Annotated in this window: 51 protein-coding genes, 3 tRNA genes and 3 pseudogenes (2 of these 57 cut by a window edge); 33 read left to right on the forward strand and 24 right to left on the reverse strand. The window is 59.2% G+C overall.

Annotated features, from left to right (window positions below):
* The 4 genes in view from PCPL58_RS09495 to PCPL58_RS09510 are tightly spaced (each overlapping or abutting the next) and all read right to left on the reverse strand, a layout consistent with a single transcriptional unit that may run on beyond the window.
* On the reverse strand, positions 1 to 1,930 hold the 5' portion of the coding sequence (locus tag PCPL58_RS09495; protein ID WP_065349289.1) for a conjugative transfer ATPase. It extends 1,028 nt beyond the left edge of the window; only the first 1,930 of its 2,958 coding nucleotides appear in the window; the start codon lies at positions 1,928 to 1,930; the stop codon falls past the left edge of the window.
* Positions 1,930 to 2,391 carry a TIGR03751 family conjugal transfer lipoprotein gene (locus tag PCPL58_RS09500; RefSeq protein WP_083188356.1) on the reverse strand — a complete coding sequence of 154 codons (462 nt, stop codon included), beginning with the start codon at positions 2,389 to 2,391 and terminating at the stop codon, positions 1,930 to 1,932. The genes PCPL58_RS09495 and PCPL58_RS09500 overlap by 1 nt, the downstream gene beginning before the upstream one ends.
* Positions 2,369 to 3,865 (reverse strand): TIGR03752 family integrating conjugative element protein, encoded by a 1,497-nt coding sequence (locus tag PCPL58_RS09505; protein WP_065349290.1) that lies wholly within the window; start codon positions 3,863 to 3,865, stop codon positions 2,369 to 2,371. Before PCPL58_RS09505 ends, PCPL58_RS09500 begins: the two co-directional genes overlap by 23 nt.
* A complete protein-coding gene (locus tag PCPL58_RS09510; RefSeq protein ID WP_083188357.1) occupies positions 3,855 to 4,724 on the reverse strand; it encodes an oxidoreductase in 870 nt (289 codons plus the stop codon). Before PCPL58_RS09510 ends, PCPL58_RS09505 begins: the two co-directional genes overlap by 11 nt.
* A gap of 322 nt (positions 4,725 to 5,046) precedes the next feature.
* Between PCPL58_RS09510 and nadA the strand changes: the two genes are divergently transcribed.
* Positions 5,047 to 6,105 carry a quinolinate synthase NadA gene (gene nadA, locus PCPL58_RS09515; RefSeq protein WP_003368256.1) on the forward strand — a complete coding sequence of 353 codons (1,059 nt, stop codon included), beginning with the start codon at positions 5,047 to 5,049 and terminating at the stop codon, positions 6,103 to 6,105.
* A gap of 78 nt (positions 6,106 to 6,183) precedes the next feature.
* On the opposite strand, the gene PCPL58_RS09520 is transcribed toward nadA, so the two are convergent.
* Positions 6,184 to 7,617: a M48 family metalloprotease gene (locus PCPL58_RS09520; RefSeq protein ID WP_065349291.1), complete on the reverse strand. Its 1,434-nt coding sequence runs from the start codon at positions 7,615 to 7,617 to the stop codon at positions 6,184 to 6,186.
* Positions 7,618 to 7,757: 140 nt separating this feature from the next.
* Here PCPL58_RS09520 and PCPL58_RS09525 point away from each other — a divergent pair, with 140 nt between their 5' ends.
* Entirely contained in the window at positions 7,758 to 8,009 is a 252-nt protein-coding gene (locus tag PCPL58_RS09525) for a sulfurtransferase TusA family protein (RefSeq protein ID WP_065349292.1), read from the forward strand.
* A gap of 35 nt (positions 8,010 to 8,044) precedes the next feature.
* The gene (locus tag PCPL58_RS09530) at positions 8,045 to 9,115 is read left to right on the forward strand and encodes an AI-2E family transporter (protein ID WP_011267087.1); all 1,071 of its coding nucleotides are present in this window, start codon (positions 8,045 to 8,047) and stop codon (positions 9,113 to 9,115) included.
* A gap of 66 nt (positions 9,116 to 9,181) precedes the next feature.
* Here the strand turns inward: PCPL58_RS09530 and PCPL58_RS09535 are convergent, their stop codons facing one another.
* Positions 9,182 to 9,655 (reverse strand): peroxiredoxin, encoded by a 474-nt coding sequence (locus tag PCPL58_RS09535; RefSeq protein WP_003317382.1) that lies wholly within the window; start codon positions 9,653 to 9,655, stop codon positions 9,182 to 9,184.
* A 9-nt stretch (positions 9,656 to 9,664) separates the two neighbouring features.
* Positions 9,665 to 10,228, reverse strand: coding sequence for a glycine cleavage system transcriptional repressor (locus PCPL58_RS09540; protein ID WP_003368263.1), 564 nt, complete (start codon positions 10,226 to 10,228; stop codon positions 9,665 to 9,667).
* Positions 10,229 to 10,553: 325 nt separating this feature from the next.
* On the opposite strand from PCPL58_RS09540, the gene dapA reads away from it, so the two are divergent.
* From dapA to PCPL58_RS32875, 6 genes and pseudogenes are all read left to right on the forward strand, one after another.
* Positions 10,554 to 11,432, forward strand: coding sequence for a 4-hydroxy-tetrahydrodipicolinate synthase (gene dapA, locus PCPL58_RS09545; RefSeq protein WP_065349293.1), 879 nt, complete (start codon positions 10,554 to 10,556; stop codon positions 11,430 to 11,432).
* An 18-nt stretch (positions 11,433 to 11,450) separates the two neighbouring features.
* A complete protein-coding gene (gene bamC, locus PCPL58_RS09550) occupies positions 11,451 to 12,569 on the forward strand; it encodes an outer membrane protein assembly factor BamC (RefSeq protein ID WP_060708794.1) in 1,119 nt (372 codons plus the stop codon).
* On the forward strand, positions 12,570 to 13,328 hold the full coding sequence (locus PCPL58_RS09555; protein ID WP_065349294.1) for an MBL fold metallo-hydrolase: 759 nt from the start codon (positions 12,570 to 12,572) through the stop codon (positions 13,326 to 13,328). It abuts the gene before it with no gap.
* 28 nt (positions 13,329 to 13,356) lie between these two features.
* Positions 13,357 to 14,067, forward strand: a complete 711-nt coding sequence (gene purC / locus PCPL58_RS09560) for a phosphoribosylaminoimidazolesuccinocarboxamide synthase (RefSeq protein ID WP_065349295.1) — start codon at positions 13,357 to 13,359, stop codon at positions 14,065 to 14,067.
* A 91-nt stretch (positions 14,068 to 14,158) separates the two neighbouring features.
* Positions 14,159 to 14,248: transfer RNA gene (locus tag PCPL58_RS09565), tRNA-Ser, on the forward strand.
* Positions 14,249 to 14,576: 328 nt separating this feature from the next.
* Positions 14,577 to 14,747: pseudogene (locus PCPL58_RS32875) on the forward strand (LysR family transcriptional regulator); the annotation flags it as partial.
* Here PCPL58_RS32875 and PCPL58_RS09575 read toward each other — a convergent pair.
* Positions 14,719 to 15,702 (reverse strand): LLM class oxidoreductase, encoded by a 984-nt coding sequence (locus tag PCPL58_RS09575; protein ID WP_065349297.1) that lies wholly within the window; start codon positions 15,700 to 15,702, stop codon positions 14,719 to 14,721. The pseudogene PCPL58_RS32875 and the gene PCPL58_RS09575 sit on opposite strands and share 29 nt — an antisense overlap.
* A gap of 297 nt (positions 15,703 to 15,999) precedes the next feature.
* On the opposite strand from PCPL58_RS09575, the gene gvpU reads away from it, so the two are divergent.
* From gvpU to PCPL58_RS09605, 6 genes are all read left to right on the forward strand, one after another.
* Positions 16,000 to 16,482 carry a gas vesicle accessory protein GvpU gene (gvpU, locus tag PCPL58_RS09580; protein ID WP_003409447.1) on the forward strand — a complete coding sequence of 161 codons (483 nt, stop codon included), beginning with the start codon at positions 16,000 to 16,002 and terminating at the stop codon, positions 16,480 to 16,482.
* Between the two features lie 313 nt (positions 16,483 to 16,795).
* Positions 16,796 to 18,487 carry an NAD-dependent malic enzyme gene (locus tag PCPL58_RS09585; RefSeq protein WP_065349298.1) on the forward strand — a complete coding sequence of 564 codons (1,692 nt, stop codon included), beginning with the start codon at positions 16,796 to 16,798 and terminating at the stop codon, positions 18,485 to 18,487.
* Positions 18,488 to 18,719: 232 nt separating this feature from the next.
* The gene (locus PCPL58_RS09590; RefSeq protein ID WP_065349299.1) at positions 18,720 to 20,360 is read left to right on the forward strand and encodes a phosphoethanolamine transferase; all 1,641 of its coding nucleotides are present in this window, start codon (positions 18,720 to 18,722) and stop codon (positions 20,358 to 20,360) included.
* Between the two features lie 189 nt (positions 20,361 to 20,549).
* Positions 20,550 to 21,683, forward strand: coding sequence for a ribonuclease D (gene rnd / locus PCPL58_RS09595; protein ID WP_010432132.1), 1,134 nt, complete (start codon positions 20,550 to 20,552; stop codon positions 21,681 to 21,683).
* The gene (locus tag PCPL58_RS09600; RefSeq protein WP_065349300.1) at positions 21,680 to 21,973 is read left to right on the forward strand and encodes a YcgL domain-containing protein; all 294 of its coding nucleotides are present in this window, start codon (positions 21,680 to 21,682) and stop codon (positions 21,971 to 21,973) included. The genes rnd and PCPL58_RS09600 overlap by 4 nt, the downstream gene beginning before the upstream one ends.
* A 70-nt stretch (positions 21,974 to 22,043) precedes the next feature.
* Positions 22,044 to 22,976 carry a D-2-hydroxyacid dehydrogenase gene (locus PCPL58_RS09605; RefSeq protein ID WP_065349301.1) on the forward strand — a complete coding sequence of 311 codons (933 nt, stop codon included), beginning with the start codon at positions 22,044 to 22,046 and terminating at the stop codon, positions 22,974 to 22,976.
* A gap of 66 nt (positions 22,977 to 23,042) precedes the next feature.
* Here the strand turns inward: PCPL58_RS09605 and PCPL58_RS09610 are convergent, their stop codons facing one another.
* Positions 23,043 to 23,636 (reverse strand): nitroreductase family protein, encoded by a 594-nt coding sequence (locus tag PCPL58_RS09610; RefSeq protein WP_003317403.1) that lies wholly within the window; start codon positions 23,634 to 23,636, stop codon positions 23,043 to 23,045.
* 210 nt (positions 23,637 to 23,846) lie between these two features.
* Between PCPL58_RS09610 and PCPL58_RS09615 the strand changes: the two genes are divergently transcribed.
* On the forward strand, positions 23,847 to 24,296 hold the full coding sequence (locus PCPL58_RS09615; RefSeq protein WP_065349302.1) for a YcgN family cysteine cluster protein: 450 nt from the start codon (positions 23,847 to 23,849) through the stop codon (positions 24,294 to 24,296).
* Between the two features lie 4 nt (positions 24,297 to 24,300).
* On the opposite strand, the gene PCPL58_RS09620 is transcribed toward PCPL58_RS09615, so the two are convergent.
* The 7 genes and pseudogenes from PCPL58_RS09620 to PCPL58_RS09650 form a co-directional block, all read right to left on the reverse strand.
* Positions 24,301 to 24,681: a YgaP family membrane protein gene (locus tag PCPL58_RS09620; RefSeq protein ID WP_003368282.1), complete on the reverse strand. Its 381-nt coding sequence runs from the start codon at positions 24,679 to 24,681 to the stop codon at positions 24,301 to 24,303.
* A 105-nt stretch (positions 24,682 to 24,786) separates the two neighbouring features.
* Entirely contained in the window at positions 24,787 to 25,287 is a 501-nt protein-coding gene (locus tag PCPL58_RS09625; RefSeq protein ID WP_003368283.1) for an RNA methyltransferase, read from the reverse strand.
* A gap of 66 nt (positions 25,288 to 25,353) precedes the next feature.
* On the reverse strand, positions 25,354 to 26,250 hold the full coding sequence (locus PCPL58_RS09630) for a copper resistance protein B (RefSeq protein WP_173926056.1): 897 nt from the start codon (positions 26,248 to 26,250) through the stop codon (positions 25,354 to 25,356).
* Between the two features lie 8 nt (positions 26,251 to 26,258).
* Positions 26,259 to 28,024: pseudogene (locus tag PCPL58_RS09635) on the reverse strand (copper resistance system multicopper oxidase).
* Positions 28,025 to 28,110: 86 nt separating this feature from the next.
* On the reverse strand, positions 28,111 to 28,485 hold the full coding sequence (locus tag PCPL58_RS09640; protein ID WP_003317410.1) for a YajD family HNH nuclease: 375 nt from the start codon (positions 28,483 to 28,485) through the stop codon (positions 28,111 to 28,113).
* Between the two features lie 66 nt (positions 28,486 to 28,551).
* The gene (locus PCPL58_RS09645) at positions 28,552 to 29,028 is read right to left on the reverse strand and encodes a cyclic nucleotide-binding domain-containing protein (RefSeq protein ID WP_003345583.1); all 477 of its coding nucleotides are present in this window, start codon (positions 29,026 to 29,028) and stop codon (positions 28,552 to 28,554) included.
* Positions 29,029 to 29,104: 76 nt separating this feature from the next.
* Positions 29,105 to 31,165, reverse strand: a complete 2,061-nt coding sequence (locus PCPL58_RS09650) for a S9 family peptidase (protein ID WP_065349303.1) — start codon at positions 31,163 to 31,165, stop codon at positions 29,105 to 29,107.
* A 132-nt stretch (positions 31,166 to 31,297) separates the two neighbouring features.
* On the opposite strand from PCPL58_RS09650, the gene PCPL58_RS09655 reads away from it, so the two are divergent.
* The 3 genes from PCPL58_RS09655 (at position 31,298) to PCPL58_RS09665 (ending at position 33,222) form a co-directional block, all read left to right on the forward strand.
* The gene (locus tag PCPL58_RS09655) at positions 31,298 to 31,774 is read left to right on the forward strand and encodes a hypothetical protein (RefSeq protein ID WP_044310482.1); all 477 of its coding nucleotides are present in this window, start codon (positions 31,298 to 31,300) and stop codon (positions 31,772 to 31,774) included.
* Positions 31,775 to 31,850: 76 nt separating this feature from the next.
* Positions 31,851 to 32,651, forward strand: coding sequence for a class II glutamine amidotransferase (locus PCPL58_RS09660; RefSeq protein WP_003368302.1), 801 nt, complete (start codon positions 31,851 to 31,853; stop codon positions 32,649 to 32,651).
* Positions 32,652 to 32,697: 46 nt separating this feature from the next.
* A complete protein-coding gene (locus PCPL58_RS09665; protein ID WP_003368303.1) occupies positions 32,698 to 33,222 on the forward strand; it encodes a DUF2937 family protein in 525 nt (174 codons plus the stop codon).
* 54 nt (positions 33,223 to 33,276) lie between these two features.
* On the opposite strand, the gene PCPL58_RS09670 is transcribed toward PCPL58_RS09665, so the two are convergent.
* Positions 33,277 to 34,455: a vWA domain-containing protein gene (locus PCPL58_RS09670; protein ID WP_065349304.1), complete on the reverse strand. Its 1,179-nt coding sequence runs from the start codon at positions 34,453 to 34,455 to the stop codon at positions 33,277 to 33,279.
* 39 nt (positions 34,456 to 34,494) lie between these two features.
* The gene (locus PCPL58_RS09675; protein ID WP_003368308.1) at positions 34,495 to 35,340 is read right to left on the reverse strand and encodes an AAA family ATPase; all 846 of its coding nucleotides are present in this window, start codon (positions 35,338 to 35,340) and stop codon (positions 34,495 to 34,497) included.
* Between the two features lie 254 nt (positions 35,341 to 35,594).
* On the opposite strand from PCPL58_RS09675, the gene PCPL58_RS32880 reads away from it, so the two are divergent.
* Entirely contained in the window at positions 35,595 to 35,699 is a 105-nt protein-coding gene (locus PCPL58_RS32880) for a DUF2442 domain-containing protein (RefSeq protein WP_462687374.1), read from the forward strand.
* Between the two features lie 61 nt (positions 35,700 to 35,760).
* Here PCPL58_RS32880 and PCPL58_RS09680 read toward each other — a convergent pair whose 3' ends face one another.
* A complete protein-coding gene (locus tag PCPL58_RS09680; protein WP_054080788.1) occupies positions 35,761 to 36,828 on the reverse strand; it encodes a DUF748 domain-containing protein in 1,068 nt (355 codons plus the stop codon).
* 126 nt (positions 36,829 to 36,954) lie between these two features.
* Here PCPL58_RS09680 and cysK point away from each other — a divergent pair, with 126 nt between their 5' ends.
* Together cysK and PCPL58_RS09690 are read left to right on the forward strand one after the other, a co-directional pair.
* Entirely contained in the window at positions 36,955 to 37,929 is a 975-nt protein-coding gene (cysK, locus tag PCPL58_RS09685) for a cysteine synthase A (RefSeq protein WP_054080789.1), read from the forward strand.
* Positions 37,930 to 38,104: 175 nt separating this feature from the next.
* Complete coding sequence (locus PCPL58_RS09690) at positions 38,105 to 39,043, forward strand: aspartyl/asparaginyl beta-hydroxylase domain-containing protein (RefSeq protein WP_044310477.1); 939 nt, start codon at positions 38,105 to 38,107, stop codon at positions 39,041 to 39,043.
* A gap of 70 nt (positions 39,044 to 39,113) precedes the next feature.
* On the opposite strand, the gene PCPL58_RS09695 is transcribed toward PCPL58_RS09690, so the two are convergent.
* Positions 39,114 to 42,590: a hybrid sensor histidine kinase/response regulator gene (locus PCPL58_RS09695; protein ID WP_065349305.1), complete on the reverse strand. Its 3,477-nt coding sequence runs from the start codon at positions 42,588 to 42,590 to the stop codon at positions 39,114 to 39,116.
* A gap of 242 nt (positions 42,591 to 42,832) precedes the next feature.
* Between PCPL58_RS09695 and PCPL58_RS09700 the strand changes: the two genes are divergently transcribed.
* A complete protein-coding gene (locus PCPL58_RS09700) occupies positions 42,833 to 44,707 on the forward strand; it encodes an MFS transporter (RefSeq protein ID WP_054080792.1) in 1,875 nt (624 codons plus the stop codon).
* A gap of 214 nt (positions 44,708 to 44,921) precedes the next feature.
* Here the strand turns inward: PCPL58_RS09700 and PCPL58_RS09705 are convergent.
* Both PCPL58_RS09705 and rdgC read right to left on the reverse strand, forming a co-directional pair.
* Positions 44,922 to 45,873, reverse strand: a pseudogene (locus tag PCPL58_RS09705) (bile acid:sodium symporter family protein).
* A 96-nt stretch (positions 45,874 to 45,969) separates the two neighbouring features.
* Entirely contained in the window at positions 45,970 to 46,890 is a 921-nt protein-coding gene (rdgC, locus tag PCPL58_RS09710) for a recombination-associated protein RdgC (protein ID WP_003317427.1), read from the reverse strand.
* Between the two features lie 171 nt (positions 46,891 to 47,061).
* Between rdgC and PCPL58_RS09715 the strand changes: the two genes are divergently transcribed.
* The 5 genes from PCPL58_RS09715 to PCPL58_RS09735 all read left to right on the forward strand — a co-directional run bounded on the left by PCPL58_RS09715 (position 47,062) and on the right by PCPL58_RS09735 (position 49,745).
* Positions 47,062 to 47,137: transfer RNA gene (locus PCPL58_RS09715), tRNA-Val, on the forward strand.
* Positions 47,138 to 47,158: 21 nt separating this feature from the next.
* Positions 47,159 to 47,235 (forward strand) — tRNA-Asp (locus PCPL58_RS09720).
* A gap of 424 nt (positions 47,236 to 47,659) precedes the next feature.
* On the forward strand, positions 47,660 to 47,980 hold the full coding sequence (locus tag PCPL58_RS09725) for a hypothetical protein (RefSeq protein WP_414860612.1): 321 nt from the start codon (positions 47,660 to 47,662) through the stop codon (positions 47,978 to 47,980).
* A gap of 125 nt (positions 47,981 to 48,105) precedes the next feature.
* Positions 48,106 to 49,296, forward strand: coding sequence for a CaiB/BaiF CoA transferase family protein (locus tag PCPL58_RS09730; RefSeq protein WP_065349306.1), 1,191 nt, complete (start codon positions 48,106 to 48,108; stop codon positions 49,294 to 49,296).
* 56 nt (positions 49,297 to 49,352) lie between these two features.
* On the forward strand, positions 49,353 to 49,745 hold the full coding sequence (locus tag PCPL58_RS09735; protein ID WP_003368327.1) for a VOC family protein: 393 nt from the start codon (positions 49,353 to 49,355) through the stop codon (positions 49,743 to 49,745).
* 32 nt (positions 49,746 to 49,777) lie between these two features.
* On the opposite strand, the gene PCPL58_RS09740 is transcribed toward PCPL58_RS09735, so the two are convergent.
* Entirely contained in the window at positions 49,778 to 50,296 is a 519-nt protein-coding gene (locus PCPL58_RS09740; protein WP_065349307.1) for a cupin domain-containing protein, read from the reverse strand.
* A 247-nt stretch (positions 50,297 to 50,543) separates the two neighbouring features.
* Between PCPL58_RS09740 and PCPL58_RS09745 the strand changes: the two genes are divergently transcribed.
* From PCPL58_RS09745 to PCPL58_RS09765, 5 genes are all read left to right on the forward strand, one after another.
* Positions 50,544 to 51,953: a DUF4329 domain-containing protein gene (locus PCPL58_RS09745; protein WP_065349308.1), complete on the forward strand. Its 1,410-nt coding sequence runs from the start codon at positions 50,544 to 50,546 to the stop codon at positions 51,951 to 51,953.
* A gap of 206 nt (positions 51,954 to 52,159) precedes the next feature.
* Positions 52,160 to 52,933, forward strand: coding sequence for an FKBP-type peptidyl-prolyl cis-trans isomerase (locus tag PCPL58_RS09750; protein ID WP_065349309.1), 774 nt, complete (start codon positions 52,160 to 52,162; stop codon positions 52,931 to 52,933).
* Positions 52,934 to 53,299: 366 nt separating this feature from the next.
* The gene (locus PCPL58_RS09755; protein WP_003430931.1) at positions 53,300 to 53,752 is read left to right on the forward strand and encodes a YkvA family protein; all 453 of its coding nucleotides are present in this window, start codon (positions 53,300 to 53,302) and stop codon (positions 53,750 to 53,752) included.
* Between the two features lie 100 nt (positions 53,753 to 53,852).
* Positions 53,853 to 54,194, forward strand: coding sequence for a helix-turn-helix domain-containing protein (locus tag PCPL58_RS09760; protein ID WP_003368334.1), 342 nt, complete (start codon positions 53,853 to 53,855; stop codon positions 54,192 to 54,194).
* On the forward strand, positions 54,191 to 54,562 hold the full coding sequence (locus tag PCPL58_RS09765; protein ID WP_003430937.1) for a hypothetical protein: 372 nt from the start codon (positions 54,191 to 54,193) through the stop codon (positions 54,560 to 54,562). Before PCPL58_RS09760 ends, PCPL58_RS09765 begins: the two co-directional genes overlap by 4 nt.
* 17 nt (positions 54,563 to 54,579) lie before the next feature.
* On the opposite strand, the gene PCPL58_RS09770 is transcribed toward PCPL58_RS09765, so the two are convergent.
* On the reverse strand, positions 54,580 to 56,256 hold the 3' portion of the coding sequence (locus PCPL58_RS09770) for a GGDEF domain-containing protein (RefSeq protein ID WP_065351031.1). It continues 96 nt past the right edge of the window; the window shows 1,677 of its 1,773 coding nt (coding positions 97-1,773); the start codon falls outside the window, past its right edge; its stop codon occupies positions 54,580 to 54,582.

Raw genomic sequence — 56,256 nt, forward strand, 5'->3', positions numbered from 1 at the left:
CTTCAATGTCATCGGCATCCAGGATCGTGACTTTGTCAGGTGTTGAAACCAGGCGAATGGCATCAGTGAAGGGGGCCAGACTCACGCCCGACCCTGGCGCCAACTTGAGCCGGTTGACCGTCAGCCCAAGCTTTTGGGCAAAATCTCCCAGTAGGCCGAAACTATTACCGGCTTCAATGATGAACAGGCGCGGCCTGTAAATGGCGATTAACTGCATCAGCAAATTGTTGGCCGTGGCTGACTTACCTGAACCTGTCGGGCCAAACAGGAGCAGATGGGCATTCATCTGCCGATCAAGCTTGTTGAACGGGTCGAACGTCAGCGGTGCCCCGCCCCTGTTGAACAGGGTTATGCCGGGGTTGCCCGTGCCGCTGGCACGACCCCATATCGGCGAAAGGTTCGCGACATGCTGGGCGAGCATCATCTGCGTGTACCAGTCCAAAGCATGTTTCTTGTTCACATCAAAACTGGCGGGCAGCCACCGCAGGTAACTGCTGAGAGGGGCGACTTCATCACGAGGATAGACAGGTTCCATACCGGCGCTAAGCATGGCATTGGCAAGCTCCATGCTTCGACTTTCCAGTTGTTGCTCATCCTTGCCGGTCAAGTAAAAAACCACGTTGCCCCGGTACAGCTTGTGTTTTCGACCGATCAGTTTCCGGGCTTCGTCGACCGCTTCACGGGTCAGGGCGGAGGCTTGATTGTCACCGACTGATTTACGTGCCAGTTTTTCCAGGTGGGCCTCCAGAACATCCTGTGGAGTGATCACCAGCGTGATGTTGAGTACTGTGTCCTCGGGCAACTTGTCGAACAAGGCATGCAGCGCGTCCCCGCCTTTACGGTTTTCACCCGTCAGGTGCCCGGTCTTTGGCGCATCGCGTAAGCGATCGAGGACGATGACGCGGTGAGGGCGCGAGTCGAAGTACCAGAGACCCTTCTTGGCATCCGATTGCGGTTCGCTGTAGAACAGGCACTGAGAGAAATCATCGCCGCTGGCCAGCGGCAGCGTGCCCTCTTCTGGTGGTTCGACCGTGCGGTTATTGACGATTTCGAAGAAACGATCGATGTCCTGGCGCTTTGATCCCAAGTGTTCGGGATGCGGGTTGAACCAGTGCAACAGCCAGTGACGAATGTCATGGCGATCCATGCGCCGGGTTTTGATGCCCGCGTTGGCCAGTCCTCCCGTCAGGCGCTCGCAAATGTTTTTCAAGTACATCGACGGCGTCTGGCCACGAACCAGTCCATCGCCGGTGCAACGCCGGTAGACGACCATGCGAACCCTGCGTTGCTGGCCGCGCCAGGGCAGTTGAGACACTTTGGTGTCTTCAAATAAACCTCCCGGCTTGGAGATTGCCTCTAGGTGATGTTTGAATTGCTGCAGGTACATTTCTGTAAACGCCGTACCCTGAGCGCGAGGCTGGACGTAATCATGCAACGTCTCCAGATAATCTTCCCAACTGGTTTCATCCTTGGCGTAGAACTGCACCACCCAAGGCGATTCATCCAGTTCGTCAAAACTGTCCTGCAGCGCATTTTCGAGAGCATCGCGCGCTTTGCGTAACCACTCAGGATCCCGACCTTCGGTGCCGATGGGGGTGAGTTCATAGAATGCTGCCAGTGACTTGCCGTCCTCGAGCAGCATCGCTTGCTCCTGAGGGAGGTACTCCGTCCAGGGCAGCATGTCGACGAATGACGGGTTGACGGCATACAGGGCTGCGATATCGTCGACCGTCGCAGGTTTGCGCTTGGGATCTAGCCACGCGCCAGGCTCTGGTATGCCCTCAGCCGCCAGGCGAGCCAGATAACGCTCTCTGGCCTGTGCGAAGATGGCCTCATCTCGTAGCTGATCGGCGATCGTCTCGACTGGAGTATCAACCACGGTGTCAGTGCCTCGATCCCGACGCTTTGTCAAACGCTTCAAAAGTCCCATCAATAATCCTCCACCCGCTCGCCGGGCATCGCGTATTGCACGCGTTGATACAGCGGAAATACGGTCGTATACCCCGGTACTGGCGCGGGATCGGAGCCCGCCAGGTGAGGGAATACGTACATGACCAGGTCCGGATTGGGCAGGCGCTTGAACTGGCTGTAGATCTCGTTCTGAGCCGTGCGCGTGTACGCGGCGCTGTCCTGCAGCGGCTGAGTGGCCCGCACATCGAGCGGGCGGCGCAGCTCTGCGCGAGCATCGAGCAGTTGCCGACCACTGGCGCTGCCACCCGAGCCCGTGGTGCCCTGGTTCCAGACATCCATCATGGTGCTGTCGCCATGCGGCAGCATTTCCTCCTTGCTGGTCTGGCATCCTGCGAGTGTGAGCAAGGCGACAATGAGTGACAGGCCGAGCCGTCCGCTACGGGGTGGCCTTGAAAGATCAATCCAGGTTGGCAGTGGCATGGCTCGCTCCTGATGCGTACTTGACCTTGCGGCCTTTGAGTTCGTAATCGATTTCCAGCTCCTGATCGATGTGCAGTGAGACTTGCGCACCAGGCAAGACATAAATGGCCGCGAACGCTTGTCCGTAGAGTTTGTTAACCCAGCTCGAAACATCCGTGACGCCTTGGGTCAGGATCTTTCCCATCGCCTCGTTACCAGACAAACCGGTGCTACCCAGCGTCCCAGAAGCGTTCGAGATGTAAGAGGAGGTGCTGCCCTCGGTCTTGATCAACGAGGCTGCTCCAGCACCTGCTGCGGTAATCAGGGCTTGTGAACCGATGTACTGCTGCGCATTGCTGCGTCGCTCGCCGGCGATGCACGGAATGCCGTAGGGATCACTGATCCAGCCCAGACCACCCTGGATGGGTTGTTGGTCGCCAGAGTTGTTTTGGTTGTTCTGGTTATTATTCTGCTGATTACCGCCCTGGACTGGGGCGGGTAACGTGCGGACAGTCCCATCGTTGAACACGAAGGTCAGGCTTTTGATCTGCCCCCGCACGCATGAGAGGGTCCAGTCGCCGGACGCTGTACCGCTGGCCACGGCACCGGCCACGTCTGGGAGATCGATGCCATTGGCCGTGAGGTTGTCCGGACCGATCAACACCTTGAACGGGTAGGGGTCATTAACCGTCCCATCCACGGGAACCCGGCCAATCAATGCTGACATGGCCACTGACCCCATCAACGTCGAGTTCTGAGGCAGGGTGTAGGCACGACGTACCTTCTTACGCTCCTGTTGCTGACCACCCATGTCATCGCGGACAGACTGAGCGCCTGTCGTCAGGGCTTTCTGGCCTCGGTCTACGGACTCGCCGAAGGCCGTAGGAAAACTGTAGCCGCTCGGAGAGACGCTCGTGCCAGCGGCGATCGGTTTACCGTTGCTGTCCAGGGCCGTCGCGTCCTGCGGATCGATCCAAACGATGTCTGAACCGCTTGAGTCGGACTTGAACTGTTGGCCATCTCCTTGCTGAACGCCCAGGCCAATCGGTAGATCCGGGTTCGTAGCGCCGTTTTGTCCCATCCGGGTCAGTTCGTCCATCTGTTTCTTGAAACCCTCCACCACGCTTTGCTGTTGCTGCTGACTGTCGAGTTTGAACTGCTCCTGGGCATTCTTCAGACGCTGCTCTACCGTCTGATCGATGTTCGCCAATCGTTGTTTGAGCGCCTCGTTGTCCTGCTTGACGGCTGAGTTCTGCGCCATCACATCGGTGATCTGCTGCTTGAGCTCGCGCCCTTCAGCCACGACCGTGCGTAGCGTGTCGCTCGGCGTGTCGCCTTCCACACCCAGAGCCTTGGCCTGTTCCGCTGTAAGTTTTGGGGCCGGTGCGTTGTCAGCCTGCTGTTCGGGTCCACCTCTCATCATCTTGATGCCGATGAACACCGTGAGCAGGAGAAGCGGAACCACCAGGTACTTGAGCAGCGGGTTACTCTTCATGCTTGGCTCCCCGGGTTGCACGCGGATCTGCTGGGGCGGCGGAGAACACGGTTGCTTGTGTCAGCCCGTGTCCCCGTGTGACCAGGTACAAGGTCGTAGTGTCACTGGCATCACCACAAGGTCCGAGATACGGGTGCTGAAATGCTGCGGTCGCGAACTCACCCATCAGTTCACGAGGGTCCCCGGCCTGATTGCCACTCGATTGTCTGGTCGACTCCAGACGCTTGCTGGCAGTGTCCTTGTAGTCGTCGATGCGCGATGGCGTCTGGCGCAATGAGCGTCCTGCCCAGTCGGTGCGAAACGGCCCCGGCTCTACGCACGTGACGGAAATCCCCAATGGCTTGACCTCCGCGAGCAGCGCGTCGGAAAAACCTTCGACGGCGTGCTTGGAGGCTGCGTAGTAGCCCGATCCCGGAAAGCCGATAAGGCCGGCAACCGAAGTGATATTGATGATGTGACCGCTGCGTTGTTCGCGCATGATCGGCAGCACGGCGCGGGTGACGGCGAACAGACCAAACACGTTGGCATCGAACTGGGCACGGATTTCAGCGTCTTCGCCTTCTTCGATCGAGCTCTGATAACCGTAACCCGCATTGTTGACCAGTACGTCGATTCTGCCGAACTGCTCCTTTGCGGCAGCCACGGCGGCTTCTATCTGGTCTGCCTTGCCGACGTCGAGGTCGACCACCAGTACCTGGCCTTTTGCACCCTCGGTCAGGTCTGCGACTCGCGACTTGTCCCTGGCCGTTGCCACGAGGCGCCAGCCGCGCGCGATGACAAGTTTGGCCAGTTCGCGGCCGAAGCCGGTGGAACAGCCGGTGATGAACCACACCGGGGTATTGGTCGATTCGCCTGCCATGTCATTTTCTCCTTCACAAGGGGTCTGATGGTTGTGACAGGGCATAGCGTGGGTCGTTTCATTGAGTCGCCAGTCGGAATCACGCCTCGGCAAGCGGGTCTTCATGAACGCTTCTCATCGCTGCCTGATGAGCCAGAAACAGCTGTTAAATCAGTTTTTTGGCGCTAGAATCGGCGCGCCTCAAGAAGTCTGGCCGATATCCACCGGATATCAGCCATAAGCCTTTGTACAGATGGCGCAGCCTCTGTCAGGCTTTTTTTATTGCCTGTATTTCGGGTGTAAACTTGCCTTTCGCGCACTGGCGCTTTCAGGTCCCGTGAACATGACACAGATCTCCGAACGTTTCCTGGTGCAGGCGCATCTTGATGCCAAACAGCCCAGGACGTTGAGCCCGGCAGAGCAGGCGCGTTACCGTGCCGACATTGCTGAGGAACTCAAGAAGCAGGACGCCGTGCTGGTCGCTCACTATTACTGTGATCCGGTTATCCAGGCGCTGGCCGAGGAAACCGGTGGCTGCGTGGCCGACTCTCTGGAAATGGCGCGCTTCAGCAATAACCACGCGGCCAGTACTGTGCTGGTGGCGGGTGTACGTTTCATGGGCGAAACCGCGAAGATCCTCAACCCGGAAAAACGCGTGTTCATGCCGACGCTTGAGGCCACCTGCTCGCTCGATGTGGGGTGCCCGGTCGATGAGTTTTCCGCTTTTTGCGACCAGCATCCGGAGCGTACGGTGGTGGTGTATGCCAACACCTCGGCAGCGGTCAAAGCCCGTGCGGACTGGGTAGTGACCTCAGGCTGTGCGCTGGAGATCGTCGAGAGTCTGATGGACAACGGTGAGAAAATCATCTGGGCGCCAGACAAGCACCTGGGCCGCTACATTCAGCGTGAAACCGGTGCCGACATGCTGTTGTGGGACGGTGCCTGCATCGTCCACGAAGAGTTCAAATCCAAGCAGCTCGAAGACATGAAAGCCTTGTACCCCGAAGCTGCGATTCTGGTTCACCCGGAGTCGCCGGAAGCGGTCATCGAGCTGGCTGACGTGGTCGGCTCCACCAGCCAGATGATTGCTGCAGCGCAACGCTTGCCCAACAAGACGTTCATCGTCGCCACTGACCGCGGCATCTTCTACAAGATGCAGCAGCTGTGTCCGGACAAGATCTTTATCGAGGCGCCTACGGCCGGTAACGGCGCGGCGTGCCGGAGTTGCGCACATTGCCCGTGGATGGCGATGAATACGCTTGAGCGCACCTTGCAGTGCCTGCGTGAGGGCGGTAACGAGATATTCGTCGACCCGGCGCTGATCCCCAATGCCGTGCGCCCATTGCAACGCATGCTGGACTTCACTCAGGCAGCGCGCTTGCGACAGGCAGGCAACGCCTGACCGCTGTGATGAAAAAGCCCGACTGAAGCGCCGGGCTTTTCATTTGTGGTCGCGTATCGGGCGCCTTGCGCCGGACGATCAGTTCATCATGTCCTTGACCATCCGCTCCTGCTCGATCAGATCCTTTTGCCGCGCATCGATCCGCGATGCCAGCTGAAAATTATTGGCCGCACGGCGTTTGGCGAAGTCCAGCTGCTGGATCGCCTGACGGAAATCACCGACCAGCGCAAAGTACTCGGCGCGCGCCTGATGCAGTCCGATGGTGTTGCCATTCAGGCCACGGGTTTCCGCCACGACGTACCAGATGTCCGGATCGTCCGGGCGGGTCTTGAGCAGGGCTTCAAGGCTTTTCTCGGCTTCGGCCGTGCGGTTCTGCTTGAGCAGCACGTCGATACGCACGTCGTTGAGCGGATAATTGCCGGGGTACAGCGTCAGCATGCGATCGACACGCTGCTGCGCATCGGCCAGCCGGTTATTGGTGATGTCCAGATCGATCTGCGTCAGGTTGTAGGTAATGTCGTTCGGCGCTTTTTCGAGCAATGGCTTGAGGGTTTCCCTGGCCTCGTTCAACTGTCCGCCCTTGATCTGTGCGATGGCCAGGCCATAGCGCGCCGGATCGGATTTCGGGTTTTCAACCAGTTGCGCACGGAAGCGCTTGGCGGCGATGCCAGGCGTTTCTTCATAGATCAGTGCCACGCGGGCGCGCATCAGTTGATACAGCGCGCTGTCTTCCTTACCGCCCGGTTTGGCCTGTTCGGCACGGTTGCGTGTGTCGGCGATCCGCGATTCGCTGACCGGGTGAGTCAGCAGAAACTCCGGAGGTCTGGCGTCGAATCGATATTGGCGCATTAGGCGCTCGAACATGGTCGGCATGTTACGCGGGTCATAACCGGCCTTCTCCAGGTTGAGAATGCCGATGCGGTCGGCCTCCTGCTCGTTCTGGCGTGAAAAGCGCCGTTGCTCCTGGATCGCGGCGGCCTGTGAGCCGGCGATGGTGGCGATACCCGCATCACCCGCGCCTGCGGCTGCCATGACGATACCTGCCAGCATCGCGGCCATGACTGGCACCTGCATGCGTTGCTGGGCTTCTATGCCTCTGGCGAAGTGGCGCTGCGACAAGTGAGCCAGCTCGTGAGCCAGTACCGAAGCGTACTCGCCCTCGGTCTGAGCATTGAGAAACAGACCGCCGTTGACGCCGATGATCCCGCCGGGTGCGGCAAAGGCGTTGAGTTGCGGGCTGTTGATCAGGATGAATTCAAGCCGCCGGTCCTGAACCTGACTGGTCTCGGCAAGGCTGTAGACCGAGGTTTCGACGTAGTCCTTGAGCTGCGGGTCCGACAGCTGCGCCACCTGGCCGCGCAGCAACCCCAGCCACGCACGGCCCAGACGGTGCTCCTGTTCGGGAGAGACAATCGAGGAGCTGGCGTCACCCAGTGAGGGGAGGTCATCCGCCATGCCGTGTGTAGCGAACAGGCAGGCGAGAGTGAGCAGTGTAGGACGCAAAAAATTCATGCACGAAGCTCTGGTCAGAAGAACCTGTACTGTAGCTGGCTCAATGGCGTGCTGACCAGAGTGAGGTATTCTTGCCGCCTTGTTCGTGCTGCCTTTTCGGACCCGCTTTGTAATTCGATGTGTCCGCCTGGAGAGAAACGATGTCTGACGCTGTAGTGCGCCCCGAGGTCTGTGATGCCGAACTGGATGCCAGTGGTCTCAACTGTCCGCTGCCCCTGCTGAAAGCCAAGATGGAGCTCAACCGCCTGGCCAGCGGCGCGGTGCTTAAAGTCATTGCCACCGATGCCGGTTCGCAGCGCGATTTTCGAACCTTTGCCAGGCTTGCCGGGCATGAGTTGCTGTATGAAGAGGTCGATGCTGGCATTTATCGTTACTGGCTGCGCAAGGCCTGATCCATTGCTGCGGTTTTTTTCGAAAAGGATGTTTGATGTTCAATGTGCTTCGCAATTGGGTGCAACGCTATTTCTCTGACGAGGAAGCGGTGGTCCTGGCAGTTTTGCTGTTTCTGGCGTTCACCCTTGTCCTGACGCTGGGCGGCATGCTGGCGCCGGTTCTCGCCGGTCTGGTGCTGGCGTTTCTGATGCATGGTCTGGTCAGCGCTCTGGAACGCCTGCGCATGCCTGAAATGGCCGCCGTCGGTCTGGTCTTCACCCTGTTCATCGGCGTATTGCTGGTGTTCCTGCTGGTGTTGGTGCCTCTGCTCTGGCATCAGTTGATCACCTTGTTCAACGAAGCACCGGGCATGCTTGCCAAGTGGCAGTCGGTACTGCTGTTGCTGCCCGAGCGTTATCCGCATCTGGTGTCCGACGAGCAAGTGCTGCTGGCCATTGAAGTCGCCCGTGGTGAAGTGGGCAAGATCGGTCAGTTGGCTCTGACGTTCTCGATCTCCAGTCTGCCTCTGCTGGTAAACCTGATGATCTATCTGGTGCTGGTACCGATTCTGGTGTTCTTCTTCCTCAAGGATCGGCACATGATCGGCCGCTGGGCGCGTGGTTATCTGCCCCGTGAGCGTGCCTTGATCAACCGGGTGGCGGATGAGATGAAGCGCCAGATTGCCAATTACATTCGCGGCAAGGTCATCGAGATTTTCATCTGTGGTGGCGTGACCTACATCGCTTTCGCCGCGCTCGGGCTCAATTACGCGGCGCTGCTGGCAATGCTGGTCGGCATATCGGTGGTCGTGCCTTATGTCGGCGCAGTGGTGGTCACCGTGCCGGTGGCGTTGATCGGTCTGTTTCAGTGGGGTTGGGGTGATCAGTTCATCTACCTGATGATCGCTCACGGGATCATTCAGGCGCTGGATGGCAACGTGCTTGTGCCTCTGTTGTTTTCCGAGGCCGTCAATCTGCACCCGGTCGCAATCATCTGCGCCGTGCTGTTGTTCGGTGGGCTGTGGGGGTTCTGGGGGATCTTCTTTGCGATTCCGCTGGCCACGCTGTTCAAGGCCGTGCTCGACGCCTGGCCACGCAATGAGCCGACGGTAGCCCCGTTGCTTTGACGCGATTATTGCGACAGCAGGACTGAATCGCTGCGGCACCTTGCGCGCCGCAGCGGGGCATGCCGATCAGCCTTTGTTCAGGGCTTCGGCCTGCGCCAATACTTCAGCCACATGGCCTGGCACTTTCACACCGCGCCATTCCTGACGCAGTACGCCTTCCTTGTCGATCAGGAAGGTGCTGCGGTCGACGCCCAGGTATTCCTTGCCGTAGAGCTTCTTGAGCTTGATGACGTCGAACAGTTGGCAGACAGCTTCGTCCTTGTCCGAAATCAGCTCGAACGGGAACGACTGCTTGGCCTTGAAGTTTTCGTGGGTCTTCAGGCTGTCCCGGGAAACACCGAGCACAACCGTGTTGGCTGCCTGAAACTGCGCGATGTGGTCACGAAAGTCCTGGCCCTGCGTGGTGCAGCCGGGCGTGTTGTCTTTCGGGTAAAAATAAATCACGACCTGCTGACCCTTGAGCGCAGACAGCTCGACAGTCTGTCCGCTGGTAGCGGGTGCCTGAAAATCGGGAACCGGATGATCTACTGTGACAGTCATGAGGACTCCTTACATTGGGGCTTGTGGGCGCCAGGGTTCGATCAGTGCGTCCAGATTCAACGCGTCGGCGAAATCGAGGAATTGATCGCGCAGCCAGCTGATCTGCGTCCCGGCAGGCAGTGTCACCGTGAACGTGGCGTTGAGCATGGTGCCGCCGGTCTGCGGAGCCTGATAGGTGTCGCAGATCAGGTTCTCCAGCTCGACATTGTGGTCGATGAAGAACTGGCACAGCTCATTGATGATGTCCGGGCGGTACGCCGAGCTGACGTAGGCCACGTAGGGCAGGGCTTCCGGACGGTTCTCCAGCGTGGCGCTGCGCACGACGCTGGTCGTGAACGCATGCTTCTTGGAGAGACTCGCCAGGCCGGTTTCAAGGCGCGCCAGAGCGTCCCAGCTGCCCGACACCTGAAGAATCAGCGCACTGCACTCGCCGTGGCGGGTGAGGCGCGAGGTGACGACCGAGCAGCGGTTTTCATGGCTGGCGCGGCACAGGACGTTGGTCAGCTCCATGGGGTTTGCGCCAAGGGCACTGATGACAAGGAATTGTTCGCGAACTGTGGGGGTGGACGACATGCAGCATTCCTAGACGATGAGCGGTCGGTACTTTTTCGGACTTGCGGGGCTGTTTCGACAATCGATGGCGCAAGATAACTTGCCGGGTCCCTCGGCGCCTGGCCTGCATGGATATACCATGACTGGGCTGGAGTGCGCTGGGGCAGGGCTTCTGGCGACAAATTCGACCGATTGAGCGAGGTGCGCAGGTGACCAGTACCGATCAAAGGACGAAGGGTAGCGAAAACCATCGCTCAGGGGAATGCTCAGAGCGCGGTACTTCGCTTGTACAAGGCTGATAGCGCCAGTACCATTACGGCTCTCTTTTTCCGGCAGGAGCGGTTGCATGATTGCGGGCAGTATGGTGGCACTGGTCACACCAATGGATGCACAAGGTCGTCTGGACTGGGACAGCCTGAGCAAACTGGTTGACTTCCACTTGCAAGAGGGCACCAACGCCATTGTTGCCGTAGGCACCACCGGTGAATCGGCGACGCTGGATGTGAACGAACACATCGAAGTCATCCGCCGGGTGGTCACTCAGGTTGCAGGTCGCATTCCGGTCATCGCCGGTACAGGCGCCAATTCGACGCGTGAAGCCGTCGAACTGACCACCAACGCCAAAAATGCGGGTGCCGACGCGTGCCTGCTGGTGACGCCCTACTACAACAAGCCGACTCAGGAAGGCCTGTTCCAGAATTTCAGCCACATCGCCAATGCCGTCGACATCCCGCAGATCCTCTACAACGTGCCGGGCCGTACGGCCTGCGACATGCTGCCAGAGACCGTTGCGCGTCTGTCGACGGTAAAAAACATCGTCGGCATCAAGGAAGCCACCGGCAACCTGCAACGCGCCAAGGACATCCTGGCCAGCGTCAGCAGCGATTTTCTGGTGTACTCCGGCGACGACGCTACAGCAGTCGAGTTGATGCTGCTGGGTGGCAAGGGCAATATTTCCGTCACCGCCAACGTTGCACCGCGCGCCATGAGCGATCTGTGCGCAGCGGCCATGCGTGGCGATGCGCAAACGGCCCGGGCGATTCACGAAAAGCTCATGCCGCTCAACAACACCCTGTTCATCGAATCCAACCCTATCCCCGTGAAGTGGGCCTTGCATGAAATGGGTTTGATGCCAGACGGTATCCGTCTGCCGCTTACCTGGCTCAGCGAAGCCTGTCATGAACCGCTGCGTCAGGCCATGCGCCAGTCCGGCGTCCTGGTTTAATTGAGGAAGTATCACGCAATGAAGCGATTGGCCGGACTTTCCGCACTTGCTCTTATTATCTCCAGCACCAGCGGTTGCGGTTGGCTCTGGGGCGAAGATGGTTACTTCCGTGATCGCGGCAGCGATTACCTCCAGGCGACCCAGACCCCGCCCATGCAGTTGCCCGCCGATGTTAGCGGCGTCAAACGCCTGGATCCTTTGCTGCCGATCCCGCGTAACGTGGCTGACAGCACCCAGAAAGACGGCGAGTACATCGTGCCGCGTCCTCAGCCGCTGGGCACGACTTCCGAGTCGAGCGACTTCAGCCTGCAGAAGAGTGGCGATGCGCGCTGGATCCTGGCTCAGCGCCAGCCTGCCGAAGTCTGGCCGGTGGCTCATCAGTATTTCGAAGACAACGGTTTCCGTATCGCCGAAGAGCGTCCGCAGACAGGCGAGTTCAGCTCCTCGTGGCAGCGCCTCGATGAGTTGTCCGCTTCGGTGGCCAAGCGTCTGAGCGCCGCTGGCGTCACCGCCGATGCAGAAACCCGCGTGCGGGTGCGTATCGAGCCGGGCGTGCAGCGCAATACCAGTGAAGTCTACGTGGTCAGCGTCGAGCGTCCTGCCGGCAGCACTGCCGACGTGGCTTTCCCGACGCGCACCACCAACCTGGGCCTCGATGCCGCACTGACCGACGATCTGCTGGCCAGCATGGGCCGCAACGCCGAGAAGGGCGGCTCTATTTCCCTGTTGGCGGCACGTGACTACGACACCCCGAGCCGTGTTGCCTTGAGCGAAGACGGCAGCGGTAACCCGGTATTGAACCTCGGTGCCGATCTGGACCGCGCATGGTCGAGTGTTGGCCGCGCCCTGGATCAGGGCGACTGGCGTGTCGAGGACATCAACCGCAGTCTGGGTCTGTACTACATCAACCTGGCTGAAAAGGCCAAAACGCCTGAAAACGAGCCTGGTTTCTTCGGCAGGATGTTTGGCAGCAAGTCGACCAAGGAAGAGATCGATGCCCGTGCCGAGCGCTATCAAGTCCGCCTGAGCAAGGTCGGTGACAACGTTCAAGTGACCGTCGAGAAGAACATCAACACCGTTGCGCCAGCGGATATCGCGCGCCGGGTGTTGAGCGTTATTCAAGACAACCTGGGTTAAGTGCGTTTCGCGGTTCTCGGCAGCGGTAGTCGTGGCAACGGCACGCTGGTCGCAAGCAACGATACGTGCGTACTGGTCGATTGCGGTTTCTCCTTGCGGGAAACCGAGCGGCGCCTGGCTCGTCTGGGCGTCTCGGCAAGCCAGCTGAGCGCTATTCTGGTAACCCACGAACATGCCGATCACGTGCATGGCGTGGGTTTGCTGTCGCGGCGCTACAATGTGCCGGTCTACCTCAGCAACGGGACCTTGCGCGGAATGCGCAAGCCGGTGGAAATTGCCGGCCTCCTGGCAGGCGGGGAGAGTTTGCGGATCGGCGCACTGGACATCGACGTGGTGTCGGTCGCTCACGATGCGCTCGAGCCGACGCAGTTCGTCTTCAGTGACGGCAAGCGCCGCTTCGGCCTGCTGACCGACCTTGGGTCTTACTGCTCCAACGTATTACAGCGTTATCAAGGCCTGGATGCCTTGATGATCGAGGCCAATCACTGTCGCGACATGCTTGCCCGAGGCCAGTATCCGGTCTTTCTCAAGCAGCGCGTGGGCTGTGAAACAGGTCATTTGAACAACCATCAGGCCGCCAGCCTGGTGAGCGAGCTGGGATGGCAGGACCTTCAGCACTTGGTGCTGGCGCATCTCAGCAGCAAGAACAACCTGCCGCATCTGGCCCGGCAATGTTTCGTCGACACCCTCGGGTGCGACCCGGACTGGCTGCAACTGGCCGATCAAGATTCAGGGCTCGACTGGCGACATATCGCCTAGCCCAACTACTTAGCAAGCGGAGCCCATCATGGAAAAACGTGAAGAACTCTACCGCGGCAAAGCCAAATCGGTTTACAAGACTGACGACGCTGACCGCTTGATCCTGCTGTTCCGCAACGACACCTCGGCGTTCGACGGCAAGCGCATCGAACAGCTGGACCGTAAAGGCATGGTGAACAACAAGTTCAACGCCTTCATCATGCAGAAGCTTGAAGAGGCGGGTATCCCCACCCAATTCGACAAGCTGCTGGGCGACAACGAGTGCCTGGTCAAGAAGCTCGACATGATCCCGGTCGAATGCGTCGTGCGTAACTGCGCCGCTGGCAGCCTGGTCAAGCGTCTGGGCATCGAAGAGGGCACCAGGCTCAATCCGTACACCTTCGAACTGTTCCTCAAGGACGACGCCAAGGGCGACCCGTTCATCAACGAATCCCACGTTGTGGCATTCGGCTGGGGTACCGCCGAGCAACTGGTTCGCATGAAAGAGCTGTCGATCAAGGTCAACGACGTGTTGACCAAGCTGTTTGACGACGCTGGCCTGCTGCTGGTCGACTTCAAACTCGAGTTCGGCGTATTCCACGGTGAAATCGTCCTTGGCGACGAATTCAGCCCTGACGGCTGCCGTCTCTGGGACAAAGACACCCGCAAGAAAATGGACAAGGACCGCTTCCGTCAGGGTCTGGGCGACGTTATCGAAGCTTATGAAGAAGTCGCAAACCGTCTGGGCGTGCCGCTGTAAGCGGAAAAAGCACGCAAGCGCTTGATAGCACGAAAAAAAACAGCAGAAGGGCTTCGCCTTCTGCGTTGATGCTGTTATGATGCGCGCCGTTGGAGAGATGCCAGAGTGGCCGAATGGGACGGATTCGAAATCCGTTGTACCTTCACCGGTACCTAGGGTTCGAATCCCTATCTCTCCGCCATTATTTATCCAAAAAGCCCCGCAATGCGGGGCTTTTTGGTTTCCGGGATTTGATGATCCTCAGCCCAGCCCCTCACTTCTATCCTGAAAGGCTACTTTACCGTGAGACCAGCCGAGCCACCGCTTGAGCGCGGTGCCTCATCAGTAGCGTGATTGGAAGGGCGTATGCGCCCCGGTTGTTTCAGCGCACCACGCGTCAGTTGTCGCTCACCGATGCGGGGGAAACCTTCTACCGTACCTGCACGACGGTCGTTTCAGATCTGCAGGAAGTCGAGATTGCGCTGACTTCAACCCAGACCGAGCACAGGGCAAGGCGCGTATTGATTGGCCAGCGGCATCTGAATAGCGGCAGGCTGGTGGAGGTGCTACTGGATCTTGCTACCGAAGGCCTGCCGATGAGTCTTGTCTGGCTGCGAAGTCGCGAGGCGCTGCCAAAAGTCAGCGCGTTAAGTGCCTGCCTGGGAGCCAACCTCACGCCTGCCGGGCGTGTTGGGACGTGATGGAAAACTCGGGGAGAATGTGCTCCTGAAGTTCATCGATCACCTCCAGAGAGGGACGCCGCGTCGGTTTGAGGTTCAATGCGACATGATTGATCCCGGCTTCGCGTTGCCGGGAGAAGAAGTCCTTCAGCGCCTTTCGACCAACCCGTAGCATCCGCCCCGTTTGTAGCGGCGCGTCAGGATTGGCGTCGAGGTCGAACATCGCGCCGTAGCCGAAAGGGATGAATCCCCTGGAAGCGGTTGCCTCACGCCAATGCGGTACAGCCTCCGGCATGCGCAGCGCATCGCCATGCCAGATCCAGGCATCGACATTGGCCGCAAGCCACTCCAGGCTCTGTCCAGCACGACCGATGGCGATGACAGGGACCGGTTGAGCAGCGGGTTTGGGTACCAGATCGATGTCGCCCCGCAACTGGCCGAAATGCTGTGTCTTCAGCCGCGGAAACGACTCTGAAAGCAGCGTTTTGATCAGCGTTACCGCTTCCCGATAGCGTTCAGCCCGGCTGGCAAAGTCGACTCCGAAAGCCGGATATTCTGTTGCCCGGTCACCCGAAGCCATGCCCGCGAGAAAGCGGCCTCCGAGGAGTTGGTCCGCCGTCGCAATCTGCTTGGCGGTGATAACCGGCTCCCGCAACGGGCTGACGATGCCTGCGGTGCCGATGGCGATTCTGCTCGTGAGCGCTGCCAGCCAGCCCGCGTACACCATCGGATCAAGGACCTGGCCGGTATCACCAAATGACGGATCGTAAAACGGCACATCGCGCAGCCACAGCGCCGCAGCATCGCTCTGATCGAGGCGCTGCACGATCTCGGCCTGGTCCTCCAGGCTGGGAAAAGGGCCGTCAGGATAGCCTCGCGCGGGCGAGATGAACCCGATGGTCAACTGATCACGCTGGAATGTACCGCTGAACGCCGTATGGTTCTCCAGGCCAAGCGATGGATTGTTCTGAGTCATCGTTTTACTCCGTTTCGGAAATCGATCATTTGATTCTATAGATGACCTTCAGGCTGATCTCAGACCTTTTGGATCAGTCATGGTGAAAAAAAATCACGAATAGTCGGTCTGCAGCACCTAACCGAACCACTGGCATCCCGTGCAGGGTAGAAATACTGTCACCATCCTCCTGCGAAATCGCTTGGTCTCACTCGTCCCATTCGGCCATTCGCAAACTAATCCTGCCTCCCGGTTTCGCTTTCGTCCTTTCTGATCTATACCTTGGGTTCAACGTTTTGTGAGGCGAGGAGCTTTCAGATGTCAGACGTAGATCAGGTACAAAAGTCGCAACCTTCTCCCAGCCAGAGCCACGATGACGTGATTGCTCAGTTCAAATGGCAGGGCAAGCAGATCGACTGGTTGCTGCAATGGCTGGTCAAGTTTGTTGCCAACACCAAGGTTGAGATGGGCGTGACGCTGTCGGTGGGTGGAAATCTGGTTTCCGGGCATCTGATTTCTCACGATGCGTATTTCGAGCAGTTGGCCGACGATATCTCGGCACCGTTCAGCTCGTTCGCCAACGGCACTGACGCGACCATGAAAGAGATGATCCTGTCCTTCAAGCCCGGTGAGTCATCTGAAGACACCCCGGCCTTCCATTTCATTCACTTGAAGGACTGCCGCACCTATTCCACTGACGGCAACCCGATTTGTGATGCCGGTGTGCTGTGGCGGGGCCGAATCTCGGCCGTCGATGGGTTCACCATCGGGCTTATCGCCGAAAAGCCTGACGCAGCCTGACCCTATGGAGCCTCGACGTCCGTCGGGGCTTTTTCAACCCGAGACCATGATGGCTTCCAGCGTGCTGAATGCACTGGTTGGTCACGGAATGCTGCACCTGCAGTAGCGTCACTTAGCCACTCTTTGCGCGACAAAATGTCGCAAGCCGCTGTCAGGCGAGTAATATGTTCGCCCTGACCTTATCTGCCGAATGGTTTTCGGCATGGCCTGATAGAGAGCTGGCGACAAGAAAAAACAACAAGAACTGAGCCAGGCTGCCCGCCCCGGTCGACGTAAAGAATTAATGAGTAGACGAAAAAGGCGATTAGAGAAAATGACCAAAACTTCGCGACCTTTGTACATTTCCTACGCAGGACCTTCACTGCTGGAAATGCCCCTGCTGAACAAAGGCAGTGCCTTTACCCCGCAAGAGCGGGTCGAATTCAATCTGATCGGGCTCCTGCCGCAGAACGTGGAGACGATCGAAGAGCAAGTCACCCGGGTCTACAGCCAGTACAAACAGTGTGCCAGCGACCTGGACAAGCATATCTACCTGCGCTCGATCCAGGACAACAACGAAACTCTGTTTTTCCGTCTGCTCGACTCCCACCTGGACGAGATGCTGCCGATCATCTACACGCCGACGGTGGGGCAGGCCTGTCAGGAGTTTTCCAAGATCTACCGCACGCATCGCGGCCTGTTCATTTCCTACCCTGAGCGCGACCGCATCGATGATATTTTGCGCAGCGCGACCAAGGACCGGATCAAAATCATCGTCGTGACCGACAGCGAGCGAATTCTCGGTCTGGGTGATCAAGGCATCGGCGGCATGGGCATTCCGATCGGCAAACTGTCGCTGTACACCGCTTGTGGCGGGATCAGCCCGGCGTACACGCTGCCGATCGTGCTGGATGTCGGCACCAACAACCGTGAGCTGCTGGACGACCCGATGTACATGGGCTGGCGTCACGAGCGGGTATCGGGCAAGGAATACGAAGACTTCATCTCGCTGTTCATCGACGCGGTGCAGCGTCGCTGGCCGGACGTGCTGTTGCAGTTCGAAGATTTCGCCCAGTCCAACGCCATGCCGCTGCTCGAAAAGTATCGGGACGAGCTGTGCTGCTTCAACGATGACATCCAGGGCACCGCGTCGGTTGCCGTGGGTACGTTGCTGGCGGCCTGCAAGGCCAAGAATGAAACCCTCGGCCAGCAGAAGGTGGTGTTTGTCGGTGCCGGTTCGGCAGGCTGCGGGATCGCCGAGCACATCATCGCAGCGATGCGCATCGAAGGCCTGAGCGAAAGCGAAGCGCGCAAACGTATCTTCATGGTCGATCGTTTCGGCCTGTTGACCGAAGGCATGGATAACCTGCTCGACTTCCAGAAGCGACTGGCGCAAAAGACTGCCGACGTATCTGGCTGGACTGCCGGCTCCGAAGCCTTCCCGCAGTTGCTCGACGTGGTCACCCACGCCGGGGCCACCGTAATGATCGGTGTGTCCGGGCAACGGGGTCTGTTCACCGAGCAGGTGATTCGCGAATTACACAAGCATTGCGCCAAACCCTTGGTAATGCCGCTGTCCAATCCGACTTCCAAGGTAGAAGCCACTCCGGAAGAAATCCTGCGCTGGACCGACGGTAATGCGCTGGTGGCCACCGGCAGTCCGTTTGCGCCAGTGGAGATCAACGGCCGCACGGTACACATAGCGCAGTGCAACAACTCCTACATCTTTCCGGGCATCGGCCTCGGCGTGGTGGCCTGCAAGGCATCGCGCATCACCGACCGGATGCTCATGGCGGCGTCCAATGCGCTGGCCGAGTGCTCGCCGATGGTGACAGGGAAGGGCGATGCGGTGTTGCCGCCGCTCAAGGAAATCCAGCAGGTCAGCCGCAAGATCGCCCTGGCTGTGGCCAAGGAAGCGCAAGCCGAAGGGCTGGCGCTGGAAACCACCGAAGAGGCGCTGCTTGAGGCCATCGAGCGTAATTTCTGGTTGCCGGGCTACCGGGCCTATCGCCGCCGCTCGGTCTGATCGGGCGTATCTGCGAGGATGACGTCTCCGCAAGCTTGCTTGCGGAGACACGCTGCTCTGCAAATGCAGTAACGCTGCAATGAGTTTATTTACAGTGAAATAAGCTTCATTCAACCCAATCCTCTCACCTTTTTCACATAAAATTGATGATGCGCTGCCTACAGTGCGCGCCATCGGAGCGTTCACTGGCTCCTGAATGCCCGATGCATATTAATTCGATAAGCAGACCACGATGCCGACACCCAGAACTGTTCGTCCAGAGGTTGTAACCCTACTTGCCAGTGCGTTTCTGTTACTGGGTTTCAATATCAATCTTTGGCAGCATCTTTTCTCGATTACCAGCGCCGATAGCAAAGGGTTGGCCATGCGCTTTGCGTTTGGCTTGATGATTTTCTGCGTGTTCAATATCGTGTTGACGCTGTTGGCATTTCGTCGTGTGCTTAAACCGGTGTTGATCAGTCTGTTTATGATCAGCGCGGGGGTGGTTTATTTCATGACCGAATACGGGGTCATGATCGACGCGGGCATGTTTCGAAACTTCGCCGAAACCAACGTCACGGAAGTGCAGGGGCTGCTGTCTTTAAAACTGGCTTTGTATATCCTTCTGCTGGGCATAGTGCCTTCGCTGATACTCTGGAAACTGCCGATCAGCTACCGTCGCTGGCACCTCGAATTGTTCAGCAAACTGTTGGTGACGGTGGCGTGCTGCGTGGCAATCGGCGCCGTTGCACTGGCCAATTACCAGGGCTTGTCGTCGTTGTTCCGCAACCACCATGAATTGCGCCTGATGGTAGTGCCAAGCAATTACATTGGTGCGTCGCTGGGCTACCTGAGTGAGCAGGTGATATCCGCCAGGCGTCCCTTCGTCAAGATCGGCGAGGACGCCAAGCGTTCTGCGGACTGGGCCACGCACGCCCGCAAATCATTGACCGTGCTGGTGGTCGGCGAAAGTGCCCGGGCCGAGAACTTCGGAATCCTTGGCTACGGTCGTAACACCACGCCCAACCTGAACAAGGAAAGCGGGCTGGTGGCGTTTACCGATGTGTATTCCTGCGGTACCGAAACCGCAGTATCGGTGCCTTGCATGTTTTCCAATATGGGACGCAAGAACTACAACGCTACCCAGGCGCGTAATCAGGAAGGCTTGCTGGACGTACTGAAGCGCGCGGGTATAGACGTGATATGGCGTGACAATCAAGCGGGCTGCAAGGGCACCTGTGATCGAGTGACCTTCCAGGACGTGAGCAATCTCAAGGACCCGCTGTTGTGCAACAACCATGAATGCCGGGACGAGATACTCTTGCAAAACCTGCAGGCCTTTATCGACGGCCTCGACAAGGACACGGTGCTTGTTCTGCATCAGATGGGCAGCCACGGTCCTGAATACTACAAACGTTACCCGAAAGACTTTGAAACGTTTACCCCGGTGTGTGAAAGCAATGCGCTGAACAATTGCAGCCGGGACAGCATCGTCAATGGGTACGACAATACGTTGCTGTACACCGACCATGTATTGTCCACGCTGATTGATCTTCTGCGCACCAATCAAAACAAGGTCGATACCGCCATGGTGTACCTGTCGGATCATGGCGAATCTCTGGGCGAATATAATCTGTTCCTGCATGGCACGCCTTATGTGCTGGCGCCTGATCAGCAAAAGCATGTGCCGATGATGGTTTGGTTGTCCGATACCTATCAGAAGTCCTTTGCCGTTACGCCGGAGTGTCTGGCCAAACAGCGCAATGCACCGTTGAGCCAGGACAATCTTTTCCATTCCATGCTCGGTCTGCTGAAAGTCGATACCAAGGTCTATGACCCCAGTCTCGATATGTTTGCCGCATGCCGCAGAGAGTTGGCGACCACCGACAAGTAACGACATGCGCGGCGTGCCGGGTATTGATCGTCCTCTCAAGCCGTGGGGGCGATCATTGGCAGCCTGTCTGTGAGGCAATAGCTCCTCCTGTCCTTCATTTGCATGAAGATGCGCCAGACCCGGACGACAGACGCGCGATAATCTCCCATGACGATATATACTGCGCGCCATTGTTGAAGGGAGAGCCGTGTGGCCATCGATATTCACTGGATTCGCGACGACGACAGCCTCGCCCGGCATTGCGCACAATGGCAGTCACTGCCTTTCGTGGCGCTCGACACCGAGTTCATGCGGGTCGACACTTTTTATCCGATCGCTGCGCTGCTGCAGATCGGCGACGGGCAGAGCGCCTGGCTGATTGATCCATTGCTGATCAACGACTGGCGGCCGCTGTCTGCGTTGCTCGAAAACCCCGACGTCATCAAAGTGGTGCATGCGTGCAGCGAAGACCTTGAGGTATTGCTGCGCCTGACCGGCAGCCTGCCGGTTCCGCTGTTCGATACCCAATTGGCAGCTGCCTACCTGAACCTCGGTTTTTCCATGGGCTACTCGCGTCTGGTGCAGGAGGTCCTCGATATCGACCTGCCCAAGGGCGAAACCCGCTCCGACTGGCTGCAGCGTCCGCTGTCGGAAACGCAGATCAGCTACGCGGCCGAAGATGCCGTGCACCTGGCCGAGCTGTTCACCATCCTGCGCCCGCGCTTGTCCGACGACAAATACGCCTGGCTGCTGGATGATGGCGCTGAACTGGTCGCCAACCTGCGCCGTGAGGTGGACCCATACGAGGTGTATCGCGACGCCAAGCTGGCCTGGAAGTTGTCCCGCGCCCAGCTGGCGGTGCTGCGCGAGCTGTGTGCCTGGCGTGAGCGCGAGGCGCGTGCCCGCAACCTGCCGCGCAACCGTATCGTGCGCGAGCACTCGCTCTGGCCATTGGCCAAGACCCAGCCGGACAACCTCGGCGCGCTGGCGCGGATTGAAGACATGCACCCGCGTACGGTCCGCCATGACGGCGAGTTTCTGCTCGAGCTGATCAAGACCGCGAGCGTGCTGCCTCCAGAAGAGTGGCCACCTGCGTTGCCCGAGCCATTGCCCATCGATGCCGCCGGGTCGATCAAGCGTCTGCGTGCAATCGGTCAGCAGTATGCCGAGCAACTGGACATGGCCCCGGAACTGATGCTGCGCAAGAAGACCCTCGAAGCCCTGCTCAAGAGCGGCTACCCCGATGGTCCTTACCAATTACCCGACTCGCTGCGTGGCTGGCGTCGCGAGTTGATGGGTCAGGCGCTGCTGGACAGCCTGGCCACCCCCGGAGAACCGTCTTGAAGTGCATCTGCTCGATTTATCGCAGCCCGAAAAGAAACGAGATGTACCTTTACGTCCTGAAGAGCGACGTTCTCAAGCGTGTGCCTCCAGAGCTGATGGTGGCGTTCGGCAAGCCGGTTCATGCATTCGATCTGGTGCTGAGCCCCGAGCGGGCGCTGTCGCGTGAAGATATCAATGTGGTGCTTGAGAACCTTGACAGTCAGGGCTATCACTTGCAGATGCCGCCGGCTGAAGACGATTACATCGAGCACCTGCCCGAAGAGCTGCTGCGCCGCAACGATCCCATGTAATCGTTGCCCACGTTGTAAAGCAGCCCACATCGACGTGGGTTGCCTGTCCTGTTTTTAAGGTTTTTGAAACATGCGCGTTCTGATTGCCGAGCACGATTACCACGTTTACACCCAATTGTTGCGCAAGGCTGCGCCTGATCTGGAAGTTTTCAGCACTGGCGATTCTGCCGAGCTGTCGCGCATGGCCAGCGACTGCCCGGTCTGGCTGGGACAGCCGGACCTGATGGCCAACCTGTTGCGGCAGGGGCACAAGCCGCAGTGGCTGCAATCCACCTGGGCGGGCATCACACCGCTGCTGGCTGACAGCCTGTCGCGGGAATATCGCCTGACCCGTGCAGTCGGGATTTTCGGTCAGGTCATGGCCGAATTCGTTTTGACCTACATGCTTGGCCATGAGCGCGAGGTGCTGGCGCGCCTGATGAGCCAGGTCGAACGCAAGTGGGACAACCGGACCGGGCAGAGTCTGTCGGGCCGCAAGGCGTTGATCGTCGGTGCCGGTGATATCGGTCAGCGGGTTGCCGAGTTCCTCTTGCCGTTCGGTGTGCAGGTGTACGGTGTGGCTTCCAGTGCGCGCGCACAGGAACCGTTCATCGAAGTGACGGCGTTGTCAGACATGACGCGTCTGCTCGGCGAGATGGATTACGTCATCAACCTGCTGCCCAACACGCCCGAGACGCACGACCTGTACGATGCCAAGCTGTTCGCCAGCTTCAAGCCCACGGCGCTGTTCATCAACGTCGGGCGCGGCGTGGCGGTTGTCGATGCGGATCTGGTCGAGGCGTTGAAGGAAGGGCATCTGGCTGGCGCTGTGATTGACGTCTGCCGTCAGGAGCCTTTGCCGCAGCGGCATCCGTTCTGGACTGCCTACGGTCTGCTGTTGACCGGTCATAGCTCGGCGCCTACCTCGCCCGTGGCCATGACCGAGCTTTTCGTCCATAACGTGCAAGCTTTCCAGGCAGGAGAAGCGCTGCGCGGCGAGGTCGATTTTTCGCGAGGTTACTGACGCCCTTGCCAACGAGCCGACGTTTCAGGCGCCGGCTCGCAGGCATCGATTACTGCAACCAGTCGGTTACAGCGAAAAATCACCTTCGGCGGCCAGTTCTGCCAGCGGCTTGCGCGGGCTTGGCACTTCGCGGCCTTGCAGGTAGTCCGGCAGGGTCGACTTGTCACCCAGCTTGCCGATCGCGATGGCCGCGTGCACAGCGTAGCCCTCGGGAATATTCAGTTCCTTGCGGGTCAGATCCTGATCGAAACCGGCCATGCCGTGGGTGTGCCAGCCGCTCAGGCTGGCCTGCAGTGCCAGGTAACCCCATGCCGAACCCGTGTCGAAGGTGTGCCATAGCGCCGGGCTCTCTTCGCTTGCGCCGGGGGCGACGAAGGTGGTCTTGGAAATGACGATCACCAAGGCCGCCGCGTGTTGCGCCCAGCTGCGGTTGAACTCGTTCAGCAGGCCCAGATAACGCTCCCAGTTTGGCGTATCGCGACGTGCATAGAGAAAGCGCCAGGGCTGCGAGTTATACGCCGAGGGTGCCCAGCGTGCGGCTTCGAAAAAGCTCAGCAGGGTTTCCTGGTCGATGCTCTCGCCACTGAAGGCACGTGGCGACCAGCGCTCGGTGAATTGCGGGTCGATAGGGTGATCGGCGATGCGAGGGTTCGTGCTCATGAAAGTCCTTGATAGCGAAGGTTGAAAACGAGCGTGGCTTGATGGGCCGTGGTCGGCAGGCATCGCTTGAACGCACTGAAAACCCGTTAACGCTACTGTTTTGCCCCGTCGCTGATAAGTCCCGGCTACCGGCAGTCGCAAGTGCTTGGCCCGCCCCGCGTGTACCTCTAGACTGGCGGCCTTTTCATTATCGATACCGTTGTCCGAACCATGGCCGCTAAAGTTGAACCCTTCTGGATTCGCAAGACCCTTGACCAGCTCGATACCCAGGAGTGGGAGTCGTTGTGCGATGGCTGTGGCCTGTGCTGCCTGCAGAAGCTTGAGGACGAGGAAGACAGCGCGGTTTATTACACGCGAATTGCCTGCAAGCTGCTCGATCTGAAAACCTGCCAGTGCTCCGACTACGCAAACCGTCGTGCCTCGGTCCCTGATTGCATTCAGCTAACGCCTGGTCAGGCAGATGAATTCAAATGGCTGCCGCCGACCTGCGGCTATCGTCTGGTCAGCGAGGGCAAGGATTTGCCGCTCTGGCACCATCTGGTGTGTGGTGATCGCACGGCCGTGCATCACGAACGCATCTCCCAGTCAGGCCGCATGCTCAGCGAGAACAATGTGGCCGAAGACGACTGGGAGGATTACCTGATTTTTCGTGCAGGTTGAACGCTTAAATGACCGGCTTTGGCTCGGTCAACGCTTCCACGCCTTTGACAGCCGCCGTCTTCACGGCATTTTCAGCGTCGTCCTTGAGGGTGTTCAGTTCTGCACCGGCACGTTCGATGGTCGAGCGTGCGCTTTGCAGATCGCTGCGGCCTTTTTCCATCAGGCTTTTCGCCGAGCAGTGACCACTGATACCGCGAGCCAGTGCCGCGCCGCCGATGGCCAGTTGAATCAGGCCCAGAAAGCCGCCACGACGGACGCCTTTACCCATCAGCAGTACGCCGCCAGCCAGTGAGCCGATGCGCTCCCAGCCCTGTACATTCTGCTCGGGGTTGCGTTGAAGCAGTTCAGGTGTGTCGATGCGTTCGATGATCGGGGTGTCGCGCATGATGGCTCTCCATGAGGTAGTAGGTCGGAGTTGGCAAATTGGAAGCAGTTGCTCGATTCAGAGAAACTGACTGCCCGCGCGCGACACAGGTTCAATGCTTTTCCGTCAGCGGTCACTGGCCGGATCAATTTTCTCGCGACCGAACTGCGGGCCCGAACGGGTATTGATACCTTTGGCCATGCGGTCGTAGAGGACGACGTTGACGGTCGCCGCCAGATTCATGCAGCCCTCGGTCGGGATATAGACCACGTCTTCACACCAGTCGCGAATCTCCTGATCCAGCGAGCCATCTTCCGGGCCGAAGATATACAGCGCGCGATCAGGGTGCGTGTATTCGGGCAGTGCGCGGGCGCCTTCGACCAATTCGACGGCCACCGGGATGCAACCCAGCGGCAGAATGCTTTTGAGGTCTTCGATGCCGATCAGCGGGATGTCCTGATGGATTTTCTTGGTGTCGGTGATGAAGTCCCGCGCGCGCTCATAGCGTTTACCGGTATAGAACACCGACGCCACGCCGTAACAGCCGGCCGCACGCATCACGGAGCCGACGTTTTCCGGGGACTTGGGGTTGTAAAGACCGATGCAGGCGTACCGTTTGTTGGCCACGGGGAGGGTGCTCTGAAGAAAACCGGTGATTATACGGCAGCCTCAGAGCAATGCCATTGACTGTGTTCAGAACCACATGCGCACGCCGACCACCAGTCGCGCGTCCTGGGTGTCCTCGTCGTCCTCGCGCGCGTAATCGGCGGTCTTGCCGTAGGAGCGGTCCCAGCTCACGCCGACATAAGGGGCGAATTGCGGGGTGATTTCGTAGCGCAGCCTGAGGCCGAACTCACTGGTCGACAGGCCCGAACCGTTGCCGCGTTGCGGGTCGTTCTTGCCATAGAAGTTCAGCTCCGCGGTGGGCTGCAGCACCAGATTGTTGGTCAGCTGGAGGTCGTAGTCGGCCTCCAGGCGAGCGGCGGTCTGCCCGGCTTCACCGATGAACGCGGTGGCCTCGATATCCAGATCCGAAATGGCTTGGCCCTGCAGGCCGAAGGCGGCCCAGGTTTGCGGCGCGCCCGGTTTGAAATCCTGACGTGCTCCGGCGACCACGTCCCACCAAGGGCTGATCGAGTGGCCCCACAACGCCTGGATTTCCGCTTCTTCGGTCTTGCCGTTGGTTCGCTCGCCTTCGGAGCGCAACAGCAGGCGGTCGATATCACCGCCGATCCAGCCGGACAGGTCCCAGGCCAGCGCGCTGCCGTCATTGGCATCCTGCCATTCCAGCTTGTCGGCCAGAAAGTAACTGTTGATGGCGCTGTCATGGACCTGATGGCCGGCGTGGCTGGTGTACACCGCAGCTCGGTCCGCATCGGTGATCGGCGGGATCGGGGTTCGGCTCTGGGCGGGCGCAGACTGCGTCGAGGACGCGTCCTCGCTGTCGCTGGCATCCATATGCATTGCATGGCTGCCGTGGTCCATGCCTTCCATACCGGCGGCCATGCTCGAGGTCCACGGTGCAGCGGTCAGCCCGGCAGCCAGCAACAGCATCGGCAGGCGGGGCGAATTCAGCGTTCTGCTCAACATCAAGGTCCTCATTCTTCCACCCGCACTTCGCGGAACATGCCCATTTCCATGTGGTACAGCATGTGACAGTGATAAGCCCAACGGCCCAGCGCATCGGCGGTCACCCGATAGCTGCGGCGTGATCCCGGTGGCATGTCGATGGTGTGTTTACGCACCATGAACCGGCCGTTTTCGTCTTCGAGGTCGCTCCACATGCCATGCAGATGGATGGGGTGGGTCATCATCGTGTCGTTGACCAGCACGACACGCACCCGCTCACCGTATTTGAGCATCAGCGGTTTGGCATCCGAGAACTTCACTCCGTCGAACGACCAGGCGTATTTTTCCATATGCCCGGTCAGGTGCAGCTCGATCGTGCGGCTTGGCTCACGACCGTCCGGGTCTTCGAAGGTGCTGCGTAGATCAGCGTAGGTCAGGACTCTACGGCCATTGCCCCTCAGGCCGATGCCCGGATCGTCGAGCTTGGGCGAGGTGCTCATGGCTTGCATGTCGACCAGCGGGTTATTGTTTTCGCTCGCGGGGTGCGATTGCGGGTTCGGCGTTTTCGGGGCCGGCATCTGCGTGTGGTCCATTGCGGGCATCGCGTCGTGACCCATCTTGCTGTGGTCCATGCCTGACATGTCGTGCGTTGTCGGGGCTGCGGCGTGGTTCATGCTGCCATGATCCATGCCCGCCATGCCCATATCATCCATGCTCAACAGCGGGCGTGGATCGAGGGGCGGAACGACAGCCTGCAGGCCGGGGTGCCGCGGGCATAACCGGTGCGGTCCATCGACTGGGCGAACAGGGTATAGGCACCTTCCGCCGGCTCGACAATCACGTCGAAGGTTTCCGCCACTGCGATGCGCAACTCATCGACGGTCACCGGCTTGACGTGCTGGCCGTCGCTGGCCACCACGGTCATCTTCAGGCCCGGAATACGCACGTCGAAGTACGTCATTGCCGAGCCGTTGATCAGCCGCAGTCGAATCCGCTCGCCAGGCTTGAACAGCCCGGTCCAGTTCATGTTCGGCGCCTGACCGTTCATCAGGTAGGTGTAGGTAGCACCGCTGACATCCGCGAGATCGGTCGGATCCATCCTCATCTTCGCCCACATCCAGCGATCCCTGGTGGTCTCGCTCCAGCCTTTTTCACCGACATCGTTGATGAAGTCGCCGACGGTGCGCTGGTTATTGTTGTAGTAATCGGACTGTTTCTTGAGCGTTTTCATCAGCTGGACCGGCTTTTCGTCGGTCCAGTCGCTGAGCATGATCACGTGTTCGCGGTCGTATTCGAACGGCTCCGGCTCTTTCGCGTCGATCACCAGTGGCCCGTAGACCCCCGACTGTTCCTGGAAGCCGGAGTGGCTGTGATACCAGTAGGTGCCGTTCTGCCTGACCTTGAAGCGGTAGACATACAGGCCATCCGGCGCGATGCCGTCAAAGCTCAACCCTGGCACGCCGTCCATGTTGGCCGGCAGGATAATGCCGTGCCAGTGGATGGACGTGGTTTCGTCGAGCCGGTTCTTGACCCTCAGGGTCACGGTGTCGCCTTCGCGCCAGCGCAGCAGCGGGCCAGGAATGCCGCCGTTGATGGTCTGCGCGGTCCTGGCGCTGCCGGTGATGTTGACTTGGGTTTCGCCGATATACAGATCGAACTCAGTGCCGGACAACCCGTTGGGCTGACCCGGATTGGTCACCGCCCACGCCGGACTGCGCCATAGCCCGAGGCCGCCGAGCAGGCCACTGGCGGCCAGCCCTTTCACAAAGGTTCGTCTTGAGGTTCGGGTGGGCATGGCGAAATATCCGGTCGGTCGGGTGGCCACAGGCCAGGAGAAGTGCGGGTAGGGCGGGGGAGCGTGGGGCGTTGAAGGTACCGAGGTCACTCGTCCTTTTTCATCAGCCCGGCCAGTGCAGCGAACGGGTTGTGGGTCGCCTTGGCGGTTTTCGGACTGCCCAGGGAGCCATCGGCGAAGTACTGCTGATCGGTGTAGCGCGAGTGCTCGTTGTCGTGGCAATACAGGCACAGCAGCTCCCAGTTGGAGCCGTCCTGCGGGTTGTTGTCATGGTTGTGGTCGCGGTGGTGTACGGTCAGTTCGCTGAGGCGTTTACCTGCGAACTCGCGCGCGCAGCGGCCGCAAACATGCGGGTACATGCGCAGCGCCTTGTCGCGGTAGCCCATCTCGCGGTCGCGCTGGGCGTCGGCCAGGATGCGGTCCAGCTTGGCAGTATGGGAAGGAGGATTGGCCGTGCTCATGGTGTCACCTGTGCGTGTGCGCATTGAAAGCGGAATGTCGGCAAGTTTAGCGCCAGATGGGCAAACTCACACCTGCTGGGAGAGTAATTGACCATCGACCATGCGCAGGCGCTTGGACAACGAGATGGCCAGGGCGCGAATGATCTTGGCGGCGATTTTCGGCGCGTCCTCGAGCATCTTGTCCAGCGAATCACGGCCCAGGTTCAATAGCTGGCAACTGGTGGCTGCGATACAACTGGCCGAGCGGCGCTCGCCATCCAGCACCGCCATTTCTCCGAAGGCGCGTCCGCGCCGCAGAACGGCGATTTCCACCTGTTGACCGTCTGCAGCAAGCTTCTGCACAGACACGGTGCCCTGATGGATGATGCACATGAAGGTTCCGGCATCGCCCTCGGCGAAGATGGTCTCGCCTTTATCGATATCGGTAATGCTGAAATAGCCCGCTACGGTAAAGAAATCGCCCGGCAGCAGCGTGTCGAACAGGCCGCAATCCAGCAGCATGTCGCGTATGGCGTTGTTCAGGTTGGACAGTGGTTCTGACATGTGAGGTCTGGTAATCCTGACAAAGGGGCAACTCCGCTGCCCCCGATCCTAGTAAGACAGGTGTTTCACACCAAGTTCATTCAGCGATCTGCAATACCTTGAAGATAAACGCGTATTCCAGCGCCACGTCACGCAAGCCCTGATAGCGACCGCTCATGCCTCCGTGTCCGGCACCCAGTTCGGTCTTGAGCAGCAGCGGATTGTCGTCGGTCTTGGTGGCGCGCAACTTCGCGACCCATTTGGCGGCTTCCCAATACTGCACGCGGCTGTCGTTATAACCGGCGATGACCAGCATGGCCGGGTAGGCCTGGGCCGTGACGTTTTCGTAGGGCGCGTAAGCCTTGATACGCGCGTAGACCTCGGGCTCCTGCGGGTTGCCCCATTCGTCGTATTCGGTGACGGTCAGCGGCAGGTCCGGGTCGAGCATGGTGTTCAGCACATCGACGAACGGCACTTCGGCAATCGCTGCCTTGAACAGCTCTGGCCGCTGGTTGAGCACCGCACCGATCAGCAGGCCACCGGCGCTGCCACCGCTGATCACCATTTGTTCAGCGCTGGTCAGCCCCTGGGCAACAAGGTGTTCGGCGCAGGCAATGAAATCGCCGAAGGTGTTCTGTTTGTGCTCCTGCTTGCCGTTGCGATACCAGGCCTCGCCCAGCTCGCCGCCGCCGCGCACATGAGCAATGGCGAACGCCACGCCACGGTCGAGCAGGCTCAGACGGGCGTGGGAAAACCACGGGTCGAGGCTCTCGCCATAGGCGCCGTAGCCGTACAGATACAGCGGGGTGGCCTGTCCGGCCAGTTCGCGCTTGACCACCAGGCTGATCGGCACCTGGGTGCCATCGCTGGCCGTGGCCCACAAACGCTGGCTGACGTAGGCATCGGCGTCGAAGGTGCCCAGTACCGGGGTTTCCTTGAGCACTACCTGCTCGCCGCTGGCCAAGGTCAATTGGCGGACCTGGGCCGGACGGTTCAGCGACTGGTAGCGCAAGCGAATTTTGTGGCTGTCGAATTCCAGCGTGTCCTGCACGTACAGGCTGTACGCGGCGTCAGGCAGCTGCACGCGATAAGTCGGCAGCGCCTGCGGACGCACTTCGATGATCGGCAGGCCGCCCTCGCGCAGGCTCAGACTGATGCCTTTGGCGTTGAGGCTGACGCCTTCGAGCATGACCTGGTCGTCGTGCGCGACCAGTGTCTGCCAGTCCTCGCGCCCCGGTACATCACTGGCTTGTTGCGCAGCGTGATACAGCGCGAAGTTGATGCCGCTCTGATTGCTGCGGATGAACCAGGTCCAGACGCCATTGAGCAGCCCGTGGTCCGGATAGTATTCGTGGCCTTCGCTGCGTGGCGCGAGGCAGGTGAAGGCCTGTTGCGTATGATCGGCGTCCAGCACCCAGGCTTCGCTGGTGGTTTTGCTGTTGAGCAGAATGATCAGTTGGCGCTCTGAGCTGCTGCGGAAGCAATGCAGGAAGAATCTGCCGTCCGGCTCGTCGAACACCAGCTCGGCTGATGACGTGCCCAGGGTATGGCGATGCAGCTTGCCCGGACGATGGGTTTCGTCCAGCTCGCCGAAAAACAGGGTCTGACTGTCGTTGGCCCAGGTCATGCTGCCGTCGCAGTTTTCGAAAGGCAGGCTGCTGATCTGACCGGTGCTCAGCTCTTTGACGTACAGCTCGTATATCTCGTCGCCACTGGTGTCCAGGCTGTAGGCCAGACGCTGGTGATCCGGGCTGATGCTGAACGCGCCCAGTGAGAAAAAGCCGCCATCGGCCATCTCGTTGGGGTCGAGCAACAGCTCCTCAGCATTTTCATCCACCGTGTTGCTGTCGTCGGCCGGGCGCGGGCAGCGGTAGTGCCGGGCGTATTCGTCGCCTTGTGTGGTGCGGGTGTAATAAAGGTACGGCCCCCAGGGGGAGGGCAGCGACAAGTCGGTTTCGAGGATACGGCCCTTGATCTCTTCAAACAGGCTATCGCGCAGTCCGGCCTGCTCTGCCAGTTGCTGCTCTTGCCAGGCGTTTTCGGCCTTGAGGTAGTCGAGCACTTCGTCAGTGTCGCGGTTCTGCAGCCAGGCGTAGGGGTCGGAACCGTCGGCCTTGCGAGCGATCGGGGCGCTGGAGGTTGCATTCGAGAAGGACATGCTGGGCTCTCTGTTAAGGCATCAATCAGGAAAATATCGGTACACGCTGAACCGAATACTGCAGCGAGGCAAGCCGCGTCAGGCAAAAGCCGTTATCATAAGCGCCTCTTTACCTGGCTTACCACGGACGTCATGACCGAAAACGACTATCTGATCGCCTGGAGCGTCTACGCCTTCGCCGCGTTGGGTTGCCTGCTGGTATGGTTTCTGATGACCCGCTGGATGTGGCGGTATCTCAAGGAGCCGTTGCTGGTGGCGGTCGCGGTGCTGCTGTTTACGCCGACCATGGTCGACCCTGCCAAGGACGCGATGGCGCCAGCCGTGGCGATCACCGCGCTCGACCTGATGTTCAAGGTCGGCAGCAATGTCTGGACCGCCGTGTCGGACCTTGCCATGTACGGCATGTTCGCCTTCGCCGCGTACCTGCTGTTCGTGCTGATCCGCTGGCCGATCGAACGCAGCCGCAAGGCTCGCCAACCCAAGCCTGCGGCCCAGCCTGTGGACACCGACCCTGCTGACGAACCGTTTGCCGAAGACGATCACTACGCTCGCAGAAACGCTGCGCCCCTTCCGCCGACCAGGGCTGCACGGGTCGAGCCGCGGCTGTAGATCCCGCTTCGTTGGCAAGCGCCGTTAGCAGCGGCGCGTGACCTGCTGCAAAACGTCTTGAAGCGAGAACCTGAGCATGTGTGAACTACTGGGCATGAGCGCCAATGTCCCGACCGACATAGTCTTCAGCTTTACCGGGCTGATGCAGCGGGGCGGCCGCACTGGTCCGCATCGCGATGGCTGGGGCATTGCCTTCTACGAGGGCCGCGGCTTGCGCCTGTTTCAGGACCCGGCAGCCAGCAGCGAATCGGAAGTCGCACAACTGGTGCAGCGCTATCCCATCAAAAGCGAAGTCGTGATTGGCCATATTCGTCAGGCCAACGTCGGCAAGGTCTGCCTGTCCAATACCCATCCTTTCGTGCGTGAACTCTGGGGCCGTAACTGGTGCTTTGCCCATAATGGTCAGTTGGCGGATTTCACCCCGGGCGTTACCTTTTATCGGCCGGTGGGCGATACCGACAGCGAAGCGGCATTCTGCGACCTGCTCAATCGCGTCCGCGAAGCCTTTCCCGAACCGGTCGAAGTCGAGGAATTGCTGCCTTCTCTGATCCAGGCGTGTGCCGAATATCGCAGCAAAGGCGTGTTCAACTGTCTGTTGAGCGACGGTGACTGGCTGTTTTGCTTTTGCAGTACCAAACTGGTTCAGATCACTCGCCGTGCCCCATTCGGTCCAGCGAGGTTGAAAGATGTCGACGTGATTGTCGATTTTCAGGCTGAAACGACGCCGCACGACGTGGTCACGGTCATCGCGACCGAACCCTTGACCGAGAACGAAAACTGGAACCGCTATGAGCCGGGCCAGTGGAGCCTGTGGCGCAAGGGCGAGTGCGTGGCGCAGGGCTCGGTCGATACCGTCACTGAAACGACCAGGCCCTGAGACACCGGCCCATCGGCTTACTGGATAAAAAAGAAGAGGGATATTGATGCTGCGAAGTTATCTGCGATTGGTCCTGTTCACCATGGGCCTGCTGTTCGGGGTACAGATTCCCGGTTTCATCAGTGACTACAGCAAGCGTGTCGAAGCGCATCTGATCGAGGCGCAGCAATCCGTCAAGGGCTATACCGCCACTGCGCAGCAGTTCTTCAAGGGCGATATTCAGGCGCTGATCCAGCATTATCGCAGCAGTGAGGACCCGGTTTTTCGCAGCGATGCGGACACTATCGACACCCTGATGAACCGCACCCACATCCTTGAGCGTCAGTGGCTCGGGCTTCAGGGGCCTTGGTATTCCAAAGCCTTGTTCGTGGCCACCTCTTCTGATCCGGATATCCGTCGCGAAACCTTCAACGGTTATACGTGGCAGGTTCTGCTGGCCCCCGAGGTCATTGCCTGGGGCATTATCAGTGCATTGCTGCTGGCGCTGGTGATCGAAAGCTTCGTGCTGTTGCTCGGCTGGGTGATCCACGGCGGGCGACGCAAGCCGCAGTTCGAACGCCACAGGAGTTGACTGCAGGCCGTTGTGACGAGCAGAGCGGGCGTCGCTATGGTCGCGCGCCCGCCTTCACTTCGCCAGGTAGCGCATGCCTTCTTCCAGACCGCTAAGGGTCAGTGGATACATCTGACCCTCGATCAAATCACGCACAACATGCGTCGAGGTGGTGTAGTCCCAGGCATCTTTCGGATAGGGATTGATCCAGATGATCTTCTTGAATTTGGCCATGAAGCGCTGCATCCACACATAGCCTGGCTCTTCATTCCAGTGTTCGACGCTGCCGCCGGGCTTGGTGATTTCATAGGGCGCCATCGAGGCGTCGCCGATGAAAATCACTTTGTAGTCCTCGCCATACTTGTGCAGCAGGTCCTGGGTGGCGGTCCGCTCCGAGTTTCTGCGCTGGTTGTTCTTCCACACCGATTCGTAAATGAAGTTATGGAAGTAGAAATACTCCATGTGCTTGAACTCGGTCTTGCATGCGGAGAACAGCTCTTCACAGACCTTGATGTGTGAATCCATTGAGCCGCCGATGTCGAACAGCAGCAATAACTTGATGGTGTTGCGCCGCTCCGGACGCATCTGAATGTTCAGCAGGCCCGCATCGCGTGCGGTGTGATCGATGGTGCTGTCGATGTCCAGTTCATCCGCAGCGCCCTGACGAGCGAACTTGCGCAGGCGACGCAGGGCCACCTTGATATTGCGCGTCCCCAGTTCAACCTGATCGTCCAGGTTTTTATATTCGCGCTGGTCCCAGACTTTGACGGCCTTGCCTTTGCGCTCGCCTGCATCGCCGACGCGGATGCCTTCCGGGTTGTAGCCGCCCGAACCGAACGGGCTGGTGCCACCGGTGCCGATCCATTTGTTGCCACCGGCATGGCGTTCCTTCTGTTCTTCCAAGCGTTTCTTGAACTCCTCGATCAGTTTGTCGAGGCCGCCCAGCGACTGGATCTGCGCGCGTTCCTCGTCCGTCAGCGAACGCTCGAACTCTTTGCGCAGCCAGTCTTCCGGGATCAGCGCCTGCAAATGCTCGTCGAGGTTTTCCAGGCCGTTGAAATACGCACCGAAGGCCCGGTCGAACTTGTCGAAATGGCGCTCGTCCTTGACCAGAATCGTGCGCGCCAGGAAGTAGAACTCATCGATGTCGGCGAACACGACCCGCTGTTTCAGCGCATTGATCAGGTCCAGCAGTTCACGCAGAGACACCGGCACCTTGGCCGCGCGCATTTCGTTGAACAGGTTGAGCAGCATGGCTGTCGCCCTTTTACATGGCAGGTTGGATAGACACGATCAGCGATTGCCGCGACGGCTCATGAACGCCAGACGTTCCAGCAGATGCACGTCCTGCTCGTTCTTGACCAGCGCGCCGGCCAATGGCGGAATCGCCTTGGTCGGGTCGCGTTCGCGCAGCACGGCTTCACCGATGTTGTCGGCCATCAGCAGCTTCAGCCAGTCGACCAGCTCGGAGGTGGAGGGCTTCTTCTTCAGCCCCGGCACCTTGCGCACGTCAAAGAATACGTCCAGCGCTTCGCTCACCAGGTCTTTCTTGATGTCCGGGTAATGCACATCGACGATGCGTTGCAGCGTGGCCCGATCCGGGAAGGCGATGTAGTGGAAGAAGCAGCGACGCAGAAAGGCATCCGGCAGCTCCTTCTCGTTGTTGGAGGTAATGATGATGATCGGTCGATGCCTGGCTTTGATGGTTTCATTCGTCTCGTAAACGTAGAACTCCATCTTGTCGAGTTCCTGCAACAGGTCGTTGGGGAATTCGATATCGGCCTTGTCGATCTCGTCGATCAGCAAAATCGCCCGCTCGTCAGACTCGAAGGCCTCCCAGAGCTTGCCCTTCTTCAGGTAATTGCGTACGTCGTGGACCTTGTCGACGCCCAGTTGCGAATCGCGCAGACGGCTCACCGCATCGTACTCGTACAGGCCTTGATGGGCCTTGGTCGTGGACTTGATATGCCAGGTAATCAGTTTCGCGCCGAAGGACTCGGCCAGTTGTTCGGCGAGCATGGTCTTGCCGGTGCCGGGCTCGCCCTTGACCAACAGTGGACGCTCCAGCGTGATGGCCGCGTTGACCGCCAGCTTGAGATCGTCAGTGGCAACGTAGGCCGGCGTACCTTCGAACTTCATTGATCCATCCTTTTCGCGTGGGTGCGCGTAACCGGTCGGCACGCGCGCCGTAATAGGGCAAGCAATGCCCTGACTATAACGTGGCGGCCCGATGGCTGTGAACGAAGACGCCTCATTCAGTTCTTGAATGGGGCGTCACGCAGTGACCGGGTTGAAATTGTAACGCTGCTTTAAGGATGTTCAAGTATTGGCCGGCCACCGGCTGGCGTTGACGTTGATAGATGATCAGCAACACACCTTCGACATGAGCTCCGATGTGCAGGCCTTCCCAGGCACAGTTGGGCGACCATGGCTGGAGCGTCGAATGGCCTGAACTGGACATCCAGATAGGCGCGGATACTTTGTTTTCCGACAGTTAAGTTAACGCTGCCCCTGATGAAAACGTACGCTTTTTCATCGTTGGCGCGCCTGAAAAAACCGCTAAGACCCCTTGCTGCTCTCATAACGCGCATTGAATGCCTGCACGAAAGCATTGCGCAGGATCTGCAGAAACGCCTGGAAGCCGCTGATGTCCTGCTGATGAACGCTGCCGCTGAGGTCGACGCGTGTGGCGAACTGGTTTTCCCGCTGGTTTTTCAACACGGTTTCGCTGGTTCCGACCAGCGCTTCCCAGATCGAGCGGAAAACACCCTTGTCCTTGTTTTCGACATCCTGCTGCCAGTTGAACACGTCCACGTTGCGCAGCAGCGGCTTTATGTAGCCCTTGAGCTGGCCTTTGTCGGCCTGCGCTTCAATCACCACATCGCCATCGCCGGCGTTGAAATCGAACTTGCCGTAGGCCGACGAGAAATCGTTGAGTTTCTTGAGCTGGATGCCGGTGGCGCGCAGTTTGAAGTCGAAGTCTTCAAAGTTGCTGAACGGATCGAATCTGGCTGAGCTCTCCAGATCGGCATGGCCCAGCAGACGTGCCTTGCCCTTGAACTCGGCATCTCGATTGCCTTCCACGTCGACCACGTTGGTCAGGTTATAGATGCTGGCATTGACCTGATCCGCCTCGATTTTTACTTTGGGCGTGGAGTTGAAGTTATTGAAGGTGATGCGCCCGTTATCGATGCGCAATTCGTTGAGGGTGATGGGCAGCAGCTTGTCCATCTGGGTACGCCAGTCGGTGCCCTGACCGGTCTGCGAGTCCTGCTTGCTGCCGCCGTCCACGAAGTTGATCTGCGGGCCGGTGAAGAGTGCTTTCGCGACCACTGCATGGTCATACCAGAGTGAATGCCAGCTGACAGCCAGTTCGATCATCGGTGCGTCGAAAAAGGGCACCGGGACCTTGCCGTCGGTCTTGACGATCTTCAGCCCCTTGATCCGGTACGCCCCTCGCCACAGTGCCAGGTCCACATCGGTGATCTCGCCCCGGTAGTCACCCATGTCGGCCAGTTTGTCGTTCAGATAGTCACGCACCAGATACGGCAGGGCGATATTGACAGCGATCAGCAGGACTACCAGAGCGGCCAGGGTCCATAGCGGCCAGCTGTAGCGACGTTTCATGACATGAGTCTCCTGTTTCAATGAAGGATTGACTGCTCGCGCCGTCATCCGTTCGGTCAGACTGGACGCCCCACAGTTGGCGGCATAGGCTTTGGGTCTTTAACCGATGTGCACAAGGACACCCTCATGAGCCGTATCTACGCTGATAACGCCCATTCCATCGGTAATACGCCGTTGGTGCAGATCAACCGTATCGCGCCGCGCGGTGTCACCATTCTGGCCAAGATCGAAGGGCGTAATCCGGGTTATTCCGTTAAATGCCGTATCGGCGCCAATATGATCTGGGACGCCGAAAGCAGCGGCAGGCTCAAGCCGGGCATGACCATCGTCGAACCGACCTCGGGCAACACCGGCATAGGTCTGGCCTTCGTTGCCGCTGCCCGTGGCTACAAACTGATGCTCACCATGCCCGCTTCCATGAGCATAGAACGTCGCAAGGTACTCAAGGCACTGGGCGCAGAACTGGTGCTGACCGAAGCGGCCAAGGGGATGAAAGGTGCGATTGCCAAGGCCGAAGAACTGCTGGCAGACAACCCCGAGAAATATTTCATGCCGGCGCAATTCGAGAACCCGGCCAACCCGGCCATCCATGAAAAAACCACCGGCCCGGAAATCTGGGCAGACACCGACGGTGCCATCGACGTCCTGGTAGCAGGCGTAGGGACTGGCGGGACTATCACCGGTATCTCCCGGTATATCAAGCACACCGAAGGCAAGCCGATCCTGTCGGTCGCAGTCGAGCCGGACGGTTCGCCGATTATCACCCAGGCGATGGCCGGTGAAACGATCACCCCCAGCTCACACAAGATTCAGGGCATTGGCGCCGGCTTCATCCCGAAAAACCTCGACCTGTCGATTGTCGACCGGGTAGAGCGTGTCACCGATGAAGAGTCCAAGGCCATGGCCCGGCGTCTGATGCAGGAGGAGGGCATTCTCTGTGGTATTTCCTGCGGCGCGGCGATGGCGGCCGCCGTTCGTCTGGCTGAAAAACCGGAGATGCAGGGCAAGACGATCGTGGTGGTCCTGCCGGACTCCGGCGAACGTTACCTGTCGAGCATGCTGTTCAGCGATCTGTTTACCGATCAGGAGCTTTCCCAGTAACACATCTTCGCAAGTGCGTACTTCATGCGGGCAACGCAAGGGTTTATGATGGCCAGCTTACGACTCGCCGGACGATCAGCGCTGTCCGCCCGGCGCTCCAGTCATTATTCAGAATCATGCATCAGCACTGCCCGCGTGACGTTTGGCGTTATCTGCCCGCTTCAAGGAGAGCTTCATGACCCTTTCATTTGTTGCCAAGGCATCGATCCTGATGCTGTTTCTGGGCAGCACGCTGTACGTTCATTTGCGCGGTCGGGCCCGACTGCCTCTGTTGCGGCAGTTCGTCAACCATTCGGCATTGTTCGCACCGTACAACGCACTGATGTACCTGTTTTCCCGCGTCCCGTCCGAGCCCTATCTGGACCGCAGCAAATTCCCTGAGCTGGACATCCTCAAGGACAACTGGGAAACCATTCGCGACGAAGCCATGCACCTATTCGACGAAGGCTATATTCGTGCAGCGGAGAAAAACAACGACGCCGGTTTTGGCTCGTTCTTCAAGAAGGGCTGGAAGCGCTTTTACCTGAAGTGGTACGACAAGGCCCTGCCGTCTGCCGAGGCGCTGTGCCCGAAAACCGTCGAACTGGTCAACAGCATTCCCAACGTCAAGGGCGCGATGTTCGCGCTGCTGCCGGGTGGCAGTCACCTCAATCCGCACCGCGATCCGTTCGCCGGCTCGCTGCGTTATCACCTGGGCCTGTCGACACCCAACTCCGATGACTGCCGGATCTTCGTCGATGGCAAGGAATACGCCTGGCGTGACGGTCAGGACGTCATGTTCGATGAGACCTACGTTCACTGGGTCAAGAACGAGACCGACCAGACCCGTGTAATTCTGTTCTGTGATGTCGAGCGTCCGTTGACCAACCGCTTCATGACCCGTATGAACCGCAGCGTCAGCGCGTTTCTGGGCCGCGCCACCGCTCCGCAGAACCTTGATGACGAGCGCGTCGGCGGAATCAATCAGGCGTATGCATTCAGCAAGCGTTTCAGTGATGGTTTCAGTGGCAAGGTCAAGCAGTTCAAGCGCGCCAACCCCAAGGCTTACCGCGTACTGCGCCCTGTTCTGGCCGTCGTGGTACTGACGCTGCTGGGCTACTGGTTGTTCGGTTAAGCGACAGTCTTTCCGGTTATTCCCCCTCTGATCCGGTTGTTCGCAGCCTCTGCGAACAACCGGCATTCCGTTACCCGTCCAGACTCACATGCCGGCTCAACAGCGCGCGCAGCGCTGCAGGCTTGACCGGCTTGGGCAGGTAATCGAGCCCCGCCGCGTGCACCTGAGCGATCAACTCCGCACGCCCATCGGCACTGATAAGCACGCCCGGTACCGGTTGACCCAGTCGGGTGCGCAGCCAGGCCATGAGTTCAGTACCGGTTTCGCCCTCATCCAGGTGGTAATCCACCAGAGCAATCTGCGGCCGGATGCCATTGTTCAACAGCGCTTCGCATTCCTGGCGATTGCGCGCGGTCCAGACCTGACAGCCCCAGCGTGACAGCAGACTGTGCATACCGATCAGGATGCTGTCCTCGTTGTCGACACACAGCACCTGTGTGCCGTTCAGCGCGGGGCGGCTGACATCGGGCAGTGTTGCGGGGACTGCCGCCTGAGGCGCGGCCAGCGGTACCCGGACGCTGAACACGCTGCCTTTGCCGGTCCATGAGCGCACCTGCAAAGGATGCTCGAGAATGCGGCACAAACCATCGGCAATCGCCAGCCCCAGACCCAGCCCCTTGGCCGCGTGAGTCTTGTGGCTGTCGAGGCGTTTGAATTCTTCGAAGATCACCTTGCGCTTGTCTTCGGGAATGCCCGGCCCCCGGTCCCAGACTTCCAGGCTCAGGCTGTCACCGTAGCGCCTGACACCCAGCAGAATAGGGCCTTTGGCATAGCGGAAAGCGTTGGTCAAAAAGTTCTGCAGCACCCGGCGCAACAGTTTGATATCACTGTCGACGCGCAGTGAACTGCCCCTCACACGAAAGCTCAGACCCTGTTCCTGGGCCAGCGCCTTGAATTCGGCACCCAGGGTGTCAAACAGCGCGCTGAGCGGAAACGGCTGACGATCCGGGGTGATCTTGCCGTTTTCGATTCGGGAAATATCCAGCAGGTCGCTGATCAGGTCTTCGGCGGAGCGCAGCGAGCTGTCCAGGTGCCGAACCAATTGCTGGGCTTCGCTGGAAATCCCTTCCTGCTGATGTGACAGCGCAGCGGAGAACAGCCGTGCAGCGTTCAACGGCTGCATCAGGTCATGACTCACCGCGGCCAGGAAGCGGGTTTTCGATTCGTTGGCGGCTTCAGCGGTGCCCTTGGCGTCGGTCAGCGCCTGGTTGAGCTGGGACAATTCGTGGGTACGTGCGGCTACCCGCTGCTCAAGGCTTTCATTGACGCCTTTGAGGGCGTGTTCGGCGGCGCGGAACTCGGTGATGTCGGTGAAACTCATGACGAATCCGCCGCCCGGCATCGGGTTGCCAATCAGTTCGATCACCTGACCATTGGGAAACAACCGCTCCGAGGTGTGAGCGCGGCCCTGGCGCATCCAGTGCAGACGCCGCGCAACGTGAACCTCTGCCTCGCCCGGTCCGCAGAGTCCGCGCTCGGCGTTGTAACGGATGATGTCGGCAATCGGCCGGCCAACGCCGATCAGGCCTTCGGGGTAGTTGAACAGCTCAAGGTAACGACGATTCCAGGCCACCAGCCGCAAGGACTGGTCCACCACGCTGATGCCTTGGGTAATGTTTTCGATGGCACCCTGCAGCAGCGCGCGGTTGAACTGCAGAACTTCGGAGGCTTCGTCGGCGATGCGTACAACGTCTTCCAACTGCATGTCGCGACCTTCGATAGCGGCCTTGACCACGGCGCGGGTCGAAGAGGTGCCGAGCACGCCGGCCAGCAGCCGCTCGGTATGCGCGATCCATTCACCATCGGCATTCAGGCCGGGGTTGAAACCCTTGCCCTGCCTGTGGGCGAAGCGGATGAAACTCTGTCGCGCGCGGTCCTCACCAACGAAGCGTGCCGACAGGCTCAGCAGGTCCTCGATCTGCACCGCGAGCAGGGGGCGGCTGAAGTCGCGTCCCTGGGTTTCCTGGCCGATGAAACGACCCGCCTGCCAGTGCTCGGCTACTCGCGTGCGCGACAACATCGACACCCAGGCGAACAACGTACAGTTGCCGGCCATCGACAGCAGCACGCCCTGGGTCATCGGCGAGATAGGCAGGTCGAACGGGTTGCTGTGCAGCCAGGAAAGCAGCGGGAAAGTGCTCAGCGACCAGCCCATGCCATGCGCCGCTACCGGTAGCACAAGGGTGTAGAACCAGATGAAGATGCCCGCCGCCAGGCCTGCAAATACGCCACGCCTATTGGCCTGCTTCCAGTACAAGGCACCGAACATGGCGGGAGCCAGCTGGGTGATCGCGGCAAAGGCGATCTGGCCGATGGTTGCCAGACTGGCCGTCGACCCCAGCATCCGGTAGCTGACGTAGGCCAGCAGGAGAATCATCACGATGCTGATGCGTCTGACAGAAAGCATCCAGTGACGAAACGCCTCGAACGGCCGCTCGGTGTTTTTGCGTCTCAACAGCCACGGCAGCAGCATGTCGTTGGAAATCATCGTCGACAGCGCCACGCAGGCGACGATCACCATGCCGGTTGCTGCCGATGCTCCGCCGATGAAGGCCAGCAGCGCCAGCGACGGGTGAGCGTGCGCCAGCGGCAGGCTGATCACGAACGAGTCGGGCAGCATGGAGCCGGGGAGGAGCATTTGCCCGGCCAGCGCAATCGGCACCACGAACAGCGCAGCCAGCGCCAGATAGGCCGGGAACACCCATTTGGCGAGATTCAGGTCCTGAGGCTCGATGTTCTCGACCACCGTCACGTGGAACTGACGGGGCAGGCAGACAATCGCCATCATCGCCACGCCGGTCTGCACGAACATCGACGGCCAGTTGATCGTGTCTTTCCAGTATTCCTCGAGGCGTGGCGCCAGTTTGGCCTGATTGAACAGGTCGTCGAATCCGTCGTACAGGCCGAACGTGACGAACACACCGACTGCCATGAAGGCGAACAGCTTGACCAGCGCCTCGAAAGCAATGGCCAGCACCATGCCGCGATGGTGTTCGGTGACATCCAGATTGCGCGCACCGAAGACGATGGTGAACAGCGCGAGAATCAGCGACACCACTAGCGCGGTGTCCTGAGCACGAATACCGGTGGAATCGGCCACGGCACCGATCAGGATATTCACCCCCAGCACGATGCCTTTGAGCTGCAGCGCGATGTACGGCAGCATACCGATCAGGCAGATCAGCGCCACCATGACTGCGAGGGATTGGGATTTGCCATAGCGCGCCGCGATGAAGTCGGCGATCGAGGTGATGTTTTCCTGTTTGCTGATCAGCACCATTTTTTGCAGCACCCAGGGTGCCAGTACCATCAGCACGATGGGCCCCAGGTAGATCGGCAGGAACGACCACAACTGCTCGGCGGCCTGACCCACTGCGCCGAAAAACGTCCAGCTGGTGCAGTAGACCGCCAGCGACAGGCTGTAGACCCAGGCGCGCATGGTCGGGCGCAGCGACGCGCTGTAGCGGTCGCCGTAAAAGGCGATAGCAAACATGATGGCCATATAGGACAAGGCAACGGCCGCAATCAGCCCGCTGGACAGCGACATATCAAATTCCACACCGTATCGATAACGCGCAGTCTCGCACGATGGCTGCGCTTCGTCTTTGTCGACCAAGGTCGAGCGTGGCGCGGTGTCGCAGCTGCCCCGACCAAGCCCGAGGTGATAAAAAAAGCGACACAGGTTTTGTAAAAAGAAATGTCCTATCGACATTCGTCAGCGTTACGTCTTCAATGTGCCTCGGATTGGCCGCTGCGTCAGTTCACCCCAGCCTCTCAGGACCACGGACGATGAGCCAACAGTCACAATTCAGCCTGCTCGGGAAACGCCGTTTCCTGCCGTTTTTCATTACGCAGTCCCTTGGGGCGTTCAATGACAATATCTTCAAGCAGTCATTGATCCTTGCCATCCTTTACAAGTTGAGCATCGACGGGGATCGTTCGATCTACGTCAATCTGTGCGCTTTGCTGTTCATCCTGCCGTTCTTTCTGTTCTCGGCGCTGGCCGGGCAGTTCGGTGAGAAGTACCCCAAGGACAAGTTGATCCGGATCATCAAGTTCGGTGAGATCGTCATCATGGCGGTCGGTGCCGCAGGTTTTCTGTTCAATCATCTGGAGTTGATGCTCGCCGCGCTGTTCGCCATGGGCACGCATTCGGCGCTGTTCGGACCGGTCAAGTATTCGATCCTGCCCCAGCACCTGCGCGAGAGCGAATTGGTCGGCGGCAACGCGCTGGTCGAGATGGGCACCTTTCTGGCGATTCTGGCCGGCACCATCAGCGCGGGTGTGATGATGTCTTCTTCGCACTATGCCTGGGTGGTGGCGGCTGCCATCGTGCTGGTCGCCTGCCTGGGGTTCCTGGCCAGCTTCGGTATCCCGCGTGCCGATGCCGCCTCGCCGGAGATGAAGCTCAACTGGAACATCTTCACCCAGTCATGGGCGACCTTGCGCATGGGGCTGGGGCAAACGCCTGCGGTTTCGCGCTCGATTGTCGGCAACTCGTGGTTCTGGTTCGTGGGGGCGATCTACCTGACGCAGATCCCGGCCTATGCCAAGGAATGGATGTACGGCGACGAAACGGTCGTTACCCTGATTCTGACCGTGTTCTCCATCGGCATCGCGCTGGGCTCGCTGCTCTGCGAGCGCTTGTCCGGGCATAAGGTCGAGATCGGGCTGGTGCCGTTCGGCTCGATGGGCCTGACGATTTTCGGCCTGCTGCTGTGGTGGCATTCGGGCGGTTTCCCGCAGAACGTGCAGGCCAACGACTGGCTGGCGGTGCTGTCTTCCGGGCAGGGCTGGCTGGTGCTGTTCGACATTCTCGGTATCGGCATCTTCGGCGGCTTTTATATCGTGCCGCTGTACGCCTTGATCCAGTCGCGCACGCCGGTGAAAGAGCGCTCGCGCGTCATCGCCGCCAACAACATTCTCAACGCGCTGTTCATGGTGGTCTCGGCGATTGTCTCGATCCTGCTGCTGAGCGTTGCCAAACTGTCGATCCCGCAGCTGTTTCTGGCCGTATCGGTGATGAACATCGCGGTCAATATCTACATCTTCAAGATCGTCCCCGAGTTCACCATGCGCTTCATGATCTGGCTGCTTGGCCATTCCATGTACCGCGTTGAACACCGCAATCTGGACCGTATCCCTGACGAAGGCGCGGCGCTGCTGGTCTGCAACCATGTGTCCTTTGTCGATGCATTGCTGATTGCCGGCGCAGTGAGGCGCCCGATCCGCTTTGTCATGTACTACAAGATCTACCAACTGCCCGTGCTTAACTTCATCTTCCGCACTGCAGGGACCATTCCCATTGCCGGGCGTAACGAAGACATGGACATCTACGAGAAATCGTTCAAACGCATCGCCCAGTACCTCGCAGAAGGCGAACTGGTGTGCATCTTCCCGGAAGGCAAACTGACCACCGACGGCGAAATCAACGGCTTCAAGAACGGCATGAGCCGCATCATTCAGGAAACCCCGGTACCGGTCATTCCACTGGCACTGCAAGGCCTGTGGGGCAGCTTCTTCAGCCGCGACCCGAGCAAGACCCTGTTTCGCCGCCTGTGGTCTCGCGTCGTGTTGGTTGCCGGCTCGCCCATTGCAGCAGACGTGGCAACCCCCGTGGACGTGCGCGAAGAAGTGAAAGCACTGAGAGGGAAAGTGCAGTAGCGTCGGCGCTCCGTACGACTGACGTGCCAATCACTTCGCGTTGGCACGATAGCCAAAGGTGACCTGAGCCGGAACCCACATCCACCTGATGTCACAGAACCGCTGTGTGACGCGGAGCATCACGAACGGCATTCCCACGCGGAGCGTGGGAGCGATAGTCGAGCCTGAACCCCAATCCGCCTGATGTCACAGAACAGCTGTATGAAGCAAAGCGTCACTGCGGCCTGGACGTATTCTCTTCCTCCGGCATCTTCCTGAAATACGTCGACAGCAACGCCCCGGAAATATTGTGCCAGACACTGAACAGCGCACTTGGCACCGCCGCCAGCGGCGAGAAATGAGCACTCGCCAGCGCAGCGCCCAGCCCCGAGTTCTGCATACCGACCTCCAGCGCCAGCGACTTGCGTTGCGCCAATGGCAGCTTGAAAACCTTGCCAGTGAAATAACCCAACAGAAAACCGAACGTGTTGTGCAGAATCACCACCGCCATGATCAGGAGGCCGGATTCAGCGATTTTCGCCTGGCTGGCGGCGACTACGGCGCAGACAATCATCACAATACTGACCACCGAGACCAGCGGCAGCACGTCCACGGCATAGCTGACCCGCGCACCCAACAGGCGCTGTGCAACCACACCGAGCACAATCGGCAGCATGACCAGTTGCAGGATCGACCAGAACATATCGAGGAAAGACACCGGCAGCCACGCCGAAGCGAGGAACCAGATCAGGGTCGGGGTCAGCAGTGGGGCGAGCAGGGTAGTGACCGCAGCGATTGCCACCGCCAGCGCCAGATCACCCTTTGGTCAGCCAGGCCATGACGTTGGATGAAGTGCCGCTCGGGCAGCAACCGACCAGAATCACGCCCACGGCGATCTCCGGCGGCAGTTGAAACACCTGGCACAGCAACCAGGCTACACCGGGCATGATTACAAAGTGCGCGATCACACCCAGCGCCACTCGCCACGGGTTACGCGCCACTTCGGAGAAGTCGTCAAGTTTCAGGGTCAGGCCCATGCCGAACATGACCAGCCCCAGCAGCGGCACGATCCAGCTTTTCAGGCCGATGAAAACCTGCGGAAACAGAAATGCCAGAATGGCGAACAACAAAACCCAGTAGGCAAACGTGTTGCCGACAAAACGACTCAAGGCTGCCAACGCACGCATGGCCTGCTCCTTCTTGTTGAATAACCGGGATGAAATGAATGCGCCGTCTGACGAGACGGCGCGGTGTTTCGAGCGGCAATGTTGCAAAAGCGCGTATCAGATGCCTTGCGGAATCTCTTCGCCGCCCAGTGCCTCGAACAGCTCCGGCAGGAACTCGCCGAAGGTCAGCATCATCAGCGTGAAGCTGGCGTCCAGTTGCCCCAACGCTTCGTCACCACCGTCCTGTTCGGCCTGATCCTGTAGCAGGTCCTCGAACTTCAGACGCTTGACCACCAGTTTATCGTCCAGCACGAACGACAATTTGTCCTGCCAGGCCAGCGACAGCTGGGTCACGACCTTGCCTGTGCTCAGGTGCAGCTGGATTTCGTCGCCGGTCAGGTCCTGACGCTTGCAGCGCACGATACCGCCATCTTCATGGGTGTCGCGCAGCTCGCACTCGTCCAGCACGAAGAAGTTGTCGGCTGCTTTCTGGGTCTTGACCCAGTCGGTCATGGTCGCACTTGGTGAAACCTTGACCGTCAGCGGACGTACCGGCAGCGAGCCGATGACTTCGCGCAGAGTGGACAACAGGTCTTCGGCGCGTTTCGGGCTGGAGGCATTGACCAGGATCAGGCCCTGTTTCGGCGCGATGGCGGCGAAGGTGGCGGAGCGGCGGATAAAGGCGCGCGGCAGGAACGCCTGGATGATTTCATCCTTGAGCTGATCACGTTCCTTCTTGTAGACCTTGCGCATCTGCTCGGCTTCGATCTCGTCGACCTTTTCCTTGAGCGCGTCACGCACGACGCTGCCCGGCAGAATGCGTTCTTCCTTGCGTGCGGCGATCAGCATGAAGTCCTGACTGATGTGTACCAATGGAGCGTCTTCACCCTTGCCGAAAGGAGCGACGAAACCATAGGTGGCTACCTCCTGGCTGGCGCAGGCGCGCGCCGGCTTGGTCGCCAGTGCTGTCTCCAGCGCTTCGGCATCAAAAGGCACGTCCTGGGTCAGGCGATAGACAAGCAGGTTTTTGAACCACATGAGGTGAATCTCTCTTTCTATACAAAGGCGGGCATTATTCGCTCCTCAGCCGCTGGGGCCAACCCTGTACAGAGCGTTTGTAAGCCTTTGGAAGGATTATAAAAATTATTTGAAAAAGTGCTTGCCAGAGTACAGGTCGCTCCGTAGAATGCGCGCCACACCGAGAGTGAAGGGTGATTAGCTCAGCTGGGAGAGCAGCTGCCTTACAAGCAGCGGGTCGGCGGTTCGATCCCGTCATCACCCACCAAACTCGCTTTTAGTGTTACGCGCAGCGGTAGTTCAGTCGGTTAGAATACCGGCCTGTCACGCCGGGGGTCGCGGGTTCGAGTCCCGTCCGCTGCGCCATATTCCGCTTCAAGGCCCTTGAACTCCTTGAAGCAAACAGAAAGCCCGCCTAGTGCGGGCTTTTTGCTTTTTGTCGTCTGGAAATCCCAACCCTCCTCGTGCAATGCCCCTGCGGCAGTTCTATTGAAGTTCTGTAAGAATTATTCTTCGCGAATGTAAGTAATTTCCTTAAATATTGAAGTTAAAACCAGGCTTGTTAGTTAGCTCCGGTGAACGCTTGATTTATCCTCTTTGCTGGTATTAGCTGCATGGGTTGATCGGGTATTCAGGCATCAGGAGTGCTCTTGATTACCCAGAATAATTAATCCAAGCCGACCGCCGAATCGAGGCGGTCTGATACGGTAGTGAGTTAAGGGATAACTATGAAAAATCGTTTTAAACTGCTTGCAGGCACCACAGCCTTGATCCTCTCTGCGGGCGCGCACTGCACACCGCAACCATCGACCAGCACGGCAATGTCGTTGCTCAGTCGTCGCCGTGGATCAAGTCTGTAAGTTACAGCAGTCAGAAAGACTACTTCGCGACTTATAAAGTGCTCTTCAAGGAAGGGCAGTTTGAAAAGTCTCCAGGTTTTTGCTCGGTATCTTCCATCGATACCAGTGATCATGAGCGGTTGTTCTACGGGCACGCCAAGTTGGGCGGCGCTGCAACAACAGAGCAGGTCAATGTATTGGGGCTTATGGTCGGCAAACGGGGAGCCTCGGGTGATGCCTCGATGAGTTTCCAGTTGGCCTGCAGTAATTGATTCAATGAACCCCGCCTGGTGCGGGGTTTTTTACGGCGGTCCGATCTGGCAGCGCACCGTCCGGCTTTCCATCCAGCGCATTTGCGCAGATCATTCCTCCACCTCCCAACAAGAAAGGACGTGTCATGAGCCTGCCTCTTCAGGGCATCAAGGTGGTGGAGCTGGGTCAGCTCATTGCCGGGCCGTTCGCGGCGAAGATCCTCGCCGAGTTCGGTGCCGAGGTCATCAAGGTCGAGCCGCCGCTGACCGGGGACCCCCTGCGCAAGTGGCGTTTGCTGCATAACGGCACGTCCGTCTGGTGGGCGGTGCAGTCCCGCAACAAACAGTCCGTGACCCTCGATCTGCGCCAGCCTCAGGCGCAGGAAATGGTACGGCGGCTGATCCGGGATGCCGATGTACTGGTCGAGAACTTCCGCCCCGGCACACTTGAAGGCTGGGGGTTGAGCTGGGAAGCGCTGCACGCCCTCAATCCGAAACTGATCATGCTGCGTGTCTCTGGCTACGGGCAGACCGGCCCGTATCGCGACCGGCCGGGTTTTGGCGTGATCGGCGAGGCGATGGGCGGTTTGCGTCATCTGTCCGGTGAGGCAGGGCGCACGCCAGTACGTGTCGGCGTATCGATTGGCGATTCGCTGTCTGCGCTGCACGGTGTGATCGGCGTTCTGCTGGCGCTTCGTCACCGCGAGCAGAACGGTGGCGAGGGGCAGCTGATAGATGTCGCGTTGTACGAGTCAGTGTTCAACATGATGGAAAGTCTGATTCCCGAATATTCGGTATTCGATACTGTCCGCGAGCCGGCTGGCAGCAGTCTGCCTGGCATCGCTCCGAGCAATGCCTACCGCTGCAATGACGGCAAGTACGCGCTGATCGCGGGTAATGGCGACAGCATCTTCCGGCGCCTGATGGAAAAGATCGGCCGCATGGACCTGGCCAGCGACCCCGAACTTCAGCATAACGACGGGCGGGTCAGGCACGTTGCGCGCATCGATGCGGCCATTTCGACCTGGACCGCCGAACGCTCGATGGACGAAGTCGTTGCGGCGCTCAACGAAGCACGCATTCCGGCAGGCAAGATTTACGACGCTGCTGACATTGCCAGTGACCCGCATTATCAGGCGCGGGACATGCTGTTGCAGGGCACGCTGGACGACGGAACACCCGTCACCCTTCCGGGGATTGTGCCTAAACTTCAAGCCACGCCGGGCCAGGTAACATCGTCTGCGCCAACACTCGGTCAACACACCGATGCCGTGCTTGAAGCGCATGGTATAGACGCTGCTACACGTGCCGAATGGCGTCGGCTTGGCATTATCTGATCCGAAACGTGGCCGTTGTCGTAAAAAAGAACTCTATTTCAAACGGAGCTGATCCCGTGATTGATCATCTGGACCACCTGGTACTGACCACTGCCGATATCGACGCCTGCAAGGACTTTTACGTACGCGTTCTGGGTATGACCCCTGAACGCTTTCGTCAGGGGCGTCTGGCATTCCGCTTCGGCAATCAGAAAATCAATGTCCATGAACGCGGCAAGGAGTTCGAGCCCAAGGCCCATTTGCCGGTTCCGGGTGCGCTGGATCTGTGTTTCATCGCCACCATCCCGCTGGAGCAGGTGATTGTGCACCTGCAGGAGCAGGACTGGCCGATCGTCGAAGGCCCGGTCGAGCGCACCGGTGCTACCGGGCCGATCTGGTCGGTGTATGTGCGTGATCCGGATCTGAACCTGATCGAAATTTCCGAGCCAGCGGCGGATGTGTCGATTTAATCGCACTCTATGAGGGCGGCTGCATCACTGCATCAGCAGCCCTTCGCAGGCGCTCCGTCTTTCGGCACGAACGCGCCTTTGTCACCTGGCTTGGTGATGATGTACGCGCGTCGCCCCGGCTGGTCGTCGATCAGTTTCCAGCGATGGCCAGGGCCGGTGGTGTCCTGCGCCAGCAACACTTCTCCGGGGTGCAGGACAAAGTTCTCGCCGCCGGTGGTGGAAAATTCCAGAGTGCCGGACAGGGTGATCACGTACTGCTCTTCGGGTGCCGGATGCCAGTCATAGGTGGAGTGCGCCGGGGTTTCCTTGAAGTGCAGGGTGCTGACATCGGTCATGGCTTTTTGATCGATCGAACCCTCGATGACGTGTGACAGATTGTCGGGGCCTGTGCACAGGCGGTAGGCCTTGATGCCCTCAGTGACAACTATCGGCGGCTTCTTGGCGGCATAGGCTGCGCTGACCGGCAACAGGGCTGCTGTGGCGATCAAGGCCAGGCTTGCCAATTGGCGAGCTGTCGAGCGCGTTGAGCGAAAACGAGTGGTCGGTTGCATAAAAATGTTCCTGAGCACGACAAACTGCGTAAGCCCTGGTCGCCAGTCGCGATGGTCGACGCAGGGTCTGGGCCGATTCGCCCACGCCGCGGATCGAAGCACATCCCGGAACGCTTAAAAATTATCTTTAATTTCATGTTGTTCGGCGCTGGCCGATCTACATAACGTCATATTCATCTATGTCACTCGCTGTCTAGGGTTTCCTTACGCTCATGGCTCAATCAGTCAGGCTTTCAAGGAGCCGTGCATGCACCCCAGAAAAAGACTCTTCAAGCGATCCATCGATCACCACCCCGATATGCCGACGCTCAGCGCGCCGTTCGATCATCCTGATGATGCGGCGCGTTATGCTCATGAGCGGATCGGCGACCGGCGTGATCGCGAATACGGCGGTTTCATTCTGGTTCGCAGGGATGGCAAATACATCGCGACCGAACCCATGAATGGCAGCCAGTTCAGCTTCGATCCCAATGAAGTCTTCCCGCGCAACGAGCAGGAAGGTTATGTGCTCTACCCGCATGGGCATGACGACTATGCGGTCTACCATTCTCACCCGTCACTGCAGGCCGGGCTCGACGAGTGGCCGGAGAGTGAGAAGGTTACTTACCCGAACAGCCTTTCAGTCGGCGACATTTACGCAGTGATCGATGATCAGAAGGTGTGTTCGGCGACCTATCTTTCCGGGCCTGACGGTTCCCTGATCAAATACACACTGTCCCGCTCTGCCGCCGAAGACGCCTTGTTTGCGCGCGTCTCCGGTCCGCCGAGCATGCCGCACCTGTGTGAACTCAGCCAGATCCACCAGGCGTTGCAGAACCTCAGCATGATGCCCAGTGATGTGGTTCGTCTGCTGGCCGGTGCCGGGGATCTGCGTGTGATAGTGCCCAGCCTCCTGTGGGGACGGGCGGGCAAAGTGCTGGCCGACTGGCACCCGTATCCTGACGCAACCGCTGCTCGCGCGGCGCCGGTCAAATCGCCCGCAAGCTGCGACGTGCAATGGCCGCCCCGATCTTTGAGCCTCAGCGCGCCGTTCGATAGCGCCGATGAGGCTGCACGCTACGCACATGGCCGTATCGGCAGTCGTATTCATTCACAGATCATCGGTTTTCTTCTGTTCAATCCGGTCACCCGAGCCTATCGGATTGCCGAGCCGATGCTCGATGACGGCATGCCAGTGTATGCGCCGTGTTCGGCGTTCCACCCCGATGCGTATTACCGGCCTGCATTACCTGACGGCTATCGTGTGGACGGTATGTATTTCTGTTCAGCCAATCTGGCCGTCGAGGGTGGGCGTGAAGTGATGAACGATTTCTTCGAGCCGGATGACCTGCATCGGATGTTCAGCTATCGGCACAAACCGGCCCAGCGCCGCAAAGGCGTGCCGATTCGCTATGGTTTCGAAATGTCCGCCGTTTATTTCTCGGCAGCCGACGGCGCACTGCTTTGTTACACACCCAGCCAGTCCGACGAGGAGTTTCAACTGTTGCAAAGCGTATCGCGTGTCTATTCAGGGGCCGGGTCCATTCAGGCGCAACTCGCGGCCGGTACCCTCAGCGTGCAGGATTTCGTCCTTCGGGTGGCGCGGGCCGGGCATCTGCGCGTGCTGCAGACCAGTGAGCGCTGGCCCGATGCCGGTGTGATCAGTCCCGTGGCCTGAGCCCTGTGCAGCGTGCCGGCGCCTTGCCGTCGCGAATCACAAACTGAACTGCAACTGAACAATGCGGTACAGATCCGGGAAAACCTTTGGATACCTGAACTTATCGGCGTTTTCTCCCTCTCATGCCGGTAGCCATTGATCGCGGCGGCCTGATAAGCTCGCGGCTTTACTCGTTTGCCCTTTTGGCGCATGAACAAGGAATTAGCATGAAACAGCATCGGTTGGCAGCGGCGATTGCCCTGGTCGGTCTGGTACTCGCAGGTTGTGACAAGCAAGCCAGCACCGTTGAGCTGAAAACCCCAGCACAAAAAGCGTCTTATGGCATCGGTCTGAACATGGGCAAAAGCCTGGCTCAGGAAGGTATGGATGATCTGGATTCCAAGGCTGTAGCCCTGGGTATCGAAGACGCTATCGGCAAGAAAGATCAGAAACTCAAGGACGAAGAGCTGGTTGAAGCCTTCTCCGCGCTGCAAAAGCGTTCCGAAGAGCGTCTGGCGAAGATGAGCGAAGAGGCTTCTGCCGCTGGCAAGAAATTCCTCGAAGAGAACGGTAAGAAGGACGGCGTGGTCACCACCGCTTCCGGCCTGCAGTATCAGATCATCAAGAAAGCCGACGGCCCTCAGCCCAAGCCTACCGATGTTGTGACTGTTCACTACGAAGGCAAGCTGATCGACGGCAAGGTCTTCGACAGTTCTGTTGAGCGCGGCAGCCCGATCGACCTGCCTGTTGGCGGTGTGATTCCGGGTTGGGTCGAAGGCCTGCAACTGATGCACGTCGGCGAGAAGATCAAACTCTTCATCCCGAGTGATCTGGCTTACGGCGCACAGAGCCCGAGCCCGGCGATCCCGGCCAACTCGGTACTGGTGTTCGATCTCGAACTGCTGGGTATCAAAGACCCTGCAGCGGCACCGACTGCGGGTGCTGATGCCGACGAAGAAGAAGAGGCAGCCCCTGCCGCTTCGGCTCCGGCCAAGAAGTAACGCTCCACCTGGCTACAGAAAACGCCCTGTCTCGACAGGGCGTTTTTGTGTCCGGCTTATTTCCCGAACGCTTGGCCATTCGGGCAGTCCCACTACCATGGATGCATGCAAAAGCATTGTCCGACAGTCCGGCAGGATCAAGGCACTCGTCTCATAGAGGGTGTCGGGTTCACACGTTTGTAGTTTTTTTGTGAGTAAAAAACGCCCGATTTGACTGTGGCCCCCCGAAAACGGGGGGTTGAGGCTGGAAAAAAGCCACTGTTCACAAGGTTATCCACAATTATTGTGGATAACCTTGTGGCTTTGGCCAGACAGGTCCAGCGGACCTGCTTTTATCGAACGACATTTTGCTGAGCGGGAGTGGGTATGAAAGCACCGTGGAATTTTATCCGTTATCTGCCCGGAGCCCGGCGTCTGCTGGCAGCCGGGCGATTGCCAGGGCTATTGTTCGCTGTCGCGCGCAAGGGCAACAGTGAAGGTAATCGTCTCGGCAAGCTCAAGGAAGACCTGCGTTTGCTGCAGGCCTTGTGCCTGGCTTACTGGCGGGGCGAATACCGCAGCATCAGCCCCAAAGCAATTCTGTCCATCGTCGCCGGTCTGATGTACTTCCTCAGCCCGCTGGATGCGATCCCCGACTGGATACCCGGCCTCGGCATGCTCGATGACATCGCCGTGCTTGCATGGGTTACCAAGCACTTGAGCAATGAACTGGATGCCTTTCGTGCATGGCGGGCGCAGCAATCGCCCGAGAAACTCATCGTGGTCGAGCAACTGCCGAAGACTCAGGCACTGCTGGAGCAAGAGCGGGGTAAGGTGTAAGTCTCACGGATTGAACACAAGCCCTGGCGTTCCGCTGTTAAGATGCCTGCCTATGGATCAGGCCTGATCAGTATGCGGTCGTGTAGTACAAGGTGACTCTATGGATCTTCAAGTGATATCCCGTGACGGGGAGCCTGAATATGCAGTGCTGCCCTGGGCGCAGTATCAAGCGCTGCTCAAGGCTGCCGGACTGGCCGGCAAACCTTCCAGCGAGCCAGCTGTATCGACTTCCGGCACTACCGCCGGTGAGCTTCCCGGGTTCGATGAGTTGCGTGCACTGCGCGAGGCCAAGGGCCTTGAAGCGGCGAGCCTGGCGCGTACCGTCGGGATCAGCCCGTCCTATCTGGAATTGATCGAGAACGGTACTCGTGAGCCGGACGGCGCCATCAAGCGCAGCCTGGCGTGGGAGCTTGGGGTGCCGGGCTGGCGAGGTGAGTCGTGAGCGTGCGCATCAGTCGTCAGCATTGGGACGGGCTGCTCAATGAGCTCGATCTGGCCCGTCGCCAACGGCATCTGCTGACCTATCGCGCGCTGGTGGAACGCCTGCAACTGCCCAGTCCGGCCATGCAGACCCTGACGGCGGCTCTTGAGCACCTCGCCGCCATGGATGCCCGCGCTGAACAGCCCTTGCGCAGTTCGCTGGTCATCAGTCAGGGCGCAAGCCGCCTGCCGCGTCCTGGTTTTTTCGAGTGTGCCGAACGCCTGGGCCGTTTCTCCGGACCTTCGGACGGCGTCGCGGCAGCCTCATGGCATGCCTCGGAAGTGGTTCGGGTGTTCGAATACAGTTATCCGGAAGTTGAAGCGCAGTAGGGGAATGGCACCGGCACTCACGCCTGCATCAACAAATCCAGCCGCGTCGAATCTATGACGTGAATGCTTGCTCCGGCGACATCCTTGGCGAAGTGCTTGGCCTGTGAAGCGAGGTCGGCCAGTTGGCTGGCATCGACCAACGTGCAGCTTTCTTCATGCAGGTGCACCACGCCGATCGACAGCGACAGCAGTGGGAATTCCTGGCGTTGGCCCTGCCGGTTGAGGGCGATGAAGCACCCGGCTTCCAGGTGTTCTGCGCGGTAGAAACGACGGCATTGATTCTGAAAATCATCCAGCAGGCTTTTCAGGCGTCGTTCCCAGTCATCAAAGCCCAGCACCATCAGAAAATCATCTCCGCCGATGTGCCCGACAAAGTCCCTTGCCGGATCGATGCGGTCGTTGAGGCATTGCGCCAGACACAGCAGCACCTCGTCGCCACGGGCATAACCGTAGATGTCGTTGAAGGGCTTGAAACTGTCGATGTCCACGTAGCAGATCATCGATGCGCGGCCTTGCTGCAGCAGTCGAGTCAGGCACTGCTGAATCGGGACGTTGCCGGGCAGCAGGGTCAGCGGGTTGGCGTAACGTGCCTGCTGGATCTTCATTTCGGTAATCAGCTTGAGCACGTCGATCACCCGGCCCAGCCCAAGATAGGTACCGTTCGAGGTGATGATGAAATCCTCCTCGATGCGTTGCCGGGCACGGCTGGTCAACAGCCGGCTGACCTGTTGCAGCGACTGGCTGACTTCCACGGCCAGAAAGTCACTGCTCATCAGACGGCTGATCGGTTTGCGGGCAAACAGCTCGGTGCCGAAGGGCTTGAGCAGGGCCTCGGACAATGAGTGCCGGTGGACGATGCCACACGGTCGGGCGTCGTCATCCAGCACCGCCAAAGAGTTGAGGTTGGCCTGCCTGCGAAACGCTTCCAGCACTTCAGCAGTGGGAGTTGACTGGCTGACCGATGGCTGCGGGTTGAGCAGGGCAGACAGGTCGGCCGCTTCTTCGTTGAGCGGCGTCACTGCGATCTCTGTTCTGGGCAGCATGGCGCGAGTGTCGCGCGGCGGGCGCTCCTGAGGGCGCGCCAGCAGATAGCCTTGAACCAGGTTCACACCCATGTCTTTCAGCGTCGCCAGCTCTTCGGGCAATTCGATGCCTTCGGCAATCACCGTCGCTCTGGAAGCCTTGGCCATCTGCAGCATGGAGCCGACGAACTCGCGCTTCACCGCATCCTGATGAATGCCGTCGATGAAGTGCCGATCGATTTTCACATAGTCCGGGCGCAGCTCCGACCACAGTCGCAAGCTCGAATAACCGGCACCGAGATCGTCCAACGCAATGGAGAAGCCCATGTCGCGATAGTGATGCAAGGCGTTGTACAGCAGGTCGAAATCGTCGGTAGGCATCTGCTCGGTCAGTTCGATGACCACGTCCTTCGGCGCGATGTGGTATCGGCGCAGCATTTCCAGCGTCCGACCCGGAGGATGAGAGGTTTCGAGCAGCGATTCGGGGGAGACGTTGAGAAACAGCTTGCCCGGCAACTTCTGCTGACTGAAACGTCGGCAGGCGCTGTCTCGACAACTTAACTCCAGCTCGCTCAGACGCCCGGCCTGGCGGGCGATGGCGAATAGATTCAGGGGCGAGTGCAGGGCGCTGTTGGACGGGCCGCGGGTCAAGGCTTCATAGCCCAGAATCCG

Source organism: Pseudomonas cerasi (assembly GCF_900074915.1).
Taxonomy (GTDB): Bacteria; Pseudomonadota; Gammaproteobacteria; order Pseudomonadales; family Pseudomonadaceae; genus Aquipseudomonas; species Aquipseudomonas cerasi.

Excerpts from the sequence above, each read along its gene's own strand:
- PCPL58_RS09730 (WP_065349306.1), top strand. The coding sequence starts at position 48,106 with ATGAGCCTGCCTCTTCAGGGCATCAAGGTGGTGGAGCTGGGTCAGCTC.
- PCPL58_RS09525 (WP_065349292.1), top strand. The coding sequence starts at position 7,758 with ATGTCTGACGCTGTAGTGCGCCCCGAGGTCTGTGATGCCGAACTGGAT.
- PCPL58_RS09540 (WP_003368263.1), bottom strand. The coding sequence starts at position 10,228 with ATGTCGTCCACCCCCACAGTTCGCGAACAATTCCTTGTCATCAGTGCC.
- dapA (WP_065349293.1), top strand. The coding sequence starts at position 10,554 with ATGATTGCGGGCAGTATGGTGGCACTGGTCACACCAATGGATGCACAA.
- PCPL58_RS09650 (WP_065349303.1), bottom strand. The coding sequence starts at position 31,165 with ATGTCCTTCTCGAATGCAACCTCCAGCGCCCCGATCGCTCGCAAGGCC.
- PCPL58_RS09655 (WP_044310482.1), top strand. The coding sequence starts at position 31,298 with ATGACCGAAAACGACTATCTGATCGCCTGGAGCGTCTACGCCTTCGCC.
- nadA (WP_003368256.1), top strand. The coding sequence starts at position 5,047 with ATGACACAGATCTCCGAACGTTTCCTGGTGCAGGCGCATCTTGATGCC.
- PCPL58_RS09610 (WP_003317403.1), bottom strand. The coding sequence starts at position 23,636 with ATGAGCACGAACCCTCGCATCGCCGATCACCCTATCGACCCGCAATTC.
- PCPL58_RS09755 (WP_003430931.1), top strand. The coding sequence starts at position 53,300 with ATGAAAGCACCGTGGAATTTTATCCGTTATCTGCCCGGAGCCCGGCGT.
- PCPL58_RS32880 (WP_462687374.1), top strand. The coding sequence starts at position 35,595 with ATGTGCAGGCCTTCCCAGGCACAGTTGGGCGACCATGGCTGGAGCGTC.
- PCPL58_RS09760 (WP_003368334.1), top strand. The coding sequence starts at position 53,853 with ATGGATCTTCAAGTGATATCCCGTGACGGGGAGCCTGAATATGCAGTG.
- PCPL58_RS09510 (WP_083188357.1), bottom strand. The coding sequence starts at position 4,724 with ATGGCAGGCGAATCGACCAATACCCCGGTGTGGTTCATCACCGGCTGT.
- PCPL58_RS09520 (WP_065349291.1), bottom strand. The coding sequence starts at position 7,617 with ATGAATTTTTTGCGTCCTACACTGCTCACTCTCGCCTGCCTGTTCGCT.
- gvpU (WP_003409447.1), top strand. The coding sequence starts at position 16,000 with ATGTCAGACGTAGATCAGGTACAAAAGTCGCAACCTTCTCCCAGCCAG.
- PCPL58_RS09745 (WP_065349308.1), top strand. The coding sequence starts at position 50,544 with ATGCACCCCAGAAAAAGACTCTTCAAGCGATCCATCGATCACCACCCC.
- PCPL58_RS09505 (WP_065349290.1), bottom strand. The coding sequence starts at position 3,865 with ATGAAGAGTAACCCGCTGCTCAAGTACCTGGTGGTTCCGCTTCTCCTG.
- cysK (WP_054080789.1), top strand. The coding sequence starts at position 36,955 with ATGAGCCGTATCTACGCTGATAACGCCCATTCCATCGGTAATACGCCG.
- PCPL58_RS09575 (WP_065349297.1), bottom strand. The coding sequence starts at position 15,702 with ATGACTCAGAACAATCCATCGCTTGGCCTGGAGAACCATACGGCGTTC.
- PCPL58_RS09750 (WP_065349309.1), top strand. The coding sequence starts at position 52,160 with ATGAAACAGCATCGGTTGGCAGCGGCGATTGCCCTGGTCGGTCTGGTA.
- PCPL58_RS09615 (WP_065349302.1), top strand. The coding sequence starts at position 23,847 with ATGGCCGCTAAAGTTGAACCCTTCTGGATTCGCAAGACCCTTGACCAG.
- PCPL58_RS09665 (WP_003368303.1), top strand. The coding sequence starts at position 32,698 with ATGCTGCGAAGTTATCTGCGATTGGTCCTGTTCACCATGGGCCTGCTG.
- PCPL58_RS09740 (WP_065349307.1), bottom strand. The coding sequence starts at position 50,296 with ATGCAACCGACCACTCGTTTTCGCTCAACGCGCTCGACAGCTCGCCAA.
- PCPL58_RS09605 (WP_065349301.1), top strand. The coding sequence starts at position 22,044 with ATGCGCGTTCTGATTGCCGAGCACGATTACCACGTTTACACCCAATTG.
- PCPL58_RS09675 (WP_003368308.1), bottom strand. The coding sequence starts at position 35,340 with ATGAAGTTCGAAGGTACGCCGGCCTACGTTGCCACTGACGATCTCAAG.
- PCPL58_RS09700 (WP_054080792.1), top strand. The coding sequence starts at position 42,833 with ATGAGCCAACAGTCACAATTCAGCCTGCTCGGGAAACGCCGTTTCCTG.
- bamC (WP_060708794.1), top strand. The coding sequence starts at position 11,451 with ATGAAGCGATTGGCCGGACTTTCCGCACTTGCTCTTATTATCTCCAGC.
- PCPL58_RS09690 (WP_044310477.1), top strand. The coding sequence starts at position 38,105 with ATGACCCTTTCATTTGTTGCCAAGGCATCGATCCTGATGCTGTTTCTG.
- PCPL58_RS09630 (WP_173926056.1), bottom strand. The coding sequence starts at position 26,250 with ATGTTGAGCAGAACGCTGAATTCGCCCCGCCTGCCGATGCTGTTGCTG.
- PCPL58_RS09680 (WP_054080788.1), bottom strand. The coding sequence starts at position 36,828 with ATGAAACGTCGCTACAGCTGGCCGCTATGGACCCTGGCCGCTCTGGTA.
- purC (WP_065349295.1), top strand. The coding sequence starts at position 13,357 with ATGGAAAAACGTGAAGAACTCTACCGCGGCAAAGCCAAATCGGTTTAC.
- PCPL58_RS09620 (WP_003368282.1), bottom strand. The coding sequence starts at position 24,681 with ATGCGCGACACCCCGATCATCGAACGCATCGACACACCTGAACTGCTT.
- PCPL58_RS09500 (WP_083188356.1), bottom strand. The coding sequence starts at position 2,391 with ATGCCACTGCCAACCTGGATTGATCTTTCAAGGCCACCCCGTAGCGGA.
- rdgC (WP_003317427.1), bottom strand. The coding sequence starts at position 46,890 with ATGTGGTTCAAAAACCTGCTTGTCTATCGCCTGACCCAGGACGTGCCT.
- PCPL58_RS09530 (WP_011267087.1), top strand. The coding sequence starts at position 8,045 with ATGTTCAATGTGCTTCGCAATTGGGTGCAACGCTATTTCTCTGACGAG.
- PCPL58_RS09670 (WP_065349304.1), bottom strand. The coding sequence starts at position 34,455 with ATGCTGCTCAACCTGTTCAACGAAATGCGCGCGGCCAAGGTGCCGGTG.
- PCPL58_RS09645 (WP_003345583.1), bottom strand. The coding sequence starts at position 29,028 with ATGTCAGAACCACTGTCCAACCTGAACAACGCCATACGCGACATGCTG.
- PCPL58_RS09535 (WP_003317382.1), bottom strand. The coding sequence starts at position 9,655 with ATGACTGTCACAGTAGATCATCCGGTTCCCGATTTTCAGGCACCCGCT.
- PCPL58_RS09660 (WP_003368302.1), top strand. The coding sequence starts at position 31,851 with ATGTGTGAACTACTGGGCATGAGCGCCAATGTCCCGACCGACATAGTC.
- PCPL58_RS09695 (WP_065349305.1), bottom strand. The coding sequence starts at position 42,590 with ATGTCGCTGTCCAGCGGGCTGATTGCGGCCGTTGCCTTGTCCTATATG.
- PCPL58_RS09590 (WP_065349299.1), top strand. The coding sequence starts at position 18,720 with ATGCCGACACCCAGAACTGTTCGTCCAGAGGTTGTAACCCTACTTGCC.
- PCPL58_RS09640 (WP_003317410.1), bottom strand. The coding sequence starts at position 28,485 with ATGAGCACGGCCAATCCTCCTTCCCATACTGCCAAGCTGGACCGCATC.
- PCPL58_RS09585 (WP_065349298.1), top strand. The coding sequence starts at position 16,796 with ATGACCAAAACTTCGCGACCTTTGTACATTTCCTACGCAGGACCTTCA.